We start from the raw sequence: 57,671 nt of genomic DNA, 5'->3' as shown, positions 1-57,671 counted from the left end.
CGAAGTTACCTGGCTGTTCGACCAAAAGGCACCTCATCCCAGGCTAGCTGCTCAAAATGGCAATTATCGCTTAAGTGTGGCAAGCGAGTGGATGGAAGAGATCAGCAAAGAGGTCAATGAGTTATTGGCCGACGATGATATCATCACCCGCTGGCACATAGAGGTTGAAGGTACTGAAAGCAGCAAATACCTGTCCGCTGTCAATCTCATATCCTATTTCCAGTATACCCTTTCTGATCTCAATACACTCAATGAAGTCCACGAATTTGTAAGTAAGAGACTGCAAGAATTACTGGTCAAATCTAATCGTGTGCTTAAAATTGCCGATCAGACATTGGAATCTCAGGCTGCTTAAGAGCTCCTCAGGCATCTACTGTAGATACTGGCTATACCATTTCCAGGCTAATATTTTGTAGGTAGCATCAATGGAGCCCTCATTAAAAGCTTATCAAACGACTAAGAGTTGAAACAAATTACTCTTCATCATCCATAACAGATTTATTGACCGCTTCTTTAAAATCTTTCGACACCTTAAGCTTCGGCACATACTGCTCCGGCACTATTACTTCTTCATTGGTTTTGGGATTTCGAGCAACGCGCTGTGCGCGCTTTACAACTTTAAAAGTTCCGAAACCTCGCAGTTCGATATGTTCTCCCCTTTTCATAGCATCAATCACCGTTTCCATAAAGCCGTTCACCACAGCTTCGGTTTCAACTTTTGTGAGGCCAGTGGATGATGCAATAACATCTACAATATCAGCTTTAGTCATAGAACGTCACCTTTTTGAAAATTATTTTTTAGCATGTTCTCTCCTAAAATAGGAATACAATAAGACGATAGCACTCTTCATTTTACACTATTTTAACGTTTTTTAATAGTTCCTACTAGTAATAATCTTAATTAAATCTAAAAAATTCGAAAATCTTTTTATACATTCCGCTTGATTCTCATTCAACCTAAATAAGCAGACCAGTACACATGGAGACTTTTGATTGGATTATAAGCACCCTCGAATATTACATCTGGAGTTATCCGGAAAACTTTCCGTTGATGGTAGCCTTACTTCTGATATTCGGGCTATACATCACGGTTCGCATGGGATTCATCCAAATAAGGAAGTTCGGGCACGGCCTTAAAGTTGTTACCGGCTTCTACGACGACCCGGAAGACGAAGGGGATATTAATCACTTTCAAGCACTAACAACGGCCCTTTCAGCAACCGTCGGGACGGGTAATATTGTAGGTGTGGCTCTGGCCATTCACTATGGCGGGCCCGGTGCACTGTTCTGGATGTGGGTAACCGCCATCTTTGGAATGGCGATCAAATTCACTGAGGTAACCCTTGCACAAGAGTTCCGAGGCACAAACCCCGACGGAACGGTCTCCGGTGGCCCCATGTATTATATCGAACGCGGGCTCGGTGATAACTGGAAATGGCTGGCTGTTGCTTTTGCCGGTTCTGCTGCCATCTGTGCATTCTTGACCGGTAACGCCGTACAGGCAAACTCGGTGGCCGATATGATGCAAACCGACTTTCAAATTCCTTTATGGTTTACTGGCCTTGTAACTGCTAGCTTGGTTGCCGCTGTAATCCTCGGAGGTATTAAGCGTATTGGAAAAGTAACTTCCAGACTTGTACCGTTTATGGGCGTGCTCTATGTGTTGGGAGCATTGGTCATTTTGTTTATCAATTATGATGCTATCATCCCATCTTTGACCACAATCGTCAGTAATGCATTTAACCCACAAGCCGGTGCCTTTGGTGTTGGATCAGGAGCACTCATCTTTACCCTCAGCTATGGTGTGCAGCGCGGTATCTTCTCCAATGAAGCGGGTCAAGGGTCTGCTCCTATTGCACACTCCGCGGCTAAAACGGATGAACCCGTTCGTGAAGGAGTTGTTGCCCTCCTTGAACCGTTCATTGATACGTTAGTTATCTGTACAATGACCGGCCTTGTAATTATTTCTACCGGTGCCTGGGATATGCAACATAAGTCACCTATAAGCCCTACCGGTGATAATGTTACTTATGAACTTACTACCGAAGCTACTAATAATGCTGCAGCTGGTAATGGTAAAGTCCTGTATTTTAGTGATGGCCTTCCCGAGAATGGAAATATGAATCACTACAGCGCTCCGGTTGATACCATGTTTACTGATGAAGCTTACAGCCAACCTTTTACTGGCCGAATTACGCTTACCAAAGCTGAATCTGACGATCTATACCAGGCGAGTGAGGTTGTAACTGAAGATGGAACAGAGCTATCAACACTTTATGGAGGAGTTGTTCAGAATGGGGCTCCTTTGACTTCTGCTGCATTTGAAAAAGGATTGTCTCCCCTTATGCCCGGTGGTGGATTCCTGGTAACCTTTGCCATTTTGCTTTTCGCAGTCTCTACATCTATTAGTTGGAGTTACTATGGTGATCGTGCTGCACAATATCTCTTCGGTTTTGAATCCATATTTGCATACCGTCTCGTTTATGTAGGCATGCACTTCTTAGGTGCTGTTGTTTCGCTAGCTACCGTTTGGGCCTTTGGGGATGTAATGCTTGGGCTGATGGCGTTCTTCAATATTATTGCCCTGTTTGCACTCTCTGGTGTTGCTTACAAAATCACCCAGAAGTACTTTAGCAAAGATCACGATTCTCCTGAATCTTAATATTTACTCCCATGAATTCTCAACAGTTTGAGAATGTAACACTTATTGAACATCCCGTCATTAACAGAGATCTAACGATCTTGCGGGATGTTTCAACCGGGACAGCACAATTTCGTGCTGCCCTCAAACGTATTGCCGTCATCCTCGCATATCACGCCCTTAAAGAGCTTCCGCTCAAAACGTTTGAGGTGGAAACACCTATTGAGAAAACAACTGGTTATGATATCGAACAAGATGTAATGGTTGTTCCTATTTTAAGAGCAGGGCTGGGACTTTCAGATGCCCTGCTTCAATTTATCCCTGATGCTAAAGTAGGACACTTGGGTATGGAGCGGGATGAGACTACCCATGAACCGGTCGACTATTATTCTAATATTCCCGACGGCGTGGAAGAAGATATGGTACTTGTGGTAGATCCTATGCTGGCCACCGGGGGCAGCGCCCATGATGCGCTATCATTCCTCGAAAAACAGGGCGCACAACATTTGCGCTTTGTTTCGTTAATATGTGCACCAGAAGGATTACGAAAATTGGAACAGGAACATCCCGATGTGCATACTATCACAGCCGCTATTGATAAAAAATTAAATGAGGATGCATTTATCGTTCCGGGATTAGGAGATGCAGGTGACAGATACTTTGGTACCACATAACACAATTTCAGCTTTGGTCATCAGTTTGTTGATGATTGCAGTACTTTCTGCCTGTGGAGAACTCTCCGAAAAGCAGTCAAAACAGGTTAATGAGGCACTGCAAGACTCGCTTACCTCAACCACTGAAACTTGGGATGTAGATATGGAGATTACCGAAGATGGCCTTAAAAAAATCCGTCTGTTGGGCACCTATGCAGCAACCTACAATACCAAAAATCGTAACGAAACCCGTATTAAAGGGCCCATTACCATTCATGTATACGACTCTTCGGGTTCAGTTAAGACCCGTGCTTATTCCGATCGGGCTATCTATAAAACCGAAGAGTCTATCTTTGAACTTTTCGGAGATGTCCGCGTAAATACCGAAGACAACCGGCATCTGGAATCGGAATACCTTGAGTGGAAACAAGGAGACAACATGATCAACACTCCAAAGTTTGTTATCATCACCACCCCCACCGATAGTATTGCGGGAACCGGTTTCGTGGGGACGACCGATCTCACAGAATATACTATCAAAGATATCAAAGGTGAGGTAATTGTTAACTAAATGACGAAACTTGACTGCAATACATCTTTTAGTTGTACTTTACATTTAGGTCTCCCCTTTCTATTTGCGGGGATTCTACTGCTTTCCATTTTTCCTGCTAACGCTGGTGCCCAAAATAAAGTTACCATTTTAAAAGCAGATAGTATTGTAGGGGATACCTACAAAAACGAACGTGTTCGTAAGTTAATGGGAAATGTACACCTGCGCAGTGAGAATATGGAAATGCTGTGCGACAGTGCATACCAATTCGTCAACAAAAGTGAAATGCGAGCCTTTGGTAATATCCAGATCGATACGGAAGATGAAAAGATTTGGGCTGACTCCCTCACGTATTTCACGGATATCGATTTTAGCCAGCTACGGGGTCGGGTAGTTATTGAAAACGACAGCACTACGCTTTTTGGCAATAGTGTCGACTACCGTTTTACCACTAAAGTAGCACACTTCCTTGATGATATACGCTTTGAAGATCAGCAAGGTATTTTGCTGGCTGATTCCGGCTTTTATTATCGGGAGGCTGACAGTGCTGTTTTTCGGGGCCATGTTCAGCTTAGAGATTCTCTCAAGTATCTTGAAGGGGATTCCCTTTTTACCAATCGAAGCAGTGAATATTACGAACTCTATGGTAATGTTTTTGGGGATGACCAGGAAAATAAAACGATGATCCGGGGACAGTATCTTGAATCTGATTCGACGGGTCGCAGCCTGTTGAAAGAAGAAGCCTGGCTCAAAAATTTTGAATCCGATACTACTGATTCTACCAGTACCGACACTACCCATATACAGGCCCGGAAAATCCTGTCGCTGGAACAGCGCTCTGCACAAGATACCACAACCATTGTTCACGGATATGAAAATGTTCGAATCTGGTCGCCCGACTTTTCCGCACTAAGTGATACTACCCAATACACCGACAGCACTGATACTTTTGAACTGTGGTCTAATGCCAGAGCATGGCACAAGCAGGTTCAGCTTACCGGCCCCTATATAAAAGCCAAAATAGTTGACGGCAATATTGACAGCCTGAAATCATATCCCCAACCGTTTTCCGTTCAACAAGACACCTCTATAGACAGGCTAAACCAAATTACCGGCGATACCCTGCACGCTGACTTTAACGAGGGAGATCTTCGTCAGATCTATGTCTTTGGTAATTCGCATCTTTTACGTTTTACTAAAAATGAAGCAGGCGATACCGATGGGGCCCTCGACATGACCGCCCCTGATATCCGGATCTTTTTTGAAAGAGGGGAACTCATAGAAATGAAAGGTATTGGAGCTATCAACGGCTCGTATTTGCCAGAAAGTGAGCAAACGGCCAATAAAAAACTCGAAGGCTTTTCCTGGGATCCCAAAATGCGGCCCAACCGGCCGTCTCCCCCCATGCAACGTCGTTTTGCCCCTGTTCCGGATACTGTGTTCTTTAAACTGCCCCCAAGATATATTGAACATCTGGAGAAGAGCAAACCCCAAAGTCCCAAGCTGATCTCCAATACGCCACAAAAAGAGCCGTAGTACTAGTAATGTAAAGTATAAGTATGCCCCTGCCCGCTCTCGACAGGGACAATTAGAATTTGGGGCGAACTTAAGCTTCCTGTAGTTGCATCGTCTCCTCCATCACCCGCTGCTGGATATCTTGCGGAACCCGTGCATAGTGAGAAAAAGAACGACTATAACGAGCACTGCCGTGCGTTATTGACTTCAACCGGGTAGCGTAATGGTCCAGTTCTTCCAACGGCACCTGTGCTTTTATCTTCTGGATAGATCCCTCCGAATCCATTCCCATAATTTGCCCTCTTCGCGTACTTATATCTCCCATCACATCCCCCATATGATCTGCCGGTACGGTAACTTCAATATTATATACCGGTTCCAGTAGCTTGGGATCAGCCTTCATAAAGCCAGCCTTAAATGCCATAAGGGCTGCTGTTCGAAATGCCGCATCGTTAGAATCTACGGAGTGCATATCTCCATCATAAATAGAAATACGGATATCGCGAACACGGCAATTACTCAAGGGGCCACTTTCCATCTTCTCCATAATCCCTTTTAAAATGGCCGGCATAAAGCGGTTGTCAATCACTCCCCCAACAATACAGTTGCGGAATATGAGCTTCCCGCCCCAATCCAGTTCAATCTCTTGGGTATTTCGCACCTTGAGATCACTGTGTTCTGGCATATTTTCCTTTAGAGGCTCCATCAGCATCGACACGGCACCATACTGCCCGGCACCGCCCGACTGCTTTTTATGCTTGTATTCTGCACGCGCCGGCTTTGTGATCGTCTCCCGATACGGAATGCGTGGCTGCACAAAATCAAAGTCGAGATTAAAACGAGTTTTTAGCGAATGCTCAATAACGGCTAAGTGCTCTTCGCCCTGCCCATGAATAATAACCTGCTTTAATTCTTGGCTATGCTCAACCTTTAGCGATGGGTCTTCGCGCTGCAGCTGATGCAGAGCTGTCCCCAGCTTATCCTCTTCCCCTTCATGTTTGAGTTCTATAGCGGTACGAATAACCGGCTCCGGAAAATGGATAGGCTCAATTTGCACTTCATTACCCTTGGGGTGCAAGGTATCATTAACACCGGTATTTTTAAGTTTAACAGCAGCCCCAATATCTCCGGTTAAAATACGATCAGTTTCGTTACGCTGATCACCATTTGGCAAATATAAACCTGAAAGACGTACAGCGTTTCCTGTCGTATGATTTACCAGGTCCAGGCCGGGTTCCACACTTCCCCTATATACCTTAAAGTAAAGCATATCCCCCACATGCGATTCAGAGCTGTTCTTGAACATAAACATCAATGGATCGGCCTCTTCATCCAGCTCCAACTTCTCGCCTTCAGTAGTAAGGGGCGGGTTCGCTTCCAAGGGATTAGGGGCTACATTACCCAGAAATCCCATAACGCGTCCGGTACCCATATTACGTTTAGCACAGCAACAAAACAGCGGAAAGATGTCTCTGTTGAGTAGAGATTTTTGCAACCCCTGCTGCATCTGGCTCTCCGTCAATTCTCCCTGTTCCAGGTATAAGTCCAACAATGTTTCATCATTTTCGGCCACTGTTTCTACTAGCTCGTTGTGAAGCAGGTCGGCTTGCGAGCGGTGCGAATCCGGGATGGGAAGCTTATCGGGCTTGCCGCCATCCTCCGGAAATTCATACATCGTCATTTTAAGCACATCAATAATGGCATGAAAGTCCTCTCCTTCGCTGTACGGGTACTGAACTACCACCACACCACGACCAAAACGTTCTTTGGCCATATCGATCGTTCTTTGAAAATCAGAATGGTCAGAATCAGGTTTGTTGACAATAAATAATGATGGAATGTTATACTTTTCTGTATATGACCAGTGTAATTCAGTGCCTACCTCTACTCCATAATCAGCGTTTAAATTAAATATAGCCGTATCGGCAACGCGCAATGCCCCCACTACTTCTCCTATATAGTCAGCCGTGCCCGGTGTATCTATCAGGTTAATTTTATTACCTCTCCAATCGAGGTTCAGTAACGTACCAAATACCGATTTTTCTTTTTGATGCTCTATTTCGTGGTAATCAGAAGAAGTAGTCTTTTCTTCTATTGAACCACGACGCTTTTTGGTGCCGGACTCATAAAGCATAGTCTCAGACATTGTTGTTTTTCCAGAACCTGAGTGGCCCAGCATTACAACATTTCTTATTCTGGATGGGGAATAGACATTCATAGGCGACCTCCTTTTTGAGTGGAAAAGAGCATACCGGAATGGGCCGCTATTACACAATAACAGTAGTATATCATACGGTAAGCGAATATGTAACACAGATATTTAACCATGGCTCACCCCAGTACTTTGGATAGTGTTCTTATAAGTAAGCTAAAAAAAGGTTTGAACTCAATACTTTGTTATAAATTTGGTAACATTAGCACGAGTTTTAACCCGAAATAATACCTTTTAATGAAAAAAATTCTGCTCATCCAAACCGGTGGCACTATTGCCATGGATATCAGCGATAGTGAACAACCCCAGCTAAACTCTGAAAAGTGGGCTGAGCTGATGTACCAGGCTGTTCCCGAGTTATCTGAAATTGCCGAAATCCACATTGAGCGACTCTTTTTCGAAGACAGCTCCGACATCAACAAAAAGCACTGGGGACAGCTGGCAACATTAATTTATGATCGATATTCGGCTTATGACGGCTTTGTAATACTCCATGGCACCGACACCATGGCGTATACCGCTTCTGCCCTCTCCTTTGCCCTGCAAGATCTCAGCAAACCAATAATTCTTACCGGCAGCCAGGTTCCGATGAGCAATATTCGGAGTGATGCGCGCCGAAACCTGGTAAACGCTGTTGAAATGGCAACAATGGCATTACCCGAAGTTGCGATCTGTTTTAATGATTTTGTATACCGCGGAAACAGGGCAACCAAAATTAGTATCGGAGATTTTGATGCTTTCGCCTCACCCAATTACCCGCCACTTGCAGAAATTGGACTCAATATTGAGATGTCTGATAATGTTCTGCCAACCCAAAGTACACCTACCCTTAATACAAGCTTTTCAGATGAACTTTTCCTGCTCAAAATATATCCCAACTTAGATCCGGCCTTTTTAGAGCAGATCGATTTTACAGATATTCGTGCGTTAGTTATTGAGGCATTTGGGAGTGGCAATTTTCCCATCCGGGGAAAGCAGAGCTTATTACCCTTTTTTAAAAAATGTATCGCAAATAACACGCTGCTAATCATAGGCTCGCAAGCCGCCTATGATGCGGTAGAACTAAGCAATTACGAAAGTGGCAATAAAGCTAAGTCAATGGGTGCTTTAAGCGCTAAAGATATGACTACCGAAGCAACGCTCACAAAAATGATGTATCTTCTTGCCAAGCATAATGATAATGACAACGTTGCGGCAGCATTTAATAAAAATTTAGTAGGAGAACTGACGGAATAACCATGTTTTTTGTATTTGATGTAGAAACCATACCCGATTTTGAATTTGTTCGTAATGTTATTGAAGACCCTAAAAAGGATGATGACGACCTGCTTATACAGGCCAGCGAAAAATTAGCGCGAAATTCCTCGGGATTTCTGCCTCCAATGTACCATAAGATGATTTCGTGGGTTGGGCTCTGGATCGAAAATAATGGTGCTCCCAAAAAGAAGGTAGGCTGGCACGGCACTGATGAAAAGGAAGGATTATTAAAACTTTTTGACAGCCTCAGCACCTACAAAGATTTCGGGCTGGTGCATCACAATGGACGCGGATTTGACCTGCCCCTGCTTACCTACCGAGCATTGAAACATGGGTTACAGATGCCTAAACGTCTTAACCACTACGACATCAAATATCGCTACAGCAACGATAATGTGGATCTGCTTGATGAGTTCAGCAACTATGGTGCCAGCTCGTGGCCCAAGCTCAAACACCTGGGCTACCTTATTGATATCCCTTTCAAGCAAACCGGCGAAGGAAATGAAGTGCTTAAGATGTTTAGGGAAGACAAATTACCCCAAATTGAGCACTACTGCTACGAAGATGTAATGGCGACCTACGTAGTGTGGCTGCACCTAAAGTTCACCGTCGGAGATATCTCCAAAGAGCTATTCGACAACCTTAACGACCGGGCGATGAGTAAACTCAATGAAATACAAGAGAGCGTATAACCGCCTTTTTGCAGTTGATATGGGACTTAAATAGATTTTAGCAGTTTCTCTTATCCTTATGAAGGATACTAACTACTAAACCTATAGATCATGAGCGATAATACCCAAGATGATTCATTTTTGACGTGGCTTAGAGAGCCCCAAACCTTAATTGGTCTTGCTGCTATACTTCTGAGTATTTGTGGATTTTTATCTCATTATATGAGGCCTCAATTATGCGAGAACACCAGCGCGCCTCAGTTTGGCCAAACATCGAAATCGGACCCTCTTTCCAACCCAATGAAGTGGCATTTCATGTTCGTAATACCGGTATAGGACCTGCTCAAATACAAGCCACAAAACTAACCTACAAAAACCAACAAATATCAGATTGGCGGTCTCTCCTGTTTACCATTGCTAATGACACAACAAATTTAAAAGGATTACAAACATACCAATCGTTCATCAATAAAAGGGTATTACCCAACAAATCTGAACGTCAGGATATTTTTAGAATCTCTATAAATGACACCAACAGTACAGGAAAATTATTTCTGAGTCAGTTGGGAAAAGAAGTTAGCAAACAGCATTTAAATATTACTCTCTGTTATTGTTCTGTTTACGAGCAGTGCTGGATTTCAAAAATGTTTAATCCCAACCATGCTACCACTGAAAGTAGTGCACCGACTTATGGATATAAAAAGCCTGTTGAGTCTTGTCGCGAGATACAGAATAGTGATATTTAGATGCTATCAGATCTTGGTTCCGGCCGGAATAGCTTCGCCTTTGGGGACAATCACAATGCCGTCTACTACGTGGTAATTTCCATACTCCCCGTCTTCGAGGTGATCTCCTCCGGCAATACGCACATCATCGCCGATACGTACATTTTTATCAATAATGGCATTACTAACAAAACAGCGCTCTCCGATCCCCATTACTGAAGGCTCTTCATCACTCTCTTCCATCTCATCCTGCGACTGAAAGTAATCGTTACCCATAATAATTGAGTTTTCGATGGTAGTACCTTTACCAATACGCGAACGTATTCCTATTACGGAACGCTCAATTCTGCTGGCTTCAATCAGGCATCCCTCGGCAAGTACCGAGTGGTCGAACGTAGTGCCCGAAAGTTTGGATGCCGGCAGCAAGCGGGCGTGGGTATAGATAAAATCCTCATTATCATAGAGATTAAACTTTGGCAAATCATCGGTAAGAGCGAGATTAGCTTCAAAGAACGATTTTATGGTTCCGATATCCGTCCAATAACCATCAAACTCAAAACTCTGCACTTTAAAGTTATTATTGATCGCCTGCGGAATAATCTCTTTTCCGAAATCCGTAGCTTCGTCATGCTCGTCTAACAACACCTTAAGAGCTTCCTTCTTAAAAATATAGATCCCCATGGAAGCCAGGTAAACGCGCCCATCTTTTTTGAACTTTTCTTCGGTCTCAGACTGCCATTGATCCAGTTCATCAGGCTCGGGTTTCTCTACAAAGCTTTCGATCTCACCGCTGCTGTTGGTTTTCATAATCCCAAAACCGGTGGCATCTTCTGCTACTACAGGAATGGTTGCTACGGTCAAATCCGCATCAAAACGTTCATGCTTGCCCATTAAATTTCGATAATCCATCTGGTACAGCTGGTCGCCCGAAAGCACAAAAACGTGCTGGTGTTCGTGACTTTCCATATGGTGAATCGACTGGCGAACCGCATCAGCGGTACCTTGATACCAGGTCTTACTTTTAGGCGTCTGCTCAGCGGCAAGAATATCTACGAATCCATCACTAAAAACATCAAAATTATAGGTGTTTTTAATATGGCGATTCAGTGAGGCCGAATTAAACTGAGTAAGTACATAAATACGCCGAATATCCGAATTCAAACAATTTGAGATAGGGATATCAACCAATCGATATTTACCGGCTATTGGAACGGCCGGTTTTGAACGTAACTTGGTGAGAGGGAATAATCGTGTTCCTTTTCCGCCCCCTAAAATAACTGCTATTGCTTTCCTGCGCATATATAAATCGTTGTGTCCTTACCTATTTTTCAATCAGTTTATTGTACATTTTAATATACTCTTTGGCAGACGCATTCCAAGAAAAATCAAGACTCATAATTCGCCTGCGAATACTCTTCATTGCTTTCTGATCCCTGTAAAGATCAAGGGCTCGTTGTACCGCTTTACGTGCGGCCTCGTGCAAGAAATCATAAAACGTGATACCGTACCCATTGGGTTCCCCGATATCAATAACCGTATCTTTAAGCCCACCGATTTTACGGACAATAGGTACCGTACCGTACCGCATAGAATACATCTGATTTAACCCACAGGGCTCCACCCGGGAAGGCATAAGCATAAAATCACTGCCGGCATATATCTGGTGAGCCAACGGTTCATTAAAATCCAGGGTTGCATCAAAATATCCTACAAAATTTTTATTTAATGCCAAAAACTCATGGTGTAGCTGACGATCCCCTGTTCCCAGTACAATAAAATTCACTGGTTGAGAATTCTTCAAATATTCTCGAAATAAGTCTGGCAGAAGATCGGCCCCTTTTTCATAGGCTAATCGCCCGATATATGAGATAGTAGGGTGAGCGGGATTTAACCCAAACTCCTCACACAGAACTTCTTTATTCTTTTGTTTGCCCGAAGGTATATTTTCTTTGCCAAAATGATGAGCAACCATTGGGTCGGTTTGGGGATCCCAAACATTGGTATCAATACCGTTTATTATGCCCTGTGACTTCTGCTTCTCATTTCGAAACAACCATTCCAACCCACTGCTATTGTGAGCCAACTCATCCATATACGACTCTGATACCGTAGTAATCTGCCAACAACTTTTGAGTCCAGCGGCAAGGCAGTTCAATTTTCCATCCCAATCAACCAATCCAATATGTTGGTTATCGAACTCGGGTAGTTGATATACATTATCTCGGTCAAATACGCCGTGATACTCCCCATTATGCACTGTTAGCACTGTGGGAGTGTGTTTAATATCCTGATAACGATAGCTCTGCGTAAGCATAAAAGGTATCAGGCCGGTATGGTGATCGTGACAATGCAATACATCCGGTTTATCCTTCATCCGGTTCACCCATTCAAGTATGGCAATTTGAAAACTGGCAAAGCGCTCAAAATCATCAGTATATCCACTGCCCGTATGGGGATCAGCATAAATACCCGGTCGATCAAAACGCTTGGGGATATCTACCACATAAAGCGGAAATCCCAATATATCACCTTTTTGTCGCTGAATGCGAAATTCAAACTTCCAATCCCCCAACGGGGCCGTATCCTCAAAAACAGTTTCAAAAGCATGGTTTCGTATCCATTCATTACCATATTTAGGCATCACTACCGAAACATCAACATCTTGTTCTAACAAGTACTTTGGTAAAGAGCCCACAACATCAGCCAGCCCCCCTACCTTGGCAACGGGATAACATTCGGCACTGAAATGGATCACTTTCATTATAATAATTTAACTCTTTATAATATTGTAACTCCTTTAGAAGGACTTCGTAAATACAAATCTTTTTGGGACAATAACCTATGTTCAGTAGGTTACGCTGAATTAATTAAAAGTTTAAATTTGTATCAAAATATTTTTCATTTATTCACCAGGGAACAAAATAATCAAAATAGAAAGCTATGGCAGTAATTGAAGTACGTAATATCAATAAATCTTTCGGGGATACACAGGCCGTTCGGGATGTGAGTTTTGAAGTACCCAAAGGACGGATTTTTGGGTTACTCGGACCCAATGGAGCCGGTAAAACTACCGCAATTCGTATTATCAATCATATTCTTATTGCAGACAGCGGTACCGTTACTATTAACGGACATCATGTAAGTCCCAAAACACAACGTATGATTGGCTACATGCCCGAAGAACGGGGACTCTATAAAAAGATGAAAGTAGGCGAACAGCTTATTTACCTCGCCCAGCTCAAAGGACTGAGCCACAGCGAAGCTAAAGAAGCTACAGAGTACTGGCTTGAACGCTTTGAAGCCGCAGACTGGTACAACAAAGAAGTAGGTGAGCTTTCTAAAGGGATGTCCCAAAAGATTCAATTTATTGCTACTATTGCCCATGAACCGGATCTGTATATCTTTGATGAACCTTTTAGCGGGCTCGACCCCATCAACAGTGAGATGCTCAAAGAGATTGTGATTGAATTGCGCGAAAAAGGAAAGACCGTACTTTTTTCAACCCATCGGATGGAACAAGTAGAGCAGATGTGTGATGAAATCTGTCTGTTCAACAACGGTAAAGCCGTACTCAATGGCAACCTGCGCGAGATCAAACAGAAGTTTGGAAAGAATACCGTGAATATTGAGTTCGAGGGAGATCACAGTTTCCTGGATAAACTAGATAATGTGCGCATTAATAACCGGTCAACAAACTTTGCAGAAATCCGGGTTCTCAATGGCCAACATATGCAAGAAATTCTAAAAACAGCTATGGACCATGCAGAAATCTACAAGTTTGAGCGCGTGGAACCCTCCCTTACCGAAATCTTTATCTCTACTGTCGGAGAAGATAATATTAATACAAAAGAATTAGGCTAATCTATGAGTCTGCAACAGATACTACTCGTTTTAAAGCGGGAATACATGACCCGCATCCGTTCGAAAGCTTTTATTATTGCTACTATTTTGATTCCTCTTGGGATGGTCGCTTTTATCGGAATTGTCATAGGGATTTCACTTTGGGATTCTGAAACCCAACGAACCATCGGTATACAAGATAACACTGAAGTTCTGTATTCGCGTCTTAATAACTTAGACGAACAACAATACCAGAGTTTTGCCGATCTATCAGAAGACTCTCTCCGGTCGCTAGTACAAGCCGAAGAAATAGATGGATACCTGATACTTGATGAATCTCACATAACCGGTGATGCAAATCTCGAACTTGTCTCCAGTGGTGCCGGTGGACTTAAACTCCAGTCCTCAATTCGTTCTGACCTCCGGGAAGTAGTTCGAGATGAACGTCTCGACAGAGCAGATGTATCAGAAGATGTAAAAGAGATCTATGCCAGCAGCGTCACCCTTGAAACCCGTAAACTTACCCAGGAAGGAGAAGAAACCGAAGATGATACCGGATTTCTAACCATTGTTGGTGTCATCATGGGGGTTATTATTTTTGGTGCGATCACCGGCTATGGTGGGCTTATTACACGCAGTGTTATTGAAGAGAAAACAAACCGAATTATCGAAGTAATAGCCTCTTCAGTTAAACCCATTGAGCTGTTACTGGGTAAACTATGCGGCATTGGTGCGCTTGCAATAACGCAGATGACCTTTTGGATAGCCTCCTTTTTAGGCTTAGCTGCTGCTGCCGGACCCATAGCCGGAATGTTTCTGGCTGATCAGATGAGTGGCATGGAGGATGCTCAAAAAGTAGCTGAAGCTTCCCAAGGCATTGATCCTTCGGTATTTACTATTCCTACCATAGAAACCTCCCTGATTATCTATTTTATTGTGTTCTTTATCCTGGGGTACCTGATTTATAGCGCCCTCTTTGCCGCTATTGGTTCGGCCGTTGATTCTGAAACTGATACCCAACAATATATGATCCCTATTATGGTGCCCATTATGGTGGCCTATTTGATCATGTTTCAAACCATGGAAAACCCCGATAGTATGCTATCGGTAGTGGGTTCTCTTGTTCCCTTCTGTACCCCTATCGTGATGATCACTCGTATTGCCATCACCGATGTACCGATCTGGCAAATTGGGCTCTCCATTTTATTGATGATTGCCACCTTTGGCGGTACGATGTGGCTAAGTGCCAAGATCTACAGCGTGGGTATCCTCAGTTATGGAAAAAGCGCCAGCTTTAAGGAACTCATAAAATGGATTCGCCAAGGATAGATATCGTAATTAAAAGTACTGAGTGGTATCAACCGCTCAGTACTTTTATATTTTGTGCCTCACTCTAAGACCTGTCCAATTTTTTGGTATACCCGGGCATCATATTCGTCCTGTATATATGCCGATAAGTAATCGGTAATCTCTTTATTTCTGTTCTTTCTCAATCCCTCTACAATGAGAAATCGAATACGCGGATCAGGATCTTCCAGTAACTCACGAGCCCTGCTAAGCCAATCGCTGGGCGTATGATCGTGCTGAATAAGGCAGTGTAATGCCCGCTGACGAATTTCATAACTATAATCCTCAGTAATAAACAGCTCTGCCCTCTCAATAGCCTCTTTTATGGCTCCCATATTAGCTAATTCCTGAATCACAAATATGGCTCTGTTTCCTACTGAATCTTGCTGAACCACGGTTTCTGTAAAGCCAACAAACTGATCTTTTGACATTAGGGCAGTAAGCACTTGTGTCGCTTTCTGAAAAAGTGCAAGATGCTCTGTTCGTTGGGCAACCGATTTCACGCTCGCCACTACCGTACTGGTTCCCTTATAGTTTTGAAGGGCCATTAAACCTGCTTCTCTAATCGCTTGATTTTCACTTTTCAAGGCATCCAGGAAGATCTGTTGGGTGCCTGCTGCTCCATCGGTAATATCACCTAACGACTGAAGCAAAGCAGCCTCAACTTTTGGGGATAAATCTTTATTCATGAAATCCCTGATTGCCAGCTGCAGATCCGGATTCTCAGCATGAGTCCCTAACTTCTTTGCCGCTGCAGCACGCTCTTCTACCGTATCTCCATTTCGTAATTCATAAATTAGAAATGGCGCCGGTTTATACTCTTCCAAAATAAGTTCAGGATGATCGGGAGCGTTCAATTGTAACGTACTGATCATAGGATCTACCTGGAGAACTACGGCATCTTCATTGCCTGTAAATGTCACTTCCGCTGATTCTTTTTTGTTGGGATATACTTCATCAGCTGTAATCGTAACAAGATCCTTGTATACCCCATGTACAGCCTCAAACCGAAGTTTTAACTGTCCCTCAGCTTCATTTAGTTCGTAATCAACTTTGTATGTCACCAAATCCTGCAAACGTTCATTACCTTTTGCATTCTTTGTAGTTTGCAATGCTGGTTGTTCAAACAAAGGCTGCCCAATCTCTTGGTACCAGGCATCTGCATAGGTATCCCAAGACACTACATTTCCGAGTTCAGTTAATAGATTAGATGCTTCCGCCTTGATGAATGAATGAATTGAAGCATTTTGCCAGCTTGTTATCCCCTTTTGCCATTGATTCCAGCGAGCAATCCCGAAATAATCATATACAGTAGCGAGAGTATGCTTAGGGGTTTCCGTTGTATCAAGAGTCGTAGCGCCTTCTGCCAGCTCCTTTATTAACATAGTCTGATACAAAGTTAGGGCATCAGCCTGACTCCACTGTTGCACTCGTTGGTATTCACCAAACCACTGACCGATAATACCACGTAGTAGCTGTAGTTCCAGCGAACCCCGATTTTGATATAGAAATATCGTAGAAGCGCCCCACGATTTTGTCTCCCAATTATGATCTTTCGTAACTATGATATTTAGCTGGTTATAGGGATAACTGACCTGTAACTGATCCGACAAGTCGGACAGATACTTTTGGGTTGCCTCTAACAACTGCGGAGCGTTTACGCTATCAGTAAGCGATTGTTCTGTCGCAAGGTTAATTTTTTTTGCGCCATATTTAGTAGAGTCCTGCTTGAATTTACCCACAGTAAAAGCAAGACTTGAGGCCGGCATGTCATCCTCAGAGGTAAATTGATATCGCATAACATCCACTGATACCATTTCCTCTTTTAACTTCTTACCCGTTGCCCAAAGCTGGAAACCGGAAGGAACGGCAATATTAAATGTAGTCTTAAACTCTACATTGGGATGATCAACCACAGGTACCCAATGCCGCTGAGCTTTTGGAAGCATGGAGGTCCAGACGGTTCCACTCCGGTTTTTCAGCAACCCAAAATTTGGATTGCCTGAATAACGGATATTCACATTAAAACGCTGGCCCATCTCAGCAGAATCAACTACGGGAATAAAAAGCGAATCATTATGTAAGGAATAATCTGCTGACTCTCCATCAACTGAAACTGAACTTATATCGATATGAGAAGCAAATAATGTAAGTGTATCTGCTCCACTAATATTAGCTTCAACTTCATAGGTTGCCGCCCCATCAATCCGTAAATTCTGTGGTTGGATACCCAAATCAAGGGTAAGGTTAATAAAATCGAAATCAAGTTTAGGGTACGCTTCATAATCAAATGATTGGGCTTCTACTTTATGGGAAATACCAAAGATCAATAATAGAAGTACTACTATGATAGCTGAACGGAAGTACTGAAATGAAAAACCAATGTTGCGCATGAGCGATATCAAATGTTGAATTAATAATACTACTTTTGAGTTCCTGCTTTTAAAACACAAGAATATAAGAAGAGTTGTCCTCACGAATAAATAATATAAGTGCAATCGAAGGCTTTTGTTCCTTGGCCTGCAAATGATTAGCACAAAAAATCTGTTAATCGAGGCAGTAAGAAGATTAATTAAGAATATTAATATTATTTATGAGCAGTATGAATGCAATGCAAGTTACACAGCCGGGAGCCGACTTTACAGCGGTTGAAAAAGAGATCCCCTCCCCGTCCAAAAACGAAGTATTAATCAAGGTACAGGCCTGCGGCATTTGCCACAGTGACGCCTTTGTAAAAGACGGCACGTTCCCCGGTATTGAATATCCGCGAGTGCCCGGACACGAAGTTATTGGTACTATTGAAGGAACAGGCAGCGGGGTTTCATCATGGAACAACGGCCAACGCGTGGGAGTTGGCTGGCACGGCGGACACTGCTACGAATGTGAGGCTTGCCGAAACGGGGATTTCATTAATTGTGAAAATGCGCAAGTTACGGGCATTCATTTCGATGGCGGCTATGCAGAGTATATGACTGCACCGCAAAGTGCCCTGGCCTCGATCCCTGAAAGTCTGGATTCAGCGGAAGCCGCTCCCCTGCTCTGTGCCGGTATCACTACCTTTAATGCATTACGTAACAGCGACCTGGAACCCGGTGATATTGTTGCTGTTCAGGGCATCGGTGGCCTTGGCCATCTGGGCGTACAATACGCACATAACTTTGGATGCGAGGTGGTTGCACTCTCTCGTGGATCCCAAAAAAAGGAACTGGCCAAAGAGTTAGGAGCTGATCACTATATCAATACGGAAGCCGAAGATGCTGTTGAAAAATTACAATCTCTCGGCGGGGCTGATCTTATTCTAGCCACTGCTCCAAGCAGTAAAGCAATCTCTAATATTGTCAACGGTTTGGGGCGGAACGGGCAACTTATGGTAGTGGCTGCCACCGTTGATCCTATTGAAGTATCACCGATGCAGCTTATTACCGGACGTAAATCTATTACAGGCTGGCCCAGCGGTGATGCCAAAGCTTCGGAAGACACCCTTGATTTTAGTGCTTTAAAAAAGATAACTCCAAAAGTTGAAACATTTCCCCTGGAGCAAGCCAACGAAGCTTACGACCGTATGATTAATAATGAAGCACGATTCAGAGTCGTTCTGGAAATGAATTAATCACCTTATCCCGGGCAGTATTTTGTTGCCTGGGATTAAACTCCTCTTTCATCTGGAAGTGATTCGGGGCTGTCAGGTTTAAAACGTACCATTGTAGCCGAAACAAACGCTCCCATAAGTACCAAAGCTGCAGCAATATACATTATCGTAGAAAAGCTATACAAGAATGAGGCCTTAATACTTTCTTCCAGTTCTTTTTTAACATCCCCGGAAACCTCTTGCGGGATATCAGCCTTTGCCAAATTCGGTACTTCAGCACTCATCTTTTGCTGTATCGTTTTGGGGATCTCCTTTTGTTGCATATTAATGGTTAACTGCTGGCCAAAAATGGTAATAGCCAAAGCACCTAACAGGGCAACCGACAACATCCCCGAAAGTCGTGAAATCGCTTTATTGATACCTGACGCTTTACCTGCATTAGATTGATCAACGGCACTCATCACGGTGGTATTAAGCGGTGCAAAACTGATGGCCATCCCTAGCCCCAGAGAACATATACCCGGGAAAAAGTTGTACCAATAACTACTCCCAGTCCCATAAAGCCCTAACAGTAAAAATCCGAGGCTCGTTATAATTGGCCCCACTACCAGCAACGGGCGTGCTCCAAATCGTACAATCAGACCGCCCGACCATCGTGATAACCCTCCCACCAATAGCGGAAAAGGAATAAAAGCAGCCCCGGCTGCCGTTGCCGAATATCCTTGCACCTGAATTAGATTAAAGGGTAACAGAAAGAATACGCATGCCAGCGAAAAGTAAAAACAGATCGTTATCAGGTTTGCTCCGCTAAACGTTTTAGATTTGAATAAAGAAGGGGGCATCATCGGGTTTTCAATGCTGACTTCTACCCATATAAAACCAAAAAACACTAATACCCCAACCCCTAATGTTGATAGCACAATGGCATTCTCAATCCCCAGCTTTGAAGCTTCAATGAGGCCGTAACAGATTAACCCCAACCCAAGGGTGGCAAGCAATGCCCCTAGCCAGTCGGGCTTGCCAGAATCTTCTGCAGCTTTACTTTCGGGCATACGCCAAACTAAAATAATGAGCACTGTTATAGCCATAGGCACACTAATCAGAAAAATAAATCGCCATGAGAGTTGATCTACCAGCACCCCGCCCAATAATGGGCCCGCAGCAGTAGCAAGAGCAGAAAAACCCGACCACGTGCCTATAGCCTTTCCCCGGTTCCCTTCTTCATAAAGATCCGTTAAAATGGCCAGGCTACCGGGGATCATCATGGCACCTCCCACTGCCTGCCCCCCTCGGGCAATAATAAGTTGATAGACATCCGGGGCCAATCCACACCAAATGGTTGCAAGCATGAAAATAAAAACTCCGGTGCCAAATACTCGTTTCCGCCCGTAATAATCCCCCGCTGATCCCCCGGTTAAAATCAATGTACCAAGGATAAACGTATAGATACTAATTACCCATTGCATATCGGAGACGGTGGCATCCAGCGAACTTTGAATAGCAGGCAATGCTACATTTACTACAGACCCATTAATAAAGCCCATGCTTGAACCAATAATAGTGGCCGCAAGCGCCCATCGCTTTTGTGTACTACTTATTTCTGACATTAGTCTTAGAAATTATTACTGAATATTCTCTCATTGGTAATAACGTATTATTTCCGGGGTTGAAAGTACCAGTTAGCATATTCTATCACAATTAAAATGGTTTGTTATATAAAAGCATTTAAAAATGAGCTCTCAGTCCCCATACACCTCATCGGAAAAGTTGTAGATACTGCCAAGAAATTATATTATTTATAAAGCTAATTTTCTTCGAGGCTAACTCCCATTATAACTGGTATACATTGTTTTGGCTCTTGGCAAAAGTAGAATCTCATTTCAAATCATAAGCAGTTTATGAAAAAAATTATTAGTGGTATCCAGCAAATTGGTGTTGGTACCCCCAACGAAGAAAAAGCATTTGACTGGTACAGAAAGAACCTGGGCATGGATATCTGCGTGTTTCAGGATACTGCTGAAGCTAATTTGATGACCAATTATACCGGTGACAAAGTCCAAAGTCGTTCAGCTACACTTGCCATGAATATGCAAGGCGGAGGAGGCCTGGAAGTTTGGCAATATACCAGCCGCGATACCCAACCGGCTTCTTTTGACATTAAGGTTGGTGATCTGGGAGTATTCGGGACACGCATAAAATGCAAAGATGTGCCGAATACTTTTGAGTTCTTACAGTCTCAAGATGTCAATATTATAACTGATATCAAGGAAGACCCATCAGGAGCACCCCATTTCTTTGTCAAAGATCCTCATGGCCTCATCTTCCAGATTGTAAGTGGTAACTCATGGTTTTCGAATGGCAAATATCATACGGGAGGCATTGCCGGCTGTATGATTGGAGTTTCTGATATTGACCATTCACTTAGCCTCTATAGAGATATCCTGGAATATGACCAAGTAGAATATGATGAAACCGGTACTTTTGACGATTTGGCTCCTCTCAACGGAGGCTCCCAAAAGATACGACGTGTGCTTTTAAGTCACAGAAAACCGCGTAAGGGTTCATTCTCCCAACTTCTGGGTCCCAGCAAAATAGAACTTGTAGAAGTTCAAAACCGGGAGCCCCGCAAGATTTTTAGAGATCGATACTGGGGCGATCTCGGCTTCATCCACCTTTGCTTTGATATCAAAGGAATGGACCAACTGAAACAAGAGTGCGAAGAAAAAGGATTTGAATTTACGGTAGACAGTAAAAATTCATTTGATATGGGAGAAGCTGCCGGCCGGTTTAGCTATATTGAAGATCCCGACGGAACCCTTATTGAGTTTGTTGAGACTCATAAGCTGCCCATTTTGAAAAGTGTAGGTTGGTATATGGATGTACGAAATAAAGCCCCGGAGAAACCGATCCCAAAATGGATGCTCCAGTTTTTACGACTGAGCCGAGTCCGTTAAAGGCTTAGCAGCAGAATTGCTCTTCGAGGGATTAAGAACCTTTGCTATCAATCCTGATATTTTGTCGTTGGTAGCTTTGGAAGGCAGTTTTAGCCGGATCTGCTGCTTCCAATCTTTCCATTTTTCATACAAATTCAGGCTCAGGATACCGGAAAATGGCAGCGATACCATATAAGCTACCGTCCACCACAAGCTTCCTGTAGCACCCCAACAAACAGCACCCTGCGCTAAATAAAAAAGAGGAAATGTAAGAAGTCCCATTAACATTCGGGCTGAACTTATAAACTGTTTCTCCTCAATAGCATTTGCAAACGCATGAATCAATAGCCAGGGTACTATATTGTTAATTGCTCCATATAAAAACAGGGGTAAGGCAATAATAAAACCTATACCCTCGGCCAAAAGGCGCCTGACTGAATGTTTATCCACCAGTGAATAGTTAAAGTTTATGTGCTGCTTATCCAGTTCATCACGCAGCTTAGCCATATTCTGTTTTGTACTCTTCAAGAGATTCTCTTTTCCAGACAGATTGTTCGTTAAATCATCGATCACTTCTTTTTCAAGTTCTACCTCTTTGCTACTATACCCCTCTGTTACATCTATTTCAGCAGTACTTTGCTTTTTCAACTGCACAACCTGCTCGGCAAGTTGATATTCAACCGAATTGTAATCTACCGTCACTGCCCTCACGGCCTCCTCTACCCTGCGAGTTAAATCCGTAATTGCCGTTGCCTCATGTTCTCTATAGCTCTCCTCAAATTGACTCACAGGAACTGCTTTACCAAATTCTACGTGAATTCCTTTACGGGCCTCCGTTATTTGGCGATAGTTAATGCCCACCGGTATTACCGTTACTCCCAAATCAAAATTATGTCTTTTTTCTGCCCCTAAAGCAATTCGGGCCAATCCTTTTTTAAAGCGCCCTACCTTCTTTTTAGGAATACAATTGCCTTCGGGATGAATGAGTAGATTTCTATTTTTCGCCAAAATATCATAACAATCTCCAAAGACCGACTCATTCTGCTCCTTCAGGTTTACCCGATCCCTGGGACGATAGACGGGGAGCATATGAAAAGCGGTCAAAATCCAGTCTATTGCCGTGTTTTTTCCAAATGCATCAGCCCTAATAAGCGGATAAATAAATCTATTATTGGTGTATTTCGTTGGTAATATCAGGCAAAGCGCATCCGAAAATGCATTCTGGTGAGATGGCGCAAAAATAATGGGTTTGTCCCAATTAATATGCTCGACACCGGAATAAGTAACAGATTTGTGATAGGTTTCAAACCACACTTTTACTACCGGACGAACCCACCAGTGCGTAAAGGTCCACCCTCTAATATCAACATTCATGTTTTACTGCTTTAATAAGTTCAATAACCAATTCGTTACTAATGCCTTTTTTGATTATGCTATTGTCGTAGATTATTATTTGTCAAAGAAACCATATTGGCAAGTTTGTAAGAAAACATTTTTTTATGAACTCAATAAAATAAGTGGAATTACGTAACAATCCATTGTAATGAGCTCACGAAAACACCCCATTCAACATCTTACCAGGCAAATAAAAGCAAATGATGGGTTCTCTTCAGATAATTTTGGCAGAATTTCTGCCTTTTATCTTAAACTTCTTATTCAAGAACCTTTCCGACTCTACGAGCGACTTCGCTTTTCGGAAGCGATTAATACCCATTCCCTGACCAAAGATCCCATTTTTATTATTGGTCATTGGCGGAGTGGAACCAGCTTTTTACAGTACCTGTTAAGCCAGGATCCCCAATTCGGGTATATGAATAAATTCCAGGTTGTATTTCCGGATACCTTTTTGGGATCTGAACATATGTTAAAATCACTGGTCAACAAGATACCCCAAACGCTCAGCCTCATTCGTGACGCTCAAAACATGTCAATAAACCTTGAGCTGGATAGCCCCAGTGAGATTGAAATTGCCCTCACAACCATGATCTCTCCTACCAGCCTACACTGGGGACATATATTCCCTCAAGAAGCATGGCACTATTTTAATAAATACCTGTTTTTTGAAACAGCAACAGACCAAGAAATCCAACAATGGAAACGCGATTACCGGCACCTCATACAAAAGACCTCTTTAAAAAATGATGGTCGTCAACTGCTTATTAAAAGCCCGGGAAATAGTTGTCGTATTGATAAACTCTTGGAGCTCTATCCCGATGCAAAGTTTATTTTCATCCACCGCAATCCCTATGATGTTTTTTATTCAAGCAAAAAGTTATGGAATACCTTGCTGGATAATCTAGCCCTGCAGGATTACAGTAAAAAAGAGAGGGAAGAAGCTATTATTGCGGTCTATGAAAAGTTGATGTCTCGTTATATTGAACAGAAAGGCATGGTGCCCACGAACCAACTTGCAGAAATCAGGTTTGAACACTTTATTACAGACCCAATTAAGGAATTATCAAAAGTTTATGAACAGTTAGAGATCTCTGGATTAAATACTGCAAAGCCCGAATTTGAGCAGTTTTTAAGTCAAAAAGAGAGCGGAAAATCATCAGATTATACCTACAGGGATAACGACTTAGCCAAAATAAACAGGAGATGGAAATTTGCATTTGATCACTGGAATTATTCAATTATGCATACTGAACAAAGTTCGAAAAGAGAAGGTCTAGCAGAAACTTGAGATAATGTGAGTTTGTTTATTTATACTCATAAAGCAACTATTCAAAAAAATATTCTAAGCTATGCACAGAGAAATTAAAGAAGAAGGTCAAGGTCATATTTTTGAAAACTCGTTCTTAGAACCATTAACAAAATCGCCGCCATACATTTCAGCAATTATTTATACGTTAGCTGTTATTACCTTATTGGTAATTGGCTGGCAAATGCAGGTGGTCAATTCTTTTTGGGTTGGCGGCTTAATATATTTCGGTGCCATCTTTTTCTGGACGTTCTTTGAGTATTTTGCCCATCGGTACTTATTCCACATCGATGAATACTTTCCCAACTCAAAAATTGCTTCCAAGCTAGCCTATACGTTCCATGGTATTCACCATGAATATCCCCGTGATAAGGATCGCATTATTATGCCTCCGGTACCCGGCCTCATGATTATTGCTCTCTTATACGGCTTCTTCTTACTTCTCCTAGGAAACTACGCCTATATTTTTATGCCCGGTTTCGTAACAGGTTATTTACTATATACACGTATCCACTATCTAACCCACACACCGCCGGTCCCCTCTTTTCTTAAATCGCAGTACAGGCACCACTCGCTGCATCACTACAAATATCCTGAAAAAGCATTTGGTATCTCAACCACCCTATGGGACCGAATTTTTGGCACTATGCCACCCGCTGATGCTTAATAGTGCAAGAATACCCAAAAGAGACTTGGGAGACTCCCCGGCTTGTTATTTTGAGCACCGTGAGAATTCTGAATTCAAAACTCAGGATTCAGAATTCAGAATCAGTATTTCCAACTAATATAGCTATAAAATAGACCGGGGAGTCTCCGCTGTTTATCTAACAAAAGTGATGCCATTCTGTCCGTCAGCTGAGTAATTAGAGTCTCCTTATATCGTTTCAATGCATGAAAGGAGCATCTAATAAAGTCCCTCTTACCCCTACACTGAAGTTTCGGTGTGCAGGTGGAGAAGAGGGATTTAGCTTGCTCAACAAAGCCTTGTGCGTAGTAGTGGGAGATTGATTACGCCTTATCGGGCACTATAATGTAGCACGGTCATCCTTGACCGTATGCCCATTAAACAACTCCTGTGGCAAATCATAAATTAATATAGCACGGACGGGACGCTCACCTTATAAGTAAAATTAAAGTAATCATCCTCCGCCACTACGTTGAAACTTCGAGGCGCATAGCTGCTCCTCCTTCAGTTCACATTCCTAAACCTATCATGGTTATAGCCACAAGGAGGAACGCAAGATTTCAAGAAGCAGATTTTAATGCATGAAAGGAGCATCTAATAAAGTCCCTCTTACACCTACACTGAAGTTTCGGTGTACAGGTGGAGGAGAGGGATTTAGCTTGCTCTACAAAGCCTTCTGCGTAGTAGTGGGAGATTGATTACGCCTTATCGGGCACTCTAATGTAGCACGGTCATCCCTGACCGTGTACCCGTTGAGCAAGGTCTAGCGGTAATTCATAAGGCAACATAGCACGAGCGAGACGCTCGCGCTATAAATGAAATGTGAAGTGATCATTCTCCACCACTACGTTAAAACTTCGAGGCGCATAGCTGCACCTCCTTCGGTTTACGTTGGCAGTACCATCTGCGTTACAGCCACAAGAAGGACTCTTTCTTGCCCTATCAACGCCTGTCATCGCGAGAGAAGTGAAACGAAACGCGGCGATCTCCTTGACATAGCTACTCGATGGGTTAAAGGATCCCCTTTAGGTCCTACGAACACCTACGCCGACCTGAACGCTGTCGAAGTTTTTGAGTGAAGGTATGGCTTCGGCGCACTTCGCAAGCTAAGAATAGGAGACTGCCGCGGTCTTCCGAACAATCACCGAAGTCCCTCCCCGTAAAACGGGGCACGGCGCAGTGACATTGCTTTTAATAGGGGTTTAAAAACGGGGGGCTGGGGCGAAAGCTTGGGAAAGATCAGTTAGTTGGTTATTGGTTTAATATTGAGAATCAACTATCAAACCTGCCCATTAGGTATTCTTTTCAAAAACCTCTAGTACATCCGGTAGCAGTTCTCGACTGCACGAAAAGCCGTTCCCCGACTGGATGGTTTCATTACCATCGGTATCAGAAAAAATCCCTCCCGCCTCTCGCAGAATCGTTAACAGGGGCGCAGCATCCCAAATATTTAAAATAGGATCAAACATCAAATCGGCTCGACCGGTAGCCACAAGCATATGTCCATAGGCATCGCCCCAGGTTCGGTGGATACGGCTTTTATCAAGCAGTTCATTAAAAGCATCTCCATAATCAAACTCAGCTGCTGTATAAGCATCGGTGCTCATAAAGCTGGCCTTAGCAAGATCATCACATGACCGAACACGACATTCTTCGCCGTTAAGACGGGCACCTTTACCTTGAGCAGCATCACAAAGCTCATCCAGAGCCGGGGCATAAATAACTCCTACGACCGGCTCATCATCCACAACAACACCAATTAAAGTAGTATAAAGTGGCACACCATGGATAAACGACTTGGTGCCGTCAATAGGATCTAAAATCCACTGTACGCTACTCTCTTCATTATCTTTCCCGTGCTCTTCGCCCACAATACCATGGTCCGGAAACTGGTTGGCAATATTCTCTCTCATTATCGATTCTGCCTCCCGATCTGCTACCGTTACCGGAGAATCATCTGCTTTGCGCTCCACATCAAAAGAACGGTTGAAATAATTTAACGTATGGTCACCACCGTTTTTGGCGATTTCTATAGCTGCCCGGTGAATCGTATCAAGATCAAAATTCATGTGTACATAAAGGCTTTATGTGATTATTTTCTCCATGCAAAATATAGGCCTCAGCATGCAGAAATCAGAATAAATATTGTGTATTTTAATTGCTGATGCTAACAGTATAACTCAAACATTTTCATTGAAGGGCTGCTAAAACATCAAACTACTTCACATTTTGTGCAGCCGACAACCCCAAACATCCAATCTCTAGAATGACAGAATCACAGATTTTTAGCAGTATTGCTTCGGAACTGAACCTCAAATCCAAACAAGTAAAATCCGTTGCCAACTTCTTGGATGATGGTGCTACTGTACCCTTTTTGGCCCGTTACCGGCAAGAGGCAACAGGTGGACTTGACGAGGAGCAGATCCGTAGTGTCCGCGACAAACTGGAATTCCACCGCACGCTCGAAGATCGCAAGAAGACGATCCTCAAGACCATTGATGAGCAAGACAAACTCACCGAAGAGCTTGAAGAGAAGATAAAAGCTTGCACCGATCTCAATACGCTTGAGGATCTCTATTTGCCTTATAAACCGAAGCGACGCACCAAAGGCGACATGGCCAAGGAGAAAGGGCTGGAGCCACTTGCCGAGCGAATTTGGGAGCAAGAGATCGAAAGCGGTACCCCGATGGAGCATGCCGCTGAATTCGTTGATGATGAAAACGAAGTAGAATCTGCTGAAGATGCCATGGACGGTGCCCTCGATATTGTAGCCGAGTGGATTAACGAATCGGCGGAGGTCCGCGAGAAACTACGCGATATCTTCCAGGAACACGCGGTTATCAAAACGGAGAAAAATCCTGCCGTTGAGGATCGTACCAACTTTGAAGATTATTATGACTTCTCTCAAAAGGCCAAATACTTAAAGCCCTACCAGATCCTGGCCATCAACAGAGGAGAGCGCGAGAATATTCTGTTTGTGGATGTTGAACTCTGGGAAGATCGAACCCTCGAAAGTATCGATGATGTAGTGATTAATAATGATATGAGTATCTTCACCCCACATCTGCAAGATGCCGTTGAAGATGCCTACAAGCGCCTCTTGTTCCCTTCTCTGGAGCGCGAATTGCGTAATATGCTCACTGATAAAGCTGATGAACATGCCATAGAAACCTTTGCTACCAACCTCTCCAATTTGCTTATGCAACCACCGCTTGATCACAAAGTGGTGATGGGTATTGATCCAGCATATCGCTCGGGTTGCAAAGTTGCCGTAGTAGACGAAACAGGCAAATACCTTGAGGGCACAACAACCTATCCAACCCCTCCCCAAAAGAAAGTAGCGGAAGCTGAAGAGGTATTTCGAACATATATTGACAAATATGATGTCAATCTTATTGCTATTGGTAACGGCACGGCCAGTCGTGAAACCGAACAGATAGTGGCCAACTTCATCCAAAAGCGAAAAGAGAAGCACCCTGACGAAGAACTCAACTATATGATCGTCAACGAGGCCGGTGCTTCGGTCTACTCTGCTTCTAAAGTAGCTGCTGATGAGTTTCCGGATCTGGAAGCAGCGCAGCGAGGAAACATCTCTATTGCCCGCCGCGTACTCGATCCCCTGGCCGAGCTTGTAAAAATTGATCCGAAATCTATTGGTGTTGGCTTATACCAGCACGATGTTAATCAAAATCAGCTGGCCCAATCGCTCGATGACGTAGTGGAAAGTTGTGTGAACCAAGTGGGAGTAAATCTGAATACAGCCAGTGCCCCACTGCTTTCGCACATCTCCGGACTCAGCAAAAGAGTTGCCAAAAACATCGTAAAACGAAGAGAAGATGAAGGCATCTTTTCGGACCGCGAAGAGATTAAAGATATACGCGGTGTGGGAGAATTTCGCTTTCAACAGGCTGCCGGATTTATGAGAATTCCAGAATCGGAGAACCCCTTAGATAACACCGCAATTCACCCGGAAAGTTACGAGGCAACGGAAAAACTGTGCAACCTTTTTGGGATCGATCTCGACAAATTAAATGAACAAAATGAAGTCGTTTCCGAGAAGCTTAAAAACATCAATAAAGAAGAGGTTGCCGAACAGATTGAAGTCGGAATTCCTACCCTGGAATTGATCATTGAAAATCTTCAAAAGCCGGGTCGCGATCCGCGTGAATCTCTACCCAAACCGGTGCTCCGAGATGACGTCATGAAGATGGAAGATTTAAGCGAAGGACAAGTACTTGAAGGCACTGTTAGAAACGTTGTTGACTTCGGTGCTTTTGTTGATATTGGAGTGAAACAAGACGGCCTCTTACACATCTCAAAAATGGCCGACCGAAAGGTTGAAGACCCTCATGATGTTGTTGCTGTCGGAGACATTCTAAAGTTGACAATTGTCTCACTCGACCTCGAACGCGGCCGCATCGGATTGTCACTTGTAGATTAAAATTGTTGCCTAATTAAATATTTCAATTTGACAACTTTTTGAATTGGATTACTTAACAATATCACTTTTACCATTCCAGTTTAGGCTGTCGGCTTATCGGTCGACAGCCTTTCTTTTTAGATGAAAACTCAGCCGCCCCCGTCCCATCCTGCCCAAAACTTGCCCTTCAATACTATTATTATTCTACTTGATAGCTGTAAATTATTGCATAACAATATTTTAATAACTTTTTATTTATCATGTAAAATTGTCCTAACTCAAAAAATAAGGGGTGAACCTAATTTATTTAGGCAATGGTAACCGACCTGATCGTAACCAAACAACCAATACATAAATTACTATAACCCATTGATTTTAATCGACTTACATAAATATAAAACCAAAACTAAACTTACATCTTCAAGATACCATTCCTAGCCTCCTAATTTATTTAAGTCCGGCACATAAACTCCTTTCTTAAAAAGAAACACCAGTAGTTAACCAATACCTATAAATTATTGTGGCGCAATATATTAGCATGCAATCCCGTACTTAAAAAATGGATATTGACAAATATTATTATTGCGCTCACAGCGTATAAAACCTTCCTTTCACTAAAATTTTTATATAGAAAACTGTAACCCATTGGCATACAATAAATTACACACAAAACAACCTGTTTTTCATACTTAGCTCTTTATTTGACTGACAAAATGCCAAAAGAGAAATTACTACCTATTATTTTCTCTTTTTGAACCTAGTCTCCACCCTATTCCATACCATTCTTAAAAATTTCTCGTCCAACTATTTCTTTTATGGAACTGTTAACCATTCTGCTTTTTCCTGTCAGTCTTCCACAATATCCCCCTCCCCACCTCGGTCAATTACTATTCCTTATCAACCAGTTACTTGCACTCTTTCAGCTTTACCTATCAGTAAAAACCTCCGTTTCTTATTTCATTAATTAGCCTTTTAAAATTACGCACCATACCCACTTATTTTACAGTTTTATCCTCTTCCAATTTTACTCAAAATTTCTCTATTAAAAGGCAACATAGACTAACAAAATGATTACTATTACCCCCTGCCCTTTTCGTTTCTTTTTACTCTTTTTTAGCTCCTCAAAAAAACCATCTGTCACTGTGTTTTTTCCATTCATTCCATTTGTTAAAACCATCCAACAGCATCACTTTTTTTGACGTAAATATTTTATCCTGCTACTACATTTTTTGCACCTTTTTAACGAACTTATTTTCAGTGCTTTTTTATTTCATTTAATACTACTGATAGAGGGCTTTGCAAAACCTTTGATTTCGTCATTCTGAGCTTGTCGAAGAATCTCCAGTATCCATCTGCTGCCGTTGAAAGGGAGATCCTTCATTACATTCAGGATGACTGCCTGGTTTTGCAAAGGTCCCTGATAATAAAAAAGCGGAACTTTTCTGTCCTCAAATTTTATTACTCTAATCTCGAATTATGTGCAAGTAAATCAGTAAAGTTTCATAGTTCCCTAAAATTTTTATTACTATTGGTCAGTGATTTAACTGATGCAATACTACATTAAATGTGTTCTGGCTTAGATGGTTTTTTGCCATCTAAGTAATCAATTTTTATTTCTTATGGACTACCAGCAACTAACAGAAAAATATCATCTTCCTGTCTACAATAGATTTCCTATTACCCTGGTGAAAGGTAACGGTTCTTACCTATGGGATGACGAAGGCAACAAATACCTTGATGCCCTTGCAGGTATTGCAGTTAACAGCCTGGGACACTGCCATCCCAATGTGGTAGAAGCCGTGCAAGAACAGGTCGAAAAGCTGATGCATATCTCCAACTTCTATTACAGTAAACCTCAGGCGCAACTGCTGGAACTTTTGGCCGAGCTATCAGAGTTAGATCGCGGTTTCATCTGCAACAGCGGTGGGGAAGCTATGGAAGCCTGCCTGAAGTCTGCTCGTCGGTATGCACGTGCCCATCAAAAAAATGGTCCTCTCATAACCATAAGCAATGCCTTCCACGGCCGTACTATGGCAACGGTATCCATGGGTATGGATAAGTACTCCAAAGGCTATGACCCGCTACTACAGGGCTTTAAAGAGATTCCCATGAATAACCTGGAAGCCCTGGACGATGCTTTTGATAACCAAACCCTCGGAGTTGTTATTGAATCCATTCAGGGCTCGGGTGGTCTGCATGTAGCCTCACAACCATTTATGGATAAGGTAGAAGAGCTTTGCAACACTCATGATGCTCTGCTTATTGTAGATGAGGTGCAAACTGGCATTGCCCGGACAGGAAAGATGTTTGGATTTGAACATTATGGCATACAGCCGGACATTATCGGTTTGGCCAAAGCAATGGGCGGCGGCTTCCCAATTGGGGCAATGGTTTGCAGTGATAAAGTGGCTGAAACGCTGAGCTATGGCGATCATGGCAGTACCTACGGGGGCAACCCCCTGGCTTGTGCTGCCTCTCTCGCTGCTTTAAACACAGTGATAGATGATAACTTAACTAAACAGGCAGCCCAAAAAGGTAGCTTTCTCAAAAATCTGCTTGTTGAACTAAGTGCAGGAATTATCGAAGTCACTGACATTCGGGGTAAAGGCTTGATGATTGGGGTTGAACTCTCATTTGACGGAAGACAAGTAGTAGAAGAGATGATGCAGCTCGGTGTTCTATCAAACTGCACGCAAGGCAACATAATCCGTTTAGTGCCGCCCCTCACTATTAGTAAAGAAGACTTAACCACTCTTGCCGAGGTGCTCATTGCCTCCATCAAAAAAAATGTATCATCTCATAAAACAAACTGAATGTTTATCAGTTATAGTATTTAAAATTAATTGATTTTTCATATCACCTTGGATCTCACAAACAGGAAAACTGCTTTTTATATACTGTTATCAGCTTTGCTGTTGTGCCTGTGGCCTCTCTTTAGCCTAGCCCAAGAAACGGACACAACTCGCATCCAGATTAGAGAAAATCCGGACTCCTCTCGTATTGAAATGTTAGATCAATCTTTGGACCGTTCTACTACTGGTGGGTCACTAACGCAGATGGGAACTCATGGGGTACCAAGAAAAAACCTGTATTACCAACCTCCCTTTAAAGGGCAAATGCACCTCGACAAAGCAGTTGAAGCCTACCGAAAAGAGATTAGCGGCACCGTTGGCAAGGGATGGTTTTGGAGCTTTCTTAAAGCCATAAGTCCCTATATTAAGCTTGAGTTGAGAGCTTTTGAGACTATGCAGATGGAATATGTCGACAGAGACCACCCCCTGTGGAAAACCTACACCAATGATGACAAGCTTAAATAACTGTTATCCTACCGTCGTTTAGGAAAATTGCTCTTTGAAGGTCGCCTTCACTTTTTCCAGATCCTCATCCGTAACCTGAAAATGAAAAGTAGCCCTGAGCGTTTGCGGGCCAAAAGGGACAATTCGGACGCCTTCTTCTTCCAGGACTGGAATAACTGATTCAGCAGTTCCCTCCTTTACATCGAAAATGAGAATATTTGTCTCCACCGACTCGATATCTATAGCAAGCTGACTACAATTATCAATGGTCCGGGCCAGCTCCTTAGCCCGCCGGTGATCCTCCTCTAGCAGAGGATAGTGATATTCTATGGCGTGGTCTGCCGCAGCGGCTAAGAGCCCGATTTGGCGCATCCCCCCGCCCCACATTTTTCGCATTCTACGGGCAGTGTTAATATTTTTTTGGGATGATAAAACCATCGACCCAACAGGTGCCCCAAGCCCTTTGCTAAAGCAGACCGATAATGTATCAGCAATCGAACTGTAGAATTGGGGATCCGTTCCGGTTGCCGTCATAGCATTCCAGAGTCGCGCTCCATCCAAATGGACTTTTAAATCATTAGTATCTGCGAATTCACGAATTTCATTGAGCTCGTCTTCTGTGTAACAACACCCGCCTCCCTTATTAGTGGTATTTTCCAGTGAAATAACCTTGGTATTGGGATCCCAATCATGAGTTCCCCTTACATTATCGTTCAACAGCTCAACAGAAAGTTTGCCCCTATGCCCTTCCAACGTTTTCAGCAATACCGAAGAAAGATGAGCGGCTGCCGTGGATTCATAATTGAAAATGTGCCCCGTCTTATCAATTAGTACTTCATCACCTTGGTTGGTAAGTACATTGAGACTCAACTGGTTTGCCATGGTACCGCTTGGTACAAAAAGGCCGGCCTCAAACCCAAACAGCGATGCTACTTTTTGCTCCAGGTTATTTACGGTGGGGTCTTCTCCAAATACATCATCCCCGACCTCGGCTTCTACCATTGCCTCACGCATTTCAGTTGTCGGGGTGGTTACGGTATCACTTCTGAGATCAATCATTATACTTTCTTTTTTACCTATCAATTATTTCAAAGTCGTTTTAAGATGACCGGTTATTTGGTATTATCCAATATGGTCTGAAAACTTTGGGTATCAATATTTGTACCACAGACGATAATCCCTACCTTTTTCCCTTCAATTTTATCGGCCAATGGACCTGCTGCCGCTGCCAATGCCGATGCTCCCGCGGGTTCTACAGCCAGCTTCAACTCCTCAAACATGGTCCGCATCATCTGAGCCATCTTTAGATCCGTTATTGTTACTACCTCATCTACAAACCGCTTACAAAGGCCAAAGCTATAGGGAGCAGCATGGGGTGCCCCGAGGCTTGCTGCAATAGTATCCACCTTTTCAATCTCTACCGGTTGTCCCGCCTCCAGACTTTTACTCATACTGTCGGCGCCCACCGGTTCTACGCCATAAACGGCACAATCTTCTATCGTCTGCTTAATTGCTGTTGCGATACCGGCACAAAGCCCACCGCCGCCAATAGGTACGATTACAGCATCCAGGTTGGGACATTCTTGCTGTAACTCTAACCCTACGGTTGCAGTCCCCAGGGCTGTTTTTTCTCCTTCAAAGGGATGGATGAAGGTGCGCTGTTCCTCCTCTTCAATCTCTTTCACTCTCTTAAAAGCAATGTGCACGTCATCAACAAGCTCAACAACCGCGCCATGCGATTTACATCGGTCTATCCGAAACTGGTTTGCGGTTTGGGGCATCACCACTTTAGCCGTAGTCCCCACCGACTGGGCAGCATAGGCAACGGCGATAGCGTGATTGCCGGCACTTACTGCTGTAACTCCTTTTTCCAGCTGTTCATCAGAAAGATCCAGCATATTCATCAAGGCACCCCGGGGTTTAAAGCTACCGGCATACTGGAAAAGCTCAAGCTTTAAGTACGCTTGTGTACCTTTCCCCAGAAATCGTTCTTTAACATCCCCTTTCCACTGCCATACGGGTGTGCGCCGGACCCGGTTTCCTAACCGTTCACGAGCTTGTTCAATCTGACGTGGGGTCGGTATCTGGATTGTTTCCATGGCTAAAACTAGCTTAATCTAAATTAGGGTGAATAAGTCTTGAAATAATAAGAATATCAGAGAAATGGAAGCAGGGCAAAATATTTTTACAGCTCACCTTATGATTATTTCTCAATCCCATTCCATAGCAATTTGGCACGAGCGATAAGCTCGCACTACTATTTACAAAAAGCCGATTCATTTCATTATTATTAGTTTATAGCAAACATCCATCAAGTTTATAAAATGAATAGTGACCATTTAAAAATCAACGAATCCGAACACCAACGAGTTCCAACTCTCGGTGAGCGTATAGGCCATTCCGTTACCGCATTGGTTCTTGGTTTTATACTGATCAATATTATTGCATTCTGGATGTTTCCCGGTATTGGTATTGGGGGATTCTACCTCTTGGCAGAGGTTCACTCATATACGGCTATCGTCAGTAATATAGCAACAGTATTCGTTTATACCTTCTTGATACTTTGTTGTGTTTTGGGATGGTTTCGGGGAAAATTTTTTGTTGACCGCCTCAAATCGTATATCAGCTATTGGCGATTTTGGTAGTACCAAGTAAGTGGCTTTTTGATAAGCTATTAAACTATTAGAATCAATACCTAAACAGAAGTAAAAACCCCCGAACTCAACAGAGCCCGAGGGTTAAATTAATCCAACAATTGAGAGCAAAAAATTACCTAGTGCTCATAAAACCCTTCTCCTGTTTTATCACCCAACTTACCGGCATCAACCATTTTAACCAGTAAGGGACAAGGACGATATTTGGGATCTTTAAACCCTTCATGCAGAACATTGAGAATATCCAGGCATACATCAAGGCCAATAAAATCAGCCAGACGTAATGGGCCCATAGGATGTGCCATCCCCAGCTTCATCACGGAATCTACATCTTCGGGCTCCGCAACGCCTTCATATACACAGTAGATCGCCTCATTAATCATCGGCATCAGCACGCGGTTCGATACAAAACCGGGATAGTCGGCCACTTCTACAGGATTCTTATTCAGTAATTTCGCTGTCTCCTCAATCGTATCAACAGTCTCTTGGTTGGTATCAAGGCCGCGAACAATTTCCACCAGCTTCATTACCGGTACCGGATTGAAAAAGTGCATCCCGATAAATTGCTCGGGGCGTGAAGTAGTTGCAGCAAGCTTTGTAATCGAAATAGAAGAGGTATTTGAGGCAAGAATGGCATCTTCCGGGGCGGCCTTATCAACATCAGAAAATACATTCTTTTTGAGCTCAAAATTTTCAGGTACCGCCTCAACAACCAGATCTACATCTTTAACCCCATCAACAGTACTGGTGTGCGTTTCAATATTTTCGAGGGTTTCCACTTTTTGCGCTGAATCGATCTTCTCTTTGTTAACCATTCGATCCAGGTTTTTCTCAATGGTTGCCAGCGCTTTATCAGCCAGCTCCTGGTTCATCTCGATAAGATTAACAGAGGTGCCATTCATGGCGAATACATGGCAGATGCCATTACCCATGGTGCCACCGCCAATAACTGCTACTTTTTTAATATCCATAAATATATTGCGTTCATTATGATTTCATGTTTTTCTTTTGCTATAAGAGAGTATCGAAATTCTTGGGCTTTTTCAACGTAATTACACTTCGATTTTAACTTCACTTATTTCTCAATACCTACTTCGACACAAGCTGTTAACTACGCTATAGATTAATTACTATGTTTGCTACATTCTTGGGTGACTATCAATAATATCAGCTACTATGAAAACAATCTTTCGTGCTCTACTCTTCATCTTAATTCTCATCTTGGGAATTGGCGGCATTGCCATATACTGGACGTTCTATCGCCCCCTCCCTGATTACCAATCAACCGTAGAGCAACCGGCCCTTGAACAAGAAGTGGATATCCATTGGGATTCTCACGGCGTTCCCCATATTTATGCTGACAACAAACACGATCTTTACTATAGCCTCGGCTATGTGCATGCCCAAGACCGTCTTTGGCAGATGACTTTATCTCAGCTGGCTGCCGAAGGGCGTTTTGCAGAATTCTTGGGTAAAGATCTGTTACCATATGATAAATTACAGCGCACCATAGGCTTCTGGCGTATTGCCAAAAAGATCGAGACCACACTGGCAGATTCTACCCGACAACAGCTGCAAGCCTATGCTGATGGGGTAAACAATTACATTAAAACCCATCCTAAAAGTTTACCGATACAGTTTACCCTGGCGGATATGGAACCTATTCAGTGGACAATAACCCATTCGATCGCTTTGGCGAGACTAATGGCCTGGGAGCTGAACCTGGCATGGAAATCCGAGCTAACATATGCCTACCTGGCCCAAAACCTGAGTTCACGAAAGTTTGCCGACCTACTCCCAAACAGTAACCTTACAGCCCAACATATTCCCCGAGACACTACTCATCAGTGGGCTAAAGCACTATTCCCCCTTGTAAATAAAAATGAGCAGTTGAATCAACTTATGGGTACCGAAGGCAGCTCCGTGGGCAGTAATGCATGGGCGGTAAGTGCCCAAAAATCGGCCACCGACTATCCACTATTGGCAGGCGACCCTCATTTGGGTCTTAACATGCCCGGGAAATGGTACGAAGCTCATCTGCATACAGGTGGGCAAAACCTCTCCGGGGCAACCTTGGCAGGAGCACCTATTGTAATACTGGGACAGAACGATCAGCTGGCATGGTCACTAACCAATATCATGCTTGATGATACCGACTTCTTTCAGGAAGCCATGCATCCTAAAAATCCCGATAAATACCTGCTTGATACCCTAGCCGGCGAACCCATTTATGAAAAGTTTGAGACTCAACAAGAAGTGATAAAAATAAAAAATGACGATGACACCCTGTTCACACGTCGGCTTACCCAACATGGACCGGTCATTTCTGAGGTTTTCCCGGAGCAGAAATATATTGATGATCGCGTTATTACTATGCGTTGGACCGGTCAGGAGATCACCAATGAAATTGAAGCACTCTTTACCATGAACTGGGCAACAAACTTTGAGGAGTTCCAACGGGGAGCCCAAGACTTTAAAGTTCCGGGGCAACATTTTATATATGCCGATACTGCCGGCAATATAGCACGCCTTGCCCTGGCAAATATTCCAATACGAAATGAAAGTCCACTGCTGCTTCGTGAAGGCTGGAAGCCGGACCAAGACTGGCAAGGCTTTGTACCTTATGATGAGCTGCCATCCAATATTAACCCGGATCGAGGCTGGGTTGCCAACGCAAACAATCCCCCGACTGGAAAAGAATATCCCCATTACATCTCGATCTACTGGGAGCCCGACGCCCGATACGACCGCATCCGGCAGTACCTAAACCAAGATATTTCGTTCTCGGCAGAAGCCTTTCAGCAGATGCAAAATGATTCGTACTCACTCTATGCTCAAGAGATTACCAAGATTATTCTTCCTGTACTAAAAGGAAGTGAGAAGTACGACTTCAGTACCGTCATATCATACCTCGAAAACTGGGACTACTCCTATGAACCCTCAGAAACAGCGGCATCAATAATGGATGTGTTTTTGTTACGGTTAAGCCGAAATACCTATGAAGATGAAATGACGGCTCCCGTCTATAAAAACTTTGTTAAATTTTCTGCATTGCCAGAACGCTCTATTCTTTACCTATTGCGTAATCGAAGTCCCTTTTTTGATGATATAAATACTAAAGATACTACCGAGACAGCTGAACAGCTAATCACCAAAAGTATGAACCAGACTGTTCAATTTCTGAAGCGAGAGTTCGGTGATGAACCTTTCGAGTGGCGCTGGGAACAGCTACATACCATTACCTTAGAACCCTCCTTGTTTGGGCGCGCCGCCGATGCCCCCAATGCCCCTGCAACCCTTAAACTAATCGTCGATAACTTGCTAAGTATCGGTCCCCATGCTGTTCGCGGCCATGATATGACCATCAATAATGGGGAATACAGCTGGAATGATCCTTTTGAGATGATTTTAGGTCCCTCTATCCGGCGGGTGGTCGATTTCTCTGATATGACTCGTACCATGTCTATACTGCCCACCGGACAATCGGGGAATCCGTTGTCAGAATATTATGGTGATCAAACCGAAAGTTGGCTCAATGGCCAGTATAAATTTTTGTATCAAGACAGTACCATACTGGACGAAAGCCAGTATAAAACAATGAAACTTATTCCCGGTAACCAGTGATACAAGAAGAAGCGGGAAATACGTTGATTCACTTTACGCTTTCAGCTATGTTGTCCTCAATATGTAATACAACTACCTAATTTTTATCGAATGATGTCCGAACTATTATATCCCAAGCGCTATTCATTTAGCTATGCTATCACAATTCTGATTGTTGGTGCTCTTTTCATCCAAACATGCTCGCATAGCCAAAATGTCACCTCCGAATCCAAAGACGGTATTGAGCAGTCCAGCGTGCTCAGCAACATCGATACCATCAATAAATCGAAACAGAAACAGCTGCCTCCTAAAGACGTTATAGATAATGGCACTATTGATGTTGATTCACTGCTTAATACCCTTAGCCTTGAAGAAAAAATCGGGCAGTTATTCTTTATTCGTGCTTACGGATACTTTAAAAGTGATGACGATGCCCGGTACCAACAATTAATCCGCCAAATTCAAAATTACCATATTGGCGGACTCATCTTTTTCAATGGAGATATATACGGACAAACCATTCTCACCAATAAACTGCAACGGTACAGTGAAATTCCCCTTTGGATTACCCAAGATATGGAATACGGTGCTGCTATGCGTGTGGATGGGGCAACGCGCTTTCCACCAGCTATGGCTGTATCCGCCACTCAGAACCCCAAATATGCCTACTGGGCGGGTAAAATTACAGCCCGCGAAGCCAAGGCCCTGGGCGTCAATCAAATTTTTGCTCCCGTCCTCGACGTCAACAACAACCCCGATAATCCGGTTATTAACGTACGATCTTACTCCGGGGATCCCGATACAGTGGCGAAGTATGGGAACCATTTTATTAAAGGCGTGCAATCCGAAGGCATTATTTCTACAGCCAAACATTTTCCCGGTCATGGCGATACCGATACCGACTCTCATCTCTCGCTTCCCGTAATTACTTCTGATTTTGCCCGGCTTGATTCGGTAGAGCTGTTGCCGTTTCGCTCTGCCGTAGGAAATGGAATCAACAGCATCATGAGTGCCCATATTGCATTTCCCAATGTAAGTACCCAGCAAGATCTACCTGCCACAATGGATTCTACTGTTCTTAATCGTATTCTTATGGATAGCCTACAGTTTAATGGCATGGTTGTCACCGATGGCCTGGAAATGAAAGGAATCTCCAGCCATTTCTCCCCCGGTGAGGCCGTTATGAAAGCACTTAACGCCGGTGTGGATATGATGCTGCTTAGTCCTGATGAGCTGACAGCTATTAATGAAATTAAAATGGCGGTTCATTCGGGCAAGTTAAAGGAATCACGTATTGATCAATCGGTACGAAAGTTACTGCGATGGAAGAAACAGCATGGGCTCTTTCAACAACGAAAGATCGACATCAACAGCCTGAGCAGTAAAATAAACACACGGGACCATGAACTTATTTCGGATGAAATAAGTCGAAAGTCCCTAACCCTGCTCAAAAACAAGAACGATATCCTCCCTATCAGGGCATCTGAATTCCCAAAAATTACAGTTATTTCTGTTTCTGATGATAAATCAGGCAGTGCTGGTTCCGGGCTGGTATCCCAAATTAAAAATCACCACCCAGACGTTACTTCCCACGTACTTGACAAAAGAACCGGCAAAGCCGAGATGGATAAGATGCTGAAAGATGCCAAAGAGACCGATCTTTTGATCATTGGATCATTCATTTATGTACGATCAGCAAAGAAAGTACAGCTAAGCAAAGAACATCTCAGCTTTTTGAAAAAGCTTTACCAAGATACGCCGTCGGTACTGGTAGCTTTTGGTAATCCGTATGTAGTGCAAGATCTTGCTGATACCGACGTTCAATTGATGGCTTGGTCTGCAAATAGTGCACAGGTTAACAGTGCCGTCCCGGCCCTTTTCGGTGGTTCTGCAATCGACGGGCGTTTACCTATTGCAATACCTGGAATGTACCCGATGAACCATGGTATCAGCATGCCTCAAACGACGCTCCGAACCGATGTGCCGGAAGTAGCGGAGCTATCCCGCGACTCATTGCAAAAAGTTAAATCTATTATGAATGATGCCATCTTTGATTCTACTTTTCCCGGCGGTGTGGTTACGGTTGTAAAAGATGGCGTAGTTGCCTACCAGGAAGGCTTCGGTTATCAAACATATAAAAAATTAGAACCCATAAAAGAGAATGCAATATATGACCTGGCCTCCCTGACAAAAGTTACGGCAACGACCCCTGCTATTATGAAGCTGGTGGATACGGGCGTAATTTCCCTGAATGATAAAGTCGGAACATATATACCAGAATTTAAGAAGGGGCAGAAAAAGAGGGTTACCATCCGAAATTTACTGCTCCATAATTCCGGCCTCCCCGCATTTAGAGTATATATAGACTCTCTAAAATCAGAATCACGAATTATTGAGGCTGTCAAGAACGAACCACTTATTTACACTCCGGGCTCTAAATATGAGTACAGCGACCTTGGCTTTATCCTGCTCGGTAAAATTGTTGAACAAATTACCGGTATGCCGCTTAATAAATATGTGCAAAAGAAGCTCTATTATCCTTTGGGGATGAACGACACATTCTTTAATCCTAAACGAAAAAACCATTGGGTTAATAAACGGATTCCACCCACAGAAATAGATACCACCTATCGGATGAAAACGATAAAGGGAGAAGCGCATGATGAACGGGCTTATTACCTTGGAGGCGTAGCAGGGCATGCCGGGCTTTTTTCCACGGCTTCGAATCTGGCCATCTACTGCCAGATGTTACTCAATCAAGGTTCATATGCGGGCAAACAGTATCTGACCCCTGAGACTGTGAAAACATTTACTCGTCGACAATCGCCACAATTAAATCGCGGATACGGATTTGATCGCAAAAGTAATGATTTCAGTACCGCAGGATCGTTAACCAGTGATAAAACGTTTGGTCACACCGGCTTTACCGGTACCAGCTACTGGATTGATCCGGAACGCAAATTAGCCATTATCATATTAACGAATCGCACCTATCCACACCGCTCATATGGCAAAAATATCAGTAAGGTTCGAGCGCGTGTTGCAGATGCGGTGGTTTCATCAATTATTGAATAATGAATATTTCTGAGCTAACTGAACATTCGTATGTGCCCTACTCCGGAACCCCAAAATTCGCTGTTGCCAAAAGTAAAGAGGGACGCTATTTCCCGGGTTGTCGAATTGAAAATATTTCGTACCCGCTGAGCATAAGTGCCATACATAATGCCCTGTTTTGCTGTATCAGCGAAGGCAACACGCCCCAAGAAGTATGGGCTCCCCATACCGAAAAGTCGATGATCTCTTTTTGGAAAGAAGAATTTGGAGTTACCGTAACAACCCAAGAGCAAAGTAAATGGTCTGATGTTTCCTTTCCAAACCTGGCACTTCAGGAAGAGATCCCATTAGATAAAACATTAAAAAAGCTCTTGGACAAAGCTGTTGTCGGAGAATCCGACTTCCCCGTTGCGGCACTTCTTGAAACCGACATAGGCTTTTTTAGCGGTGTTAACATCGAGTGCAGCAGCTGGAGTATGGGATTATGCGCCGAGCGCGTTGCTATAGGTAAAGCAGTCACCTATGGAGCACAAAATTTTAAGCGGCTGCATATTCATACGCGGGATGGCGAGTTTAGCAGTCCCTGCGGATCTTGTCGACAGGTCATAGTGGAACATATGGCACAAAAACAGATTCACCTGCACCATGCCGACAACACCGAATCGGTTCATTTTGGCCACGATCTTTTGCCACACAGTTTTCGTTCTTCAACTCTTATTAAGTAATAAATTTTTATATCCATTTTATGCAGTATATCGCAGCACTTGATTATGATCACCTCGATAACGGCGTTTTCCTAACATCACTGGCGCAATCACTCTCTCAACAACAGGGCGATGAAAATATTCGCTCTATTATTGTACACGGCGACAGTGAGTATACGCAGCGTATTATCCAAACCGGGGTTATGAGCAAAGAAGCAAAAATTCGCAGTGTCAAAGATCTCAATAACAGGCTTGTAGCCCTTTTTGCCGATCAAGGGGTTTCAACAGTAGGAATCAACCCCAGCCAACGAAAGATGATCAGCCTGCAAGAAGATGAACTTTCTCTGGATCACTCCTTTATAAACTCATTGCCCAAACAGTCAGTACTATTGCTATCTACGCTTGTGCATGATTCGACATCCAACACGCCCACGGTTATTGATCTACCTGAACTGGTTTCTTTTTTAAAGGCCGAGTTGGATACCGATGAAGTTTTTCTGTTTTCAAAAGCGGATGAAGACGAAATTTTCACGAACGAAGAAATGCCCGAACAACTCCAATGGGATACCATGGAAACGACCTTTAGGCAAGAACGCATACCCGATGAATTTTCGCATTTTGAACAATCTGTGTGCCTAACCTCAGCCCGCGATTTCAATCAGCTACCTGATTTAAGCCACAGTATAGCTATAAAATCCTCTTTGTAAAATTGAGAGCTTATTAGTATGGAAATGTACTAATACACAAAAAAATCAGGAAAGACCTACCTAATATGTTAAAAAGGGGTTTTTTTACTTGACACGACACTTCCATATACCTAGATTCGACCATTCGATGTACAAAAGACAGCACATCGAAAAAAGTTTTTTAAATTTCAAACATTAATCAAACGGAGTTATTATAATGAGCCGATTCGATGAAATGAGCGAATTGTTAGATCAGCTAGAACCAGACATTAATAAGTTCTACGAGAAAGGAAATAAAGCCGCGGGTACCCGTGCGCGTAAAACTCTTCAGGCAATGAAGAAAAAAGCACAGGAGATCCGTATGGAGATCCAAGAGTGGAAAAATACTGGTAAGGTGTAAAGCCTACGATTTTTTTCGCAAAAGGGATGCTTCGTTAAGAAGTATCCCTTTTTTTATTCCTGCACCTCTTTTCTTGGGAATAAAAAAGCGGCCAGGGAATTGCTCCCCGAATCGCCTGATATCAAATATATGACTTGTGTAATCCTTAGTTTTCTGCATCAAGGAAATCTACAATAGCCTGCCAAACAGCCTTTAATTTTGTCTCTTCTTCGGCACTGTAAGAGTCCCCGTCTTTGGTAATTACTTCGCAAGAAGTCCCTTTAATAACGATGGTGTGTCCCATATCATTTTCGATTTTGACAACCACAGGCATCAGCCATTTCCAGGACTCGTGAAATTTCATGTCTTCCGGCTGTAAAAACGCCAGTGGAATATCTTTCACATCTTCCTGCTTAATTTTGATGGTACTGCCCATAATGCTTTCTATCAATCGGCTACCTTTGTTGATCTCTTCCTGTGTCATAAAAAAATATATTTGTTACTAATATTTCTGATCTATAATTGATTCCCCTAAATTTGAGCAAAATAGCATTGAGTTGAAAGTAATATTTATCCCTTTCAACCCTTTGAAATGCTTCGGGACAAATCGTTAGGGATTACCCCATACAACCACTTAATTCCCTAGCGTAAAGATTATTCTTCCTCTTTTACTCCCTCTTCTTGATAAGATTCTACAGCCTCTTCAACGGTGCGAAAGCTTTTAAAGACCGTTACCAACTTTGTAATCATTAATAAGCTCTCAATCCGCTGATTTGCACCGGCAATGCGCAGATCTCCGCCTGCATTTCGCATAGTTGTCATACCGCCGATAAGGATACCAAGCCCCGAGGAGTTCATGAATTTCACACTACTCAAATCAGCAACAATCTCTTTTTTGCCTTCATCAATGAGTTCATGCAGGTCCTCATTGAACTTCGTGGCATCAGGACCACCTCTTAAATTACCGCTAAACTCTATTACTACACAGTTATACCGTTCATCTATCGAATAATTCATATCAGCGAAGTCTCTTCATTAAGATTTATAAATTCCCGTCAACAGATGGATAATATAAAAGACTTAACGATTAATGCGAATTGGAGAGCAGATAGTAAAGTCACGATATAATTAGCGTGGTAATACAGTCGACGTTTTTACAGATCAGAGGAGGGGAAAGGTTCCCCGGCTGAGATACCAATCACATATCTCAGCCAAACAAGGGAAAACGGCCATTAGAACCAAACAGACCAAGGAATACGAGATAAGATAAATAGGAGTCCAAGACCATAAAAGATGAGAATCTTCTTATATGATGCCGCATCTTCGGTGGCCTTTTTTGCCTTGGAATAGCCGATGGTTATCAAAACAATACCCAGAATCATCATCAAGGGATGCTCCAGCATTAACAGTCGCGCCATAGAATCGCCCATGGCTTCGCCTGAAAAGTTTGAAAGCCCATTGGGAGATATAATATAAAGTACCAGCCCAACAAGCAGCTGAATATGTGCGACTATAAGCCCTACAAGTGCACTTTTACGCACGGTTTCGGTAAACGGCTTTTTATTGAGAAAGTTGACCAAGACATATCCAAATACCACAACTAAAATTGCCAGCACAAGATAGGCCAGCCCGGAATGCAAATGTTGAAATCCTGTATACATAAATCGATAAGTTTTAGGGAAAGTTATTTGAGCGGTTCAATAATAAGAAACTACCCAAGCAACGGAAACCCCAACATTTTTTAACGCCCCCCTTTGCTGTCCTTGTATCAGCAAAAAAACAAATTACCTCCTGTTGACTAATATTTTCCGCGTCTACATATTACAGCGAGTCCCACTTTCAAAAAAAGAACCCCAATAGTGACAACATTTTCTCTTTCTATCCGCTGACAAATTCCTATTTTTCAGCTGGATTTAAAACGTTAACAGAATCCCCGGATATGCGCCCCATTGATACTTCTATAAAAAGAACCCTTCCCTTCAGCAGCGACCTTGATCTCCGACGTCGATTTATGATCGTCGATAAAGATATTGTCGGTAATATGCGGTGGGGACGCCTTCTTGAGAAGCTCGACAAGCTGGCTGAAGATATCGCCTTGGAATATGTACATCAACATGAACCGGACGCCCGGGTCGTTACCGCTGCAGTAGATGATATTGCCCTGCACATCCCGGCCGAAATTACCAAGGATGTATATATGCGGGCACGTATTAACTATGTTGGCCGCACTTCTATGGAGGTGGGCATCAGAGTGGATCAAGACAAGAATGCAGAGCACTCGCTGGCTTCATGTTACTTTACCATGGTCACCCGTATTGGCGAAGGCGATGAGGCCGAAAGTTTACCCATTCCACCACTGGAATACGAAAGTCCCATTGAGAAAGAACGCTACGAAGCGGCTATAGAACGACGAAAATCCTACAAAGAGCAGATGGACGCCCTCCAGGAACCGCCCAGCAAGGAAGAGTTCCAGCACCTGCGAGAGTTACACCATGCCCAGGAAGAAAAAGATTTTGACGGTTTATTGGCCGGAAATCTGGTGAAGAGTAATATGGAGCGGATGTATCCCGATCACGAAAATGTGCCCAAGAAAATATTCGGGGGCTATGTTATTCGCCGGGCTTTTGAACTGGCCCTGATGCACGCCGAGGAGATTGCCCCCCATCGCCCGGTCTTTGTTCGGGTTAATCGCATCAACTTTCTGCAACCCATTCGCATTGGCGACAAGCTCGACTTTACCAGCCGTATCGTCTATACCGGCAATACTTCCATCAGCATAGAAATCAACATTGAACGCACCAGCCTTGATAAAGTGACCAAGGCCCTCTCAAACACCTGCGTATTTACTTTTGTGAATGTTGATGAGGATATGCAACCCCAACCGGTCCCCAAGGTCTATCCCACTACCTACGCCGAAGATGAGCGATACCTTAAAGCCCACCGGCGCCGAAAAGAGCATCTGGAATCCGAATAACCCTTAATCATTGATTCGAATAATATTCACCGGGCAGGCTTCGGCTGCACGCTCGTTATACTTACGCTCATATTCTCCCACCTCGGCCTGGTAAACCTGCCCCTTTTTCTTGCCGCCAATAAGCACGCACTTACCGTCGCGCTTCGACATCTGCCAGCGTTCGGGCCATGCCTCTACACAGTAATTGCAACCAATACATTTTGATCTGTAGATCGTAATCTTCATTCCGCTCGGTCCTCCCATAGATACACTTTATCTCCTTCACGAACCTCGGTATCAATTTTCAGGGTACACTCCTGTCCCTGCACTGCCTTTTCGGCCGGCTGGTCATCTACCCATATCGAGGCCACCTCCGGTTCGGCTACGCCTGTCTTTTTCCCAATGATTAAGATATCGTCATCCAGACTAAGCTCTTTGGTTTTTATGCGGATATGCGCCACTTCTGCCTTTGGATAATAATGCAGCACTTTACCGATAAAGGTTTTCTCTTTCTCAGCCGCAGAACCATGAACGTTGCTCCACTCCCCAAGGCGACGTCCCAGGTAGTAGCCGTCCCAAAATCCCCGGTTATACACTTTGCGGAGATCCTGCATCCACTGGTCCACCTTTTCCCGATTGTACTCACCATTCACCACCGCTTGCGCCGCCTCCCGGTAGCAGCGGGTTACTGTTTTCACATACTCCGGCGACCGGCCCCGGCCCTCCAACTTCAACACCTGTATGCCGGCATCCAACAGCTGATCTAGAAAGTCGATAGTACACAAATCTTTGGGCGACATGATATACTCATTGTCGATCTCCAGCTCATTGCCGTCATCATTGGTCACTTTATACGAGTGCCGGCAGTTCTGCTTGCAGGCCCCGCGATTGGCCGATGAATTATAGGCGTGCAGGCTCAGGTAACATTTCCCTGATACCGCCATACAAAGGGCGCCGTGGGCAAAGACTTCAATCTCTACCAGTTCGCCCGACGGACCGGTAATCTGCCGTTCCTCAATGCCTTCTACAATCTTTCGGACCTGTCCCAGGCTCAGCTCACGCGCCAACACCATCACATCGGCGAAGTGGCTGTAAAACTCTACCATCTCGATATTCGAGATATTCGCCTGCGTGGAGATATGTACCTCCACATCCTGTTTATAGGCATAGGATATAGCCGACTGATCGGCTGCAATTATCGCTGTAATACCGGCCTCTTTAGCAGCATCCACAATGCGACGCATCAACGGCAAATCGTGATCATAGAGTACGGTATTTAACGTCAGGTAGGTCTTTACGTCCTGTTCTTTGGTGAGAGACGCAATCTGCGGCAAGTCCTCGAGCGTAAAGTTGTTCGAGGCCCGAGCCCGCATATTGAGCTGTTCAATCCCAAAATAGACCGAGTCGGCCCCACCCTGTAGTGCTGCCCGAAATGATACCCAGCTGCCGGCCGGGGCCATTATTTCGGGATACCGGGTTTGGGTAGTTTTCTCAGATGTGGTAGATGTGCGCATGAATAATAGCTGTTATCCTTTGTCAGTAATTGGTATTACATTTTACGGGGAATCCAAATATAAAACATTTAAGAGTCTTTTGTATTAATTAGTTGTATTTTCTTTCTGTCTTTATCTACTGCTCCTCTGAAGGCTTAGCGAAATCCCTCGGTCAGCATTAGCTAGCCGTTACTTATAACTCCAAGGGAGTTGTACTCCCGTTGTTCTAGTTATGCCTTCGGTGAACGAGGTATCAGAATAACACAAACTGGATTTCTCCTTGATGTCGCTGTTTCCCCTGCAAACAGATGAGATTTTTCACCACCTTGCGGCGGTTCGAAATGACTTATAGGACATTAGCTGCTCTAGATTATAAAATTGACACCAGTACAAACAATGGGTAGCACGAGCATTCCGCTCGTGCATTAGACGTTATCATTTACATGGTACGTATAAGGGGCAAGATAATGTATCACGGTCATCCTTGACCGTATGTTAATTTGAACAAAGGCAGCTGATTTACGTTGCAAACTTGACACAGTATAATAATATTGGCAAAAACTGCCGATCATCCTCCGCCACTACGTCAAAACTTCGAGGCGCATAGCTGCTCCTCCTTTAGATTACACTACCGATCCTTCCACCAATAACACCATAAGGCATGCTATGACTTTTTCTTGCCCTATCAACGCCTGTCATTGCGAGGAGTGCCGTGGGTTATCGGGACGACGTGGCAATCTCCCAGAAACAATTAGTTGATGTGCAAAGGTTGCTCTTCAGATACTATGTGAGCTAAGAAAAGGAGACTGCCGCGGTCTTCCGAAAAATCGCCGGAATCCCTCGCAGTGACACTGCTTTTTTGAGATTTTTAAATTCTTGCACTTTGGATGCTACACGAATCTGGATAAGGAGATTACTTCGTCGGCCGATTTCTTCTACATAGAATGGGACACAGCGTAATAACATTGTTTTTTAAACTCATGAAATCGCGCAAGCGTCTCGCTTGTGCGATGAATCCCTTGGACAATCTGGTATTGCAGTTACCAATTACCATTTTAGGTTACCCACCACGTCTCGACTTTTGTCTGCGTGCCTTCTCGTGATGATACTGCTTCAAAACAACGGCCGTTAATGTTGCAGGAAGTAAAAAATGCCAAAACTAAGTTTCCCTCCCTAATTTTAAGGAGGGACCAAGGGCAGGTCAAAATAGCACGAGCGGGACGCTCGCGCTATTAGTGAGATGAAAGCGACTAACCTTCTACCAGCAGGCAGACAGGCTTTTTTTAAAGAATTCACGGAGAAAAGAAACTATATGAAATCGTAGCCGCGCTGGAAGCACGACCTACGTCCAAAAAAACTTACTCCATAGGGTCAACTGCACTGTCAAACTGATCACTGTAAACTGTAAAAATACCCTTGCTTAATCTTCAAACCGGCGGACATTCAACTCTTCAGGTATCTCTTCCCCATCAACAAGATGCTTCGTCAGCAGTGAGGCCACATGATGCGAAAACAGTAACCCTTTGGAGTTCATCCCGGTATAAATACAGAGCTGCTCCTGTTCAGGATGCCGCCCGATTACCGGCAGGCGGTTGGGGGTGGTCACGCGTACCCCGGCCATCTGTACCTGCTTTGTAAGCTTTGAAGAAATATCAGCAAACATGATATCGAGCTTACCCGCGATACGTTCATAAGCTTCTTCGGTGGTATCCAGGGAATCAAAATTGTGCTCATAGGTTGACCCCACAATCAGCTGTCGTTTGCCGCGCCGCATGCTGTATCCCTTGGCCGAAACCGCATGATCCCAAGCCAAATCCTCCTGAGCTTCAAACTGCACAATCTGTCCCTTTACGCCTTCCAGCGGCAGACCCGACCACTCCTCAAATTCGGGCGTACGATAACCAGCAGCAACAATCAGATGGTCTGCCGTGATCTCCTCCTCACCTACTTCGATAGTAAACTGTCCTGACGACGAGTTATAGCAGTAATCGGCCTCCTCGTACCTGCAGGTTACCCCCTGCTCACGCAGATATTTCCGATAGGTGTTCAGGTAGTTATCTACATAGACGGTATAACCGCATTCCAGGTAGAGTCCGCCGAGATTAGGAGCGATCTCGGGATTTAGCTCTTGAATCTCCTCTTCCCCCATCCAGCGTACCCAGCCCTCGGGCCAGTCGTATTTATCCAGTGCCTTTTTGAAATTCTTTGCCAGCTTTTCGTTGATTGCCGGACGAAGTACCCCGGTATCGGATATCAGATCATTGCATCCCGAATACTCAATTAGCGTTTCGATCTGATTGCGCAAAGCATCATAACAGGCCTTGCCATTCCAGCACAACTTTGCTCGCATGCCCGTTGCCGGGTTTACCAATCCCGCCGGCGGACCGGGTGCATTCTCGGACACATAGGGATCGACCAGTAAAACCCTCTTCCCTTTTTTGTTTAACTCATTGGCAATAGCCGTACCGCAAATTCCGGCCCCAAATACTGCTGCATAAAAATCACTCATAAATATTGTTCTACTATGTTAAAGAGTACTTGATAAATCCGTGCCTGACTCCGAGGCGGTTGTACCGCCGACGGCTTATACCTTTTAGCGGGAGTATAACTCCCTCAGAGCTGTTGCTTAGCAAATTTTGCAAAACCTATTAAAAGTACTGTTTAAATCTTACAGGGGAATCTTATTCTTCTGTTTTCATCACTTTTACCGTCCACTCTTTGGGCATGGTAGAAAGGTATTCCCACTTAAACGGATCCTCACTTTCAGCCTCCAGCTGGTAATACAGCGGCTTGGGGTCATGGTCATTGATAAACACAAAAGCCTCGCCCGGTGCCAGCTCATCAAAGGCATCAAACACCATATCATGACGTTTTGCCGGCGGGTATGGGCGCACATCAAATTTGTTGACTACCGTAATATCTCCGGCCGTACTGTCGCTTTCTTCCCGCTTCGTTACATGCACCACATATTCCCCGGGCAGATCTTTTTGATAGCTCCAATCGTATTCATCCTCAAATTTATTCTTGAAAATATTGCGAATCTCTTCCGGATCTTTATCGGCAATAATCTCCATGGTGTCTCCCTTCAGCATCATGCTGTAGCGGTGAAACACAGCATACTTCCCCTCTTTTTCGTCTGCTTCGCGCAAGTCCAACAGGGTTGATACCCCTTCGGTATCCCGCGCATCCGATGATTGCGTTCGCGTCACACGCACTTTCCACTCTTCGGGATCGCGCTGCAGGTATTCCCAGCCGACAACATCACCATAGATAGAACGGAACTCGTAATAGAGCGGCTTTGGATTGTGGTCATTGATAAAGACAAAGCTGTCTCCCACGGGTAACTCCTTAAAAAGCTTAAGCAACTTTTCGTGTCGCTTTATGGGGATCAGTGATCGTACATCTAGTTCTTCTTCTGTTTGCGGCATAACAATAGTTCATTTTAGGTTTAAGACAGGTCTCAATAAGGCGAACCTGCTTGTACATATGGTTTAATTTGTTATTAATTATAGATGGCTTTGTACTGGCATCCGTCAACCTATCTGTTAGCCCATTGTTAGAATCTGAAACCAACATTGGGCTTAATAATTTCCTGAGAAACCCATATTAGATGCTGAAACAAGTTCAGCATGACATGGATCGACTATCAAGTCATCTAGCATTATTTACTGCCTAGTTTTTTGGGATTCAGAGGCCGGATCGTCATATCACTAATCAGCATATTGTCCGGCGTCTTGAGCAGGTTGATGACCGTATTGGCCAGATCTTCGGGCTGCAGCATATTACCGTGAGACTCAATACCCGACTCTGCAAAAAAATCGGTTTCAATAGAACCGGGATTTACACAGCTGACTTTTATTCCCTCGTATCGCAACTCTTTAAACAGGGCCTCACTAAATCCGTTGATGCCAAATTTTGTGGCACAGTAGGCCGACATTTCGGGATTCCCCATGGTGCCCAGTATAGAGCCGATGTTGATAATATGACTGCTGGTTTTCTTGTCCTTCATCAGAGGCATTAGCGATCTCGTCAGGTAGAATACCCCACTTATATTTACTTCAATCATCTGCTCCCAACGTTCCACAGGCAGTGCATCGACAGCACCAAAAATGCCCGCTCCCGCATTATTTACCAGGATATCCGGGGCATTTCCCCGGGCAAATGTTTGTCCAATCCACTCTTCAATTGCCCCTTGGTCGGTGATATCCAGTGCCACCGGCGCAAAGTTCTGTCCCAGCTTCTTTTGCCTTTCATGAAGGGCGTCCAGATCTCGGCTTACTCCATATACCTCTGCCCCCTTTTCAATAAGTGCGGCAGCAATAGCGGATCCAAGTCCCCGACTCGCCCCGGTGACAATAGCAGTAGCGGAAGGTAATTTCATAAAATCTATTATTTCTGCATCAATTTATGTTCAAATCCCATTATGGATCCTCATTCTTCTTTTGGATCACAAGATATATTGCCCAGATGAAGATCGTATAAATATAAAAGACTATTTTGTCTTTTAATAACAGTAATTTATATTCAGTTTAAATAAGAATAGGCAGTATTCCTGCTTCAACATTATCATTAACTAATCACTATTACCAACTCATGTGCTTTAAAACTCATTATTTAACCTCAATTGCGATTTTCCTCTTTGGAATCTGTTCCCTTGGTTTTGCCCAAACAGGCACCGTAAGTGGAACAATACTTAATCAAGATGATCACCCCCTGCAGGGCGTTAACATCACCATTTCAAATTACAATCAAGGGACTACAACCGGCCCTTCAGGTGAATTTAACTTGGCCTTGCCGACCGGTACTCATCAACTTGTCATCTCATATATTGGTTATCAAAAAGCCGTTCAAGATATTACGATCTACAAAGATCAAGTTATAAATATTACCATTGAACTTGATGCTGAGGAATATGAACTGGGTGAAATAACGGTCAAAGATAATCCCAGCCTCACCCAAACATCCGTTGCAGCTGCGAGGGCAATCAGTTATAAGACGCCCGGCGGGGTCAATGTAACCGATATGCAAAAGCTTAACTCGCAACGTTCGCTCACGCTCAAAGATGCATTGGTGATGGAGCCCGGCGTTATCATCCAGGAGTTTTTTGGCAGTAACGACCAGCCGCGACTCAATATTCGCGGATCCGGCATCCAGAGTAATCCCCAGCAACGCGGCGTACAGCTTCTGCAAGATGGCATTAATATCAACCAGGCCGATGGTACGTATATAATTGGTTTATTGGATCCTCGTGCAGCAAATCATATTGAAGTACATCGTGGTTCTAATGCACTGGAGTACGGCACAGCTACTCTTGGCGGTGCGGTAAATATGATCTCCAAAAGTGGTTATAATGCCAGTCCCCTGCGCCTAAAACTGGAGGGTGGTCAGTACAAATATGCAGGCGGATCTCTTTCATCCGGTCACGTTTTTGGAAATACGGATCTTTATGCAGTAGTTTCTTACAATCGCTCTGATGGATATCGCACCTGGAACTCCAGTGAACGCCTGAATACTACTGTAAATGCGGGACACCAGTTCTCTGAAAATCTGGAATCACGTTTTTATTTCACCTTTACTGATATGTCATTCGACATTCCGGGTCCTCTTAATGCAGCTCAACTCAATGACGATGCCACTATCGTCAATCCGGGGGTTAATCCACCGGTAAGCATTGGTCCCAATGTAGTGCGCGATAAACCGGGACGAGCTTCTCAAGCATTTCGATTTGCTACGAAAACGAAATATCGCATTTCCAATAGTAGTGCATTCTCGGTATCAGCCTATTACCAACTTCTTGATGACACTTTTACCTATCCGATCACGGTGGGTATTAAAGATACTGATGGTAATGATGGTGGATTTCATGCAAAATACAATACCCGATTCAAGAACCATGAGTTGAAACTTGGATTATTTGGAAGCCTTGGCGACATGAATCGCCGTTACTATGCAAATATCGGTGGAAATAAAGGCAAGAAATATGCTGACAATGAGCTCCGGTCGGCCAATATTGGCGGTTTTGCCAGTCACCGCTATGCATTTTCGGATCGACTGTCCAGTATCCTGAGCGTGCAGTTTAGCCGAAATATTCGAAACAATACGGACAATTTTGCGACCCCCGATCAACGTCCCTTTTACATCGCGCCCAAACAGAAGTATGGGGTGTTCCAGGCCCCTGCCCGTACGCTAAACCAATCGTACTTAGGCTTCAACCCCAAGGTTGGGCTTATATACAAAACAACATCGGGCAACCGTTTTTATGCGAACGTCAGTCGCAGCTACGAACCCCCAACTTTTGATGAACTCATTAACGTTTCAGGCGGAAACCCCAACAAGAGCCCTAATAAGTTTGAAGCTAAGGAACTGGATGCCCAACGTGCTACCACTTTTGAGATAGGGTCACGAGGCCAATACAAACGATTGGCCTGGAGCGTCAGTCTCTACCGTTCGCATGTTTCGGATGAAATATTAACCACAACCGATCTATTTGGTATTTCCGGAACTACCCGTAACTCTCTTGATCGTACGATCCACCAAGGAATTGAAGCCGGCCTTAAAGCTACATTACTACAAAATATATTCACCGGTAACCAAGATCGTTTGATCTGGGAAGGCGTTTATAACTTCAGCGATTTCTATTTTGATGCCGGTCCGTACGAAGGCAATGCCATTGCAGGTATTCCAAAGCATTACATCAGCTCTTCAATGGAATACCGCCACCCTACCGGTGCGTTTTTGAATGTAAATGTAGAGTGGCTACCCGTGGATACCCCAACAGACCACAGAAATACGGTTAAACAGCAGAGTTATGCACTTTGGGGATTCCGGATGGGACTGCATTCTTCCAAATCGCTGAGCTTCTTTATAGAGGGCAAAAATGTGTTTGATACTACCTATGCCAGCAGTTACCTGATCCGGGATGTGGTTACCAATCCCCCGCCCAAACCCATTACTCCCGACCACGTTACGACCTTTATTCCCGGCACCGGACGTAATTTTATGGCGGGTTTCTGCTACTACATAAACTAATCATGTAATAAATATTTAAAGAATACCTGCCGGGTCTAAAGCAAGACGCCTGGCAGGTATATCTATATCCATTAACACAAGCTGAATACAACTATACTTATGAAATCACTTTTCAATTCTACTGCTAAGTATCTTTTAACGCTCTTTATCCTCTCACTCGGAATCACCTTTCAGCCTGCCGATGCCCAAAACAGCTGGCAGCAGTATGGCGAAGAAATAACAGCCACAAATGCACTTGATGCCAATGAAGCCATTTCGCAGTTCTCTAAAGATGGTAAAAAGCTTAAGGTACAAGGGACAATAACCGCTGTTTGCTCAATGAAAGGTTGCTGGGCAAGTTTTGTCACTGATAATGAGAAGACCATCAAGGTTAAATTCCGGAATCACAATTTTCTAATTCCCACTGAATCGGCCGGTCTCCGCATGACTGCCAAAGGAGTGGCCTTTAAAGATAAGGTAGATACGGATGCAGAAACAGGCTCCGAGGAAGCCTATGAATACCGCTTGGTAGCTGACGGGGTGTTGCTAGAGAAATAAAATGGGCCTACTGGTAATACCTCTTGGTCCTCACGCAAGCGAATGAGATTCATCCCCACCTAGCGGCGGTTTGAAATGACTTATGGCGTAGTTTCTGCTTGAAATTATAAAATTCTCCTCAACACAAACAGTAATAGCACAAGCGTCCGCTCGTGCTATAGATACTATGATTTGACATAGTACGTCTTAGGGGGGCAATATAATGTAACACGGTCATCCTTGACCGTATGTTAATCGGGACAAAGGCTCCTGCTCTAAATTGCAGGCTTGACCTCGTATAATAACATTCCTAAAAACTGCCAGCCATCCTCCTGCACCTCCTTCGGTTTCCGTTGACAGCCCCATCTGCGTTATAGCCGCAAGGAGGACTTTTCTTATCCTTTTAGAAACTTATTCAAACCTCGTCAAAGATCTTTCGACTTCGCGGTCCTGTGCTCGGGCTGACCCTACGTTTGATACCGTACGTAGAGTTTCCTTACCTATAGGGAGGGAGCAAGGGGCAATAGAGCACGAGCGAGACGCTCGCGCTATTGTTTTGGATATTATTTCTTTGCTCTCAACTTTTATCTCATTTGTGGTAGGCTATGGAATGAGGACATTAATACTACGGAATACTTAAAATGGCCGAATACCATATAACTCTTTCACTTTTTTAAAATCAGTCATCTCCCCTATTTCGTAAAAATAATTGAGTTGCCATTTTTGAGTTCGTTCCGCTTGTTTACTTTTAGGGATATCCCAAATCGGATAAACACGAATCCCCCTTTTGCCTTCTTTTTTGTTAGTAGTGATTACTCCTTTTTTAATCAGCACAGATTTAGGAAAAACAAATTGTCCGAACTTATGATCAGACTGTACATTCACTACAAAAAAATCAATTGGATCTACTTCATGAAAAGGTTCAATTGGGCCGTCTCCCTTTCGCTTCCAGAACGTTACAAATTGACCAGCTTTTTTGGGTGTTATTTTAGCAGTTCTGCTTAAAATATTGAGTTCGTTTAATTTGAATTGACAAGCGTCATAGGCTGCACTTTCTGTTTCAGTTTTAAAATCTGAAAGTGCCAGTCCGCACTTGTCGTAAATATTATTATTGATTGATTTCAGGTTGTCATTCATTGGCTCTATTCGAGGTATTAAAAATAGGTTTTATGGCAAATTTATATTGATTGATAAACCACTACCTTAGCATTCGCTATCTTATTTTGTCCACAAAGTGATAGCAAAGGAATATACAAAACCCATATAACTTCTGGGCAGAAAACTGCCAGCCATCCTCCGCCACTACGTTAAAACTTCAAGGCGCATAACTGCACCTCCTTCGATGTCCGTTAGTAGCTTTATCTTCGTTAAAGCCACAAGGACTTCTCCTTGCCTTTTAGCTCCTACGCGAACTAAGAAAAGGAGACTGGCGCGGTCTTCCGAAAATCGCCAGAATCCCTCGCAGTGACACTGCTTTTAAAAGTTGTTTTTTTAATCGGGGGTCTGGTCCCGAAGGCTTTCGGGATAGCTTTCCCCCAGCGAAGTCCTACGAAGCTATAGCGCAG

General features: G+C 43.7%; 47 protein-coding genes (1 of these 47 running past the window's edge). 26 read left to right on the top strand and 21 right to left on the bottom strand.

Annotation, left to right across the window (positions count from 1 at the left end):
- Positions 1–355: the 3' portion of a hypothetical protein gene (locus tag G3569_RS00230; RefSeq protein WP_165264873.1), read on the top strand. Its footprint begins 296 nt before the window's first position; only the last 355 of its 651 coding nucleotides appear in the window; its start codon lies off the left edge, out of view; it ends in the stop codon at positions 353–355.
- Positions 356–473: 118 nt separating this feature from the next.
- On the opposite strand, the gene G3569_RS00225 is transcribed toward G3569_RS00230, so the two are convergent.
- Positions 474–770, bottom strand: a complete 297-nt coding sequence (locus G3569_RS00225) for an HU family DNA-binding protein (RefSeq protein WP_165264871.1) — start codon at positions 768–770, stop codon at positions 474–476.
- 209 nt (positions 771–979) lie between these two features.
- On the opposite strand from G3569_RS00225, the gene G3569_RS00220 reads away from it, so the two are divergent.
- Genes G3569_RS00220 through G3569_RS00205 form a run of 4 tightly spaced genes read left to right on the top strand, consistent with a single transcriptional unit; the run spans position 980 to position 5,380 of the window.
- Positions 980–2,662 (top strand): alanine/glycine:cation symporter family protein, encoded by a 1,683-nt coding sequence (locus tag G3569_RS00220; protein WP_240894576.1) that lies wholly within the window; start codon positions 980–982, stop codon positions 2,660–2,662.
- 11 nt (positions 2,663–2,673) lie between these two features.
- A complete protein-coding gene (upp, locus tag G3569_RS00215; protein ID WP_165264869.1) occupies positions 2,674–3,315 on the top strand; it encodes a uracil phosphoribosyltransferase in 642 nt (213 codons plus the stop codon).
- Positions 3,302–3,865 carry an LPS export ABC transporter periplasmic protein LptC gene (gene lptC / locus G3569_RS00210; protein ID WP_205719958.1) on the top strand — a complete coding sequence of 188 codons (564 nt, stop codon included), beginning with the start codon at positions 3,302–3,304 and terminating at the stop codon, positions 3,863–3,865. The genes upp and lptC overlap by 14 nt, the downstream gene beginning before the upstream one ends.
- Positions 3,866–5,380 carry an OstA-like protein gene (locus tag G3569_RS00205; protein ID WP_165264865.1) on the top strand — a complete coding sequence of 505 codons (1,515 nt, stop codon included), beginning with the start codon at positions 3,866–3,868 and terminating at the stop codon, positions 5,378–5,380.
- 70 nt (positions 5,381–5,450) lie between these two features.
- On the opposite strand, the gene G3569_RS00200 is transcribed toward G3569_RS00205, so the two are convergent.
- Positions 5,451–7,577, bottom strand: coding sequence for an elongation factor G (locus G3569_RS00200; protein ID WP_165264863.1), 2,127 nt, complete (start codon positions 7,575–7,577; stop codon positions 5,451–5,453).
- Positions 7,578–7,808: 231 nt separating this feature from the next.
- Here G3569_RS00200 and G3569_RS00195 point away from each other — a divergent pair, with 231 nt between their 5' ends.
- From G3569_RS00195 to G3569_RS00185, 3 genes are all read left to right on the top strand, one after another.
- Complete coding sequence (locus tag G3569_RS00195; protein WP_165264861.1) at positions 7,809–8,807, top strand: asparaginase; 999 nt, start codon at positions 7,809–7,811, stop codon at positions 8,805–8,807.
- Between the two features lie 2 nt (positions 8,808–8,809).
- Complete coding sequence (locus G3569_RS00190) at positions 8,810–9,520, top strand: 3'-5' exonuclease family protein (RefSeq protein ID WP_165264859.1); 711 nt, start codon at positions 8,810–8,812, stop codon at positions 9,518–9,520.
- A 215-nt stretch (positions 9,521–9,735) separates the two neighbouring features.
- The gene (locus G3569_RS00185) at positions 9,736–10,245 is read left to right on the top strand and encodes a hypothetical protein (protein WP_165264857.1); all 510 of its coding nucleotides are present in this window, start codon (positions 9,736–9,738) and stop codon (positions 10,243–10,245) included.
- 6 nt (positions 10,246–10,251) lie between these two features.
- Here G3569_RS00185 and G3569_RS00180 read toward each other — a convergent pair whose 3' ends face one another.
- Positions 10,252–11,523, bottom strand: coding sequence for a glucose-1-phosphate adenylyltransferase (locus G3569_RS00180; protein WP_165264855.1), 1,272 nt, complete (start codon positions 11,521–11,523; stop codon positions 10,252–10,254).
- A gap of 22 nt (positions 11,524–11,545) precedes the next feature.
- Positions 11,546–12,985: a glycogen synthase gene (locus G3569_RS00175; RefSeq protein ID WP_165264853.1), complete on the bottom strand. Its 1,440-nt coding sequence runs from the start codon at positions 12,983–12,985 to the stop codon at positions 11,546–11,548.
- A gap of 179 nt (positions 12,986–13,164) precedes the next feature.
- Between G3569_RS00175 and G3569_RS00170 the strand changes: the two genes are divergently transcribed.
- Positions 13,165–14,085, top strand: a complete 921-nt coding sequence (locus tag G3569_RS00170; RefSeq protein WP_165264851.1) for an ABC transporter ATP-binding protein — start codon at positions 13,165–13,167, stop codon at positions 14,083–14,085.
- A 3-nt stretch (positions 14,086–14,088) separates the two neighbouring features.
- Positions 14,089–15,393 (top strand): ABC transporter permease, encoded by a 1,305-nt coding sequence (locus tag G3569_RS00165; RefSeq protein WP_165264849.1) that lies wholly within the window; start codon positions 14,089–14,091, stop codon positions 15,391–15,393.
- A 59-nt stretch (positions 15,394–15,452) separates the two neighbouring features.
- On the opposite strand, the gene G3569_RS00160 is transcribed toward G3569_RS00165, so the two are convergent.
- A complete protein-coding gene (locus G3569_RS00160) occupies positions 15,453–17,804 on the bottom strand; it encodes a HEAT repeat domain-containing protein (RefSeq protein ID WP_165264847.1) in 2,352 nt (783 codons plus the stop codon).
- Positions 17,805–18,004: 200 nt separating this feature from the next.
- On the opposite strand from G3569_RS00160, the gene G3569_RS00155 reads away from it, so the two are divergent.
- On the top strand, positions 18,005–19,021 hold the full coding sequence (locus G3569_RS00155; RefSeq protein ID WP_165264845.1) for an alcohol dehydrogenase: 1,017 nt from the start codon (positions 18,005–18,007) through the stop codon (positions 19,019–19,021).
- A 35-nt stretch (positions 19,022–19,056) separates the two neighbouring features.
- Here G3569_RS00155 and G3569_RS00150 read toward each other — a convergent pair whose 3' ends face one another.
- Positions 19,057–20,607 (bottom strand): MFS transporter, encoded by a 1,551-nt coding sequence (locus G3569_RS00150; RefSeq protein ID WP_165264843.1) that lies wholly within the window; start codon positions 20,605–20,607, stop codon positions 19,057–19,059.
- 291 nt (positions 20,608–20,898) lie between these two features.
- Here G3569_RS00150 and G3569_RS00145 point away from each other — a divergent pair, with 291 nt between their 5' ends.
- Complete coding sequence (locus G3569_RS00145; protein ID WP_165264841.1) at positions 20,899–21,954, top strand: VOC family protein; 1,056 nt, start codon at positions 20,899–20,901, stop codon at positions 21,952–21,954.
- On the opposite strand, the gene G3569_RS00140 is transcribed toward G3569_RS00145, so the two are convergent.
- Positions 21,931–23,307, bottom strand: coding sequence for a 1-acyl-sn-glycerol-3-phosphate acyltransferase (locus G3569_RS00140; protein WP_165264839.1), 1,377 nt, complete (start codon positions 23,305–23,307; stop codon positions 21,931–21,933). The genes G3569_RS00145 and G3569_RS00140 overlap by 24 nt on opposite strands.
- A 169-nt stretch (positions 23,308–23,476) precedes the next feature.
- Between G3569_RS00140 and G3569_RS00135 the strand changes: the two genes are divergently transcribed.
- Both G3569_RS00135 and G3569_RS00130 read left to right on the top strand, forming a co-directional pair.
- Positions 23,477–24,616, top strand: a complete 1,140-nt coding sequence (locus G3569_RS00135; RefSeq protein WP_165264837.1) for a sulfotransferase family protein — start codon at positions 23,477–23,479, stop codon at positions 24,614–24,616.
- A gap of 61 nt (positions 24,617–24,677) precedes the next feature.
- Positions 24,678–25,301 (top strand): sterol desaturase family protein, encoded by a 624-nt coding sequence (locus tag G3569_RS00130; RefSeq protein WP_165264835.1) that lies wholly within the window; start codon positions 24,678–24,680, stop codon positions 25,299–25,301.
- A gap of 1,310 nt (positions 25,302–26,611) precedes the next feature.
- On the opposite strand, the gene G3569_RS00125 is transcribed toward G3569_RS00130, so the two are convergent.
- Entirely contained in the window at positions 26,612–27,388 is a 777-nt protein-coding gene (locus G3569_RS00125; protein ID WP_165264833.1) for an inositol monophosphatase family protein, read from the bottom strand.
- Positions 27,389–27,585: 197 nt separating this feature from the next.
- Between G3569_RS00125 and G3569_RS00120 the strand changes: the two genes are divergently transcribed.
- Complete coding sequence (locus G3569_RS00120; RefSeq protein ID WP_165264831.1) at positions 27,586–29,760, top strand: Tex family protein; 2,175 nt, start codon at positions 27,586–27,588, stop codon at positions 29,758–29,760.
- Between the two features lie 1,249 nt (positions 29,761–31,009).
- Here G3569_RS00120 and G3569_RS18285 read toward each other — a convergent pair.
- Positions 31,010–31,150: a hypothetical protein gene (locus G3569_RS18285; RefSeq protein WP_205719957.1), complete on the bottom strand. Its 141-nt coding sequence runs from the start codon at positions 31,148–31,150 to the stop codon at positions 31,010–31,012.
- A gap of 208 nt (positions 31,151–31,358) precedes the next feature.
- Between G3569_RS18285 and G3569_RS00115 the strand changes: the two genes are divergently transcribed.
- Positions 31,359–32,552: an aspartate aminotransferase family protein gene (locus G3569_RS00115; RefSeq protein ID WP_165264829.1), complete on the top strand. Its 1,194-nt coding sequence runs from the start codon at positions 31,359–31,361 to the stop codon at positions 32,550–32,552.
- 48 nt (positions 32,553–32,600) lie between these two features.
- Positions 32,601–33,056, top strand: a complete 456-nt coding sequence (locus tag G3569_RS00110) for a hypothetical protein (RefSeq protein WP_205719956.1) — start codon at positions 32,601–32,603, stop codon at positions 33,054–33,056.
- A gap of 18 nt (positions 33,057–33,074) precedes the next feature.
- Here the strand turns inward: G3569_RS00110 and G3569_RS00105 are convergent, their stop codons facing one another.
- Positions 33,075–34,094 (bottom strand): threonine aldolase family protein, encoded by a 1,020-nt coding sequence (locus G3569_RS00105; protein WP_165264825.1) that lies wholly within the window; start codon positions 34,092–34,094, stop codon positions 33,075–33,077.
- Between the two features lie 53 nt (positions 34,095–34,147).
- Positions 34,148–35,134 (bottom strand): threonine ammonia-lyase, encoded by a 987-nt coding sequence (locus G3569_RS00100; RefSeq protein ID WP_165264823.1) that lies wholly within the window; start codon positions 35,132–35,134, stop codon positions 34,148–34,150.
- 225 nt (positions 35,135–35,359) lie between these two features.
- On the opposite strand from G3569_RS00100, the gene G3569_RS00095 reads away from it, so the two are divergent.
- Positions 35,360–35,680 carry a hypothetical protein gene (locus G3569_RS00095; protein ID WP_165264821.1) on the top strand — a complete coding sequence of 107 codons (321 nt, stop codon included), beginning with the start codon at positions 35,360–35,362 and terminating at the stop codon, positions 35,678–35,680.
- A 128-nt stretch (positions 35,681–35,808) separates the two neighbouring features.
- Here G3569_RS00095 and G3569_RS00090 read toward each other — a convergent pair whose 3' ends face one another.
- Positions 35,809–36,654, bottom strand: a complete 846-nt coding sequence (locus tag G3569_RS00090; RefSeq protein WP_165265405.1) for a 3-hydroxyacyl-CoA dehydrogenase family protein — start codon at positions 36,652–36,654, stop codon at positions 35,809–35,811.
- 211 nt (positions 36,655–36,865) lie between these two features.
- Here G3569_RS00090 and G3569_RS00085 point away from each other — a divergent pair, with 211 nt between their 5' ends.
- The 5 genes from G3569_RS00085 (at position 36,866) to G3569_RS00065 (ending at position 44,136) form a co-directional block, all read left to right on the top strand.
- Positions 36,866–39,313, top strand: a complete 2,448-nt coding sequence (locus G3569_RS00085; RefSeq protein ID WP_165264819.1) for a penicillin acylase family protein — start codon at positions 36,866–36,868, stop codon at positions 39,311–39,313.
- A 90-nt stretch (positions 39,314–39,403) separates the two neighbouring features.
- The gene (locus G3569_RS00080; RefSeq protein ID WP_165264817.1) at positions 39,404–42,367 is read left to right on the top strand and encodes a serine hydrolase domain-containing protein; all 2,964 of its coding nucleotides are present in this window, start codon (positions 39,404–39,406) and stop codon (positions 42,365–42,367) included.
- Complete coding sequence (locus G3569_RS00075) at positions 42,367–43,071, top strand: cytidine deaminase (RefSeq protein ID WP_165264815.1); 705 nt, start codon at positions 42,367–42,369, stop codon at positions 43,069–43,071. The genes G3569_RS00080 and G3569_RS00075 overlap by 1 nt, the downstream gene beginning before the upstream one ends.
- A 20-nt stretch (positions 43,072–43,091) precedes the next feature.
- Complete coding sequence (locus tag G3569_RS00070) at positions 43,092–43,757, top strand: hypothetical protein (protein WP_165264813.1); 666 nt, start codon at positions 43,092–43,094, stop codon at positions 43,755–43,757.
- Positions 43,758–43,953: 196 nt separating this feature from the next.
- On the top strand, positions 43,954–44,136 hold the full coding sequence (locus tag G3569_RS00065; protein ID WP_165264811.1) for a histone H1: 183 nt from the start codon (positions 43,954–43,956) through the stop codon (positions 44,134–44,136).
- 145 nt (positions 44,137–44,281) lie between these two features.
- Here the strand turns inward: G3569_RS00065 and G3569_RS00060 are convergent, their stop codons facing one another.
- From G3569_RS00060 to G3569_RS00050, 3 genes are all read right to left on the bottom strand, one after another.
- A complete protein-coding gene (locus G3569_RS00060; protein WP_165264809.1) occupies positions 44,282–44,599 on the bottom strand; it encodes a hypothetical protein in 318 nt (105 codons plus the stop codon).
- 170 nt (positions 44,600–44,769) lie between these two features.
- On the bottom strand, positions 44,770–45,132 hold the full coding sequence (locus tag G3569_RS00055; RefSeq protein WP_165264807.1) for an STAS domain-containing protein: 363 nt from the start codon (positions 45,130–45,132) through the stop codon (positions 44,770–44,772).
- A 215-nt stretch (positions 45,133–45,347) separates the two neighbouring features.
- Complete coding sequence (locus G3569_RS00050) at positions 45,348–45,776, bottom strand: hypothetical protein (RefSeq protein ID WP_165264805.1); 429 nt, start codon at positions 45,774–45,776, stop codon at positions 45,348–45,350.
- A 278-nt stretch (positions 45,777–46,054) separates the two neighbouring features.
- Between G3569_RS00050 and G3569_RS00045 the strand changes: the two genes are divergently transcribed.
- Entirely contained in the window at positions 46,055–47,089 is a 1,035-nt protein-coding gene (locus G3569_RS00045; protein WP_165264803.1) for a hotdog domain-containing protein, read from the top strand.
- Between the two features lie 3 nt (positions 47,090–47,092).
- Here the strand turns inward: G3569_RS00045 and G3569_RS00040 are convergent, their stop codons facing one another.
- The 5 genes from G3569_RS00040 to G3569_RS00020 all read right to left on the bottom strand — a co-directional run bounded on the left by G3569_RS00040 (position 47,093) and on the right by G3569_RS00020 (position 52,942).
- Positions 47,093–47,332 carry a ferredoxin gene (locus tag G3569_RS00040; RefSeq protein ID WP_205719954.1) on the bottom strand — a complete coding sequence of 80 codons (240 nt, stop codon included), beginning with the start codon at positions 47,330–47,332 and terminating at the stop codon, positions 47,093–47,095.
- Entirely contained in the window at positions 47,311–48,582 is a 1,272-nt protein-coding gene (locus tag G3569_RS00035) for a peptidase U32 family protein (protein ID WP_165264801.1), read from the bottom strand. The genes G3569_RS00040 and G3569_RS00035 overlap by 22 nt, the downstream gene beginning before the upstream one ends.
- 1,399 nt (positions 48,583–49,981) lie before the next feature.
- The gene (locus tag G3569_RS00030; RefSeq protein ID WP_165264799.1) at positions 49,982–51,070 is read right to left on the bottom strand and encodes an NAD(P)/FAD-dependent oxidoreductase; all 1,089 of its coding nucleotides are present in this window, start codon (positions 51,068–51,070) and stop codon (positions 49,982–49,984) included.
- A gap of 172 nt (positions 51,071–51,242) precedes the next feature.
- Entirely contained in the window at positions 51,243–51,989 is a 747-nt protein-coding gene (locus tag G3569_RS00025; protein WP_165264797.1) for a DUF2249 domain-containing protein, read from the bottom strand.
- Between the two features lie 233 nt (positions 51,990–52,222).
- Positions 52,223–52,942, bottom strand: coding sequence for an SDR family oxidoreductase (locus G3569_RS00020; protein WP_165264795.1), 720 nt, complete (start codon positions 52,940–52,942; stop codon positions 52,223–52,225).
- Between the two features lie 212 nt (positions 52,943–53,154).
- Between G3569_RS00020 and G3569_RS00015 the strand changes: the two genes are divergently transcribed.
- Both G3569_RS00015 and G3569_RS00010 read left to right on the top strand, forming a co-directional pair.
- The gene (locus G3569_RS00015; RefSeq protein ID WP_165264793.1) at positions 53,155–55,590 is read left to right on the top strand and encodes a TonB-dependent receptor; all 2,436 of its coding nucleotides are present in this window, start codon (positions 53,155–53,157) and stop codon (positions 55,588–55,590) included.
- Between the two features lie 99 nt (positions 55,591–55,689).
- Entirely contained in the window at positions 55,690–56,127 is a 438-nt protein-coding gene (locus tag G3569_RS00010; RefSeq protein WP_165264791.1) for a DUF4920 domain-containing protein, read from the top strand.
- Between the two features lie 615 nt (positions 56,128–56,742).
- Here the strand turns inward: G3569_RS00010 and G3569_RS00005 are convergent.
- Positions 56,743–57,243, bottom strand: coding sequence for a MepB family protein (locus tag G3569_RS00005; RefSeq protein ID WP_165264789.1), 501 nt, complete (start codon positions 57,241–57,243; stop codon positions 56,743–56,745).
- Between the last annotated feature and the right edge of the window lie 428 nt (positions 57,244–57,671).

It is taken from the genome of Fodinibius halophilus, assembly GCF_011059105.1.
Classification (GTDB): domain Bacteria; phylum Bacteroidota; class Rhodothermia; order Balneolales; family Balneolaceae; genus Fodinibius; species Fodinibius halophilus.
The sequence above is the reverse complement of the archived record's forward strand: the minus strand, read 5'-3'. Positions and strand labels throughout refer to the sequence as shown.

Bases quoted from the DNA above. Each gene is read 5' to 3' on its own strand.
- G3569_RS00075 (WP_165264815.1), top strand. From the start codon at position 42,367: ATGAATATTTCTGAGCTAACTGAACATTCGTATGTGCCCTACTCCGGA.
- G3569_RS00145 (WP_165264841.1), top strand. From the start codon at position 20,899: ATGAAAAAAATTATTAGTGGTATCCAGCAAATTGGTGTTGGTACCCCC.
- G3569_RS00140 (WP_165264839.1), bottom strand. From the start codon at position 23,307: ATGAATGTTGATATTAGAGGGTGGACCTTTACGCACTGGTGGGTTCGT.
- G3569_RS00005 (WP_165264789.1), bottom strand. From the start codon at position 57,243: ATGAATGACAACCTGAAATCAATCAATAATAATATTTACGACAAGTGC.
- G3569_RS00010 (WP_165264791.1), top strand. From the start codon at position 55,690: ATGAAATCACTTTTCAATTCTACTGCTAAGTATCTTTTAACGCTCTTT.
- G3569_RS00040 (WP_205719954.1), bottom strand. From the start codon at position 47,332: ATGGGAGGACCGAGCGGAATGAAGATTACGATCTACAGATCAAAATGT.
- G3569_RS00195 (WP_165264861.1), top strand. From the start codon at position 7,809: ATGAAAAAAATTCTGCTCATCCAAACCGGTGGCACTATTGCCATGGAT.
- G3569_RS00180 (WP_165264855.1), bottom strand. From the start codon at position 11,523: ATGCGCAGGAAAGCAATAGCAGTTATTTTAGGGGGCGGAAAAGGAACA.
- G3569_RS00080 (WP_165264817.1), top strand. From the start codon at position 39,404: ATGATGTCCGAACTATTATATCCCAAGCGCTATTCATTTAGCTATGCT.
- upp (WP_165264869.1), top strand. From the start codon at position 2,674: ATGAATTCTCAACAGTTTGAGAATGTAACACTTATTGAACATCCCGTC.
- G3569_RS00225 (WP_165264871.1), bottom strand. From the start codon at position 770: ATGACTAAAGCTGATATTGTAGATGTTATTGCATCATCCACTGGCCTC.
- G3569_RS00095 (WP_165264821.1), top strand. From the start codon at position 35,360: ATGAATAGTGACCATTTAAAAATCAACGAATCCGAACACCAACGAGTT.
- G3569_RS00130 (WP_165264835.1), top strand. From the start codon at position 24,678: ATGCACAGAGAAATTAAAGAAGAAGGTCAAGGTCATATTTTTGAAAAC.
- G3569_RS00105 (WP_165264825.1), bottom strand. From the start codon at position 34,094: ATGATTGATCTCAGAAGTGATACCGTAACCACCCCGACAACTGAAATG.
- G3569_RS00055 (WP_165264807.1), bottom strand. From the start codon at position 45,132: ATGAATTATTCGATAGATGAACGGTATAACTGTGTAGTAATAGAGTTT.
- G3569_RS00085 (WP_165264819.1), top strand. From the start codon at position 36,866: ATGAAAACAATCTTTCGTGCTCTACTCTTCATCTTAATTCTCATCTTG.
- G3569_RS00150 (WP_165264843.1), bottom strand. From the start codon at position 20,607: ATGTCAGAAATAAGTAGTACACAAAAGCGATGGGCGCTTGCGGCCACT.
- G3569_RS00200 (WP_165264863.1), bottom strand. From the start codon at position 7,577: ATGAATGTCTATTCCCCATCCAGAATAAGAAATGTTGTAATGCTGGGC.
- G3569_RS00060 (WP_165264809.1), bottom strand. From the start codon at position 44,599: ATGACACAGGAAGAGATCAACAAAGGTAGCCGATTGATAGAAAGCATT.
- G3569_RS00155 (WP_165264845.1), top strand. From the start codon at position 18,005: ATGAGCAGTATGAATGCAATGCAAGTTACACAGCCGGGAGCCGACTTT.
- G3569_RS00190 (WP_165264859.1), top strand. From the start codon at position 8,810: ATGTTTTTTGTATTTGATGTAGAAACCATACCCGATTTTGAATTTGTT.
- G3569_RS00065 (WP_165264811.1), top strand. From the start codon at position 43,954: ATGAGCCGATTCGATGAAATGAGCGAATTGTTAGATCAGCTAGAACCA.
- G3569_RS00030 (WP_165264799.1), bottom strand. From the start codon at position 51,070: ATGAGTGATTTTTATGCAGCAGTATTTGGGGCCGGAATTTGCGGTACG.
- G3569_RS00015 (WP_165264793.1), top strand. From the start codon at position 53,155: ATGTGCTTTAAAACTCATTATTTAACCTCAATTGCGATTTTCCTCTTT.
- G3569_RS00220 (WP_240894576.1), top strand. From the start codon at position 980: ATGGAGACTTTTGATTGGATTATAAGCACCCTCGAATATTACATCTGG.
- G3569_RS00125 (WP_165264833.1), bottom strand. From the start codon at position 27,388: ATGAATTTTGATCTTGATACGATTCACCGGGCAGCTATAGAAATCGCC.
- G3569_RS00170 (WP_165264851.1), top strand. From the start codon at position 13,165: ATGGCAGTAATTGAAGTACGTAATATCAATAAATCTTTCGGGGATACA.
- G3569_RS00135 (WP_165264837.1), top strand. From the start codon at position 23,477: ATGAGCTCACGAAAACACCCCATTCAACATCTTACCAGGCAAATAAAA.
- G3569_RS00175 (WP_165264853.1), bottom strand. From the start codon at position 12,985: ATGAAAGTGATCCATTTCAGTGCCGAATGTTATCCCGTTGCCAAGGTA.
- G3569_RS00020 (WP_165264795.1), bottom strand. From the start codon at position 52,942: ATGAAATTACCTTCCGCTACTGCTATTGTCACCGGGGCGAGTCGGGGA.
- G3569_RS00045 (WP_165264803.1), top strand. From the start codon at position 46,055: ATGCGCCCCATTGATACTTCTATAAAAAGAACCCTTCCCTTCAGCAGC.
- G3569_RS00115 (WP_165264829.1), top strand. From the start codon at position 31,359: ATGGACTACCAGCAACTAACAGAAAAATATCATCTTCCTGTCTACAAT.
- G3569_RS00205 (WP_165264865.1), top strand. From the start codon at position 3,866: ATGACGAAACTTGACTGCAATACATCTTTTAGTTGTACTTTACATTTA.
- G3569_RS00035 (WP_165264801.1), bottom strand. From the start codon at position 48,582: ATGCGCACATCTACCACATCTGAGAAAACTACCCAAACCCGGTATCCC.
- G3569_RS00120 (WP_165264831.1), top strand. From the start codon at position 27,586: ATGACAGAATCACAGATTTTTAGCAGTATTGCTTCGGAACTGAACCTC.
- G3569_RS00100 (WP_165264823.1), bottom strand. From the start codon at position 35,134: ATGGAAACAATCCAGATACCGACCCCACGTCAGATTGAACAAGCTCGT.
- G3569_RS00070 (WP_165264813.1), top strand. From the start codon at position 43,092: ATGCAGTATATCGCAGCACTTGATTATGATCACCTCGATAACGGCGTT.
- G3569_RS00165 (WP_165264849.1), top strand. From the start codon at position 14,089: ATGAGTCTGCAACAGATACTACTCGTTTTAAAGCGGGAATACATGACC.
- G3569_RS00185 (WP_165264857.1), top strand. From the start codon at position 9,736: ATGCGAGAACACCAGCGCGCCTCAGTTTGGCCAAACATCGAAATCGGA.
- G3569_RS00025 (WP_165264797.1), bottom strand. From the start codon at position 51,989: ATGCCGCAAACAGAAGAAGAACTAGATGTACGATCACTGATCCCCATA.
- G3569_RS00050 (WP_165264805.1), bottom strand. From the start codon at position 45,776: ATGTATACAGGATTTCAACATTTGCATTCCGGGCTGGCCTATCTTGTG.
- G3569_RS00160 (WP_165264847.1), bottom strand. From the start codon at position 17,804: ATGCGCAACATTGGTTTTTCATTTCAGTACTTCCGTTCAGCTATCATA.